This is a genomic window from Psychroserpens sp. Hel_I_66 (assembly GCF_000799465.1).
GTDB lineage: Bacteria > Bacteroidota > Bacteroidia > Flavobacteriales > Flavobacteriaceae > Psychroserpens.
The window spans coordinates 2,656,201-2,713,871 of the sequence record NZ_JUGU01000001.1 but is presented as its reverse complement, the minus strand read 5'-3'; the positions used below and the strand labels follow the sequence as shown (position 1 = coordinate 2,713,871).

The following is a 57,671-nucleotide window of genomic DNA, read 5'->3' as shown; positions in this document are numbered from 1 at the left end:
TGGGCTTGGAATACAGCCTTAGCTTGGATTTGTGGAGACGTTTGTGTTTGGAAACCTTCAGAAAAAGCACCGTTATGTTCAATCGCATGTCAAAATATCATTGCAGGAATTTTAAAGGATAATGATTTGCCAGAAGGCATTTCATGCATCATCAATGGAGATTACAAAGTTGGTGAAATGATGACTACAGATAGTAGAATTCCATTAGTATCTGCTACAGGTTCAACCAGAATGGGACGCATTGTTGGTAAAACAGTTGCCGAGCGTTTCGGAAAATCTTTATTAGAGTTGGGTGGAAACAATGCCATCATCATTACACCAACTGCAGATTTAAAAGTAGTGGTTCCAGGAGCAGTATTTGGAGCAGTTGGAACTTGTGGTCAACGTTGTACATCAACCAGACGATTAATCATACATGAATCGGTTTACGATAAAGTAAGAGATGCTATCGTTGGCGCTTACAAGCAGTTAACTATTGGTAACCCGTTGGACGAAAAGAATCATATTGGTCCGTTAATTGATAAAGACGCAGTAGACACGTACTTATCTGCTATTGAAAAAGCAAAAAAAGAAGGCGGAAATGTTTTAGTTGAAGGTGGTGTTTTGGAAGGCGAAGGTTATGAAAGTGGCTGTTACGTAAAACCAGCAATCATAGAGGCAGAAAACGATTTTGAAATCGTACAGCACGAAACATTTGCTCCCGTTTTATACTTAATGAAATATTCTGGAGATGTTGAAAACGCTATTGAAAAACAAAATGGTGTTGCACAAGGTTTATCGTCTGCAATTATGACTAATGAAATGAAAGAAGCAGAGAAATTCTTGTCTTATGCAGGATCAGATTGTGGGATTGCAAACGTAAACATAGGTACTTCTGGTGCAGAGATTGGTGGAGCATTTGGAGGCGAAAAGGAAACAGGTGGTGGACGTGAGTCTGGATCTGATGCTTGGAAGGTTTATATGCGTCGTCAAACAAATACCGTAAATTATTCTGATGAGTTACCTTTAGCTCAAGGGATTAAGTTTGATTTGTAAAAACTCAAATTATTTAATAGAAAAAGCCACATCTAAGGATGTGGCTTTTTTATTACAAAGTAACGCAACCTTTTTATGATTTTTGCATCTATAGTTAAAACCAACTCATTATATGAAAGTAAAGATGTTTATACTGCTAACCTTTTTTGCATTTTTCGTGAATTGTGAAGTTCCATTTGAAGACAATTCTAGATTATTGATAAAGGGACAAGTTTTAGACGAAAACAATCTACCAATTACAGATGCTGATGTAGCAGTTTATGTTGGAAGTAATGACAATGCAATTTTGGGATCTGATGGTCAATTAATAGGAGAAGGTAACACCATTAGTGATGGTACATTCTCAATTGTCACACTTTTTGGGCGCGATGATAATTTTATAGTTGAGGTATTTGTAAATAATGAATACTCAACTTATTCTTATAAAACAAATACAGTAATATTTACACCAACTAATCTCTTAATAGATTTAGGTACTGTACCAATTAAAAGAAGAGCACTCTTCAATATAAATATTACCAGAACAAGTCCGCCAGATACAGAATTTCAATATACCATAGCCTACAAAAGTAATATGTGCAATGAAGTTTACATGAATGAGGAACTTATTGAAGAAGAGTCTTTCTGTTTTAATACTGAAACCTTTGGTGGAAATTTAAGCAATGATAACCCTACTGTAGATACAAATTTCTCTTCAATAGTAGGTTCTGATGTTGTGTTTACATATTCTGTAAATGGAGCACCACAAATCACTCAAACATTAACCATCGACCAAACAGACTATGAATTTAACTTTAGCTACTAATTTTAAACAGATTTTGATTTGTTGCTTATTATCATTTTCAGTTTTAAATGCTCAAGATAATATTGAATCTAAAGAGGAACTTCCAAACGATTCTTATAAAAATGAGAGTTATAAAACTGCACTAATTTCTTTTGATGTTTATAAGCCAGTTATTAGTGAGAATAGCTTTATTGGGCAGGGTACAGTAGGAAATTTGAGTTTTAAGTTTGACGCTCAATTTTTTGTCTACAAGCGTTTTTTTGTAGGCATATCTACTGGGTTTACATTTTTAAATGTTAATGATCCAAGTTTTACTGGTATATATAATAGAAGTACGGTTTCTAATGTTTCATTACATTTGGGTTATGAACAACCAGTTGCCCGAAATCTAAATATTGGAGGGAGTGTTTCACCATTTGGCAATGCCACATATAAAAATGTTATAAATCAAGGTAGATTAGAACAGCAAAGAGATTATGCAAAACCAATAATCTTGCGAGCCTATATTAGCTATAATATTTCAACCAATTTTTCCGTTTATTTGGATTACTCTTTTAGAAGTGATAAGACCGAAATAAATACAGCTCCAGAAATTCAGGATAATTTCAGTAAAATCCAATACCATAATATTGGACTTGGGATTGGCTTCTACCTCGGAAAAAAACCAATAATTGATTGATTTTAATTCCGAAGAAACCTCATCTAATTAGAACAAATTATTTGTTTACGCTATTACACTATGTGTAAATTGGACTTCGTTTAATGTACTCCATAAAAAAACCTTACTTCATCACGACGTGCGTTTCAGAAATAAGGTAATTTGTAATTGATTAATAGCATTTCAAAAGTCGTGAAATTCTGCTATACTTTTCAAAAAAAACTATGATTGGTAAATAAAAGTGTATAAACGGTATCAATTTGTTAATTAGTGTTAAAATAACCGTTTAAAAGGAGATGGTATTGAGCACTAATAAAAAATTTATCATTTTATATTACAGTATAAAAAAACAAAAACCTCATTTCGTTTTCGATAAATCGATTTTGAAATAAGGTTATATGTAATTGATTAATAGCAACACAAAAATGCTAAAAAATCTATAAGGTGTACAATAAATACTACAAAAAGCAAAAAAAAAGGTATGAACGGAAAATTTTGTAAAAAACCCTAGGTTAACTGTACTTCACTTTTCTTAAAACCCTAATAGCATCAAGATATGAATCATAAACTTGTATGCTTGTTTTTTTTAAAAAGGGTTTAGCCTCAATTAATTTGTCTATTGCATTATCAAAAGAGTTTAGGTAGCAAATAAGATAAGTTGCTGGTAGATTTTTGAGATCTACGTGTTCACTTTTTGTTAGTGACTGCCCCTTCTTAAGCTTCTCAAGAATGGTATTATTAGCATTATAGATGTGATGTAATATGACTTTATTAAATTGAGGAGGCTGAAAAAGTAAATTGGTCTCTATATTATAATGGGCATTATCTTCAAAATTTATGATGGTTTCTTCAAGTTGATAATATTTTTTTTCATTTTGAAGTCCGAGTAGTACATATTCAATAATCTTAAAACTACTATCGTCATACGAAATAGTGACTTCATCCAGTTTTGAAAAGAATAACCGTACCTGCTCATTTATAAGCTCGATATCCACACGGGAATAATAAACATTTTGTTTAATTTCTTTTTTTTGACCAGACCAGCACAACACAAAATATTCTTTAAAAACCTTGTATTTTGGATTGTAATCTTTGCGCTTATTCATAAAATCAAATACACCATCAAGTGTATATTCAATATTATTTTGAGAGTGGGATTCTATTGCAGCTACGATGTTAGAATTGAGATCTTTAATCTCAATATCAAAAACCTTAGGCATACTAATACTGCCATCTCTAAAAAAGACAGAACCACCATAATATTTCCAGATATTCTTTCTTAAAGACGTAATATCATTAATTGGCCTAATAGTTACAAGCCCAACAACTTTATCATCTGGTAAGTGCGGAAACGGAATATTCTCATATTGCACAATTGGAGGATTTGAGAGATAAGCGTTGATGAGGTTTTGAATTTTACTATCATCAAAAAAACTCACACCAATAATCTTATTGTCTTCATCTTCAACCCCAATTACAATATATGAGTTGTTTTTTGGGTTGCTGTTTGAGAGCGCACAAACATGTTTTAAAAACTTGGCTTTACCTTCTTTATGGGTGATATCGACTTTTCGCTTTTTGTCATAAAAACTGTTCTCATCATTGTGAGCAAGTAGGTTTTTAATAAGTAGTCGTTTATTAATCATACCATTTCCCGTGAAAACGAGAATCTAAATGCCTACAAAAGCAGGAATCTCTATTCTAATTCTTACCATAGCAGTACTATCATTTATTAATTTTTATTTAATCCATAGGTCTCGTCTCCCCAATAATAACTCCAAAATCACCATCTAATTGCTCCCATCTTTTCTTCGGAAGATAAGTTCTGGAAACAAATCCGTCGAGATAAAGCGCATTTTCACAACCATTGTTTTTAAAAAATTCTGCAAAGTCATATAAGTTGATGGTGTCTTTTGACATCGCAAATAAAAGAGCTCCATTTTTAAGTATGCCAACTCCATTTCTAATGTGTACATTTTTTGAACCTTTTACAAACACCGGATGGATGTCTCCGTCAATCACCAGCATTGGTCCAGATTGCGTTGCGTAAGTGATCGTTGGTGTATATTTGAAATCGGTTGTTTTACAAATTTCCCCTTTGTTGTTTTTGGTGAGATAAAATATACCGTTGGGTTGCAAATAGAAATTTCCGTAGGCATCTTTTGTAGTATCAATCTGCTTTTTTGTGATTCCTTTTTCTATAAACAAACCTTGGGGTGAACCATCTTTTAGGTACATGCCACCATTCATGGCAAAGACGAGCTCACGGTTTTTGTTGTTGAGCTCTTTTTTTAAAGCTTTAAAATTTCCGAAGTTAGAATCATTATCAGCCTTTAGATAAAATTTTAGATCTTGATTTTCAAGATTTACAATATGTGTCACGAAGCGTTTGTCTTGTATTTCTTGTGCTGAAGATGTGCATGACCAAAAACAGATTATTTGAATTAAGGTGCTTAACCAACTAAATTTGAGGTGTTTTTTCATAAATCCTTATTCACAATAGTACTGCTGGCTTGAGCGGTACAGAACATGAGTACGTCGGCTATATTTACATGTGCGGGTCTTGAAATTGCAAACTGGATGACTTCTGCAATGTCTTCTGCTTGCAATGCCTTAAATCCTTTATAAACATTATCTGCAACGGGATCTCCTTTAAAACGTACTTTTGAGAATTCGGTTTCTACAAGACCTGGATTGATTGCTGTAACTTTGATGCCAAAGGGATTTAGATCTATGCGCATGCCTTCGGTGATTGCTAAAACAGCGTGTTTGCTTCCGCAGTATACATTTCCTTTTGGATACACTTCTTTTCCCGCAGATGAACCAATGTTTATGATGTGTCCGCTTTTTCGTGCTGTCATTTGCGGTATAATCGCCTTGCTCACATAAAGCAATCCTTTTACGTTGATATCTATCATGGCATCCCAATCGTCTAAATTTCCTGTTTGGATTGGGTCTAATCCATGTGCATTTCCTGCGTTGTTGATTAAAATATCTACTTGTTTAAAACCTGGAGGGAGCGCTTCTATAGCATCAAAAGTTGCTTTTTTATCCCTTACATCAAAGTTAAGGGTGTGTACATTGGTTTGTTTGCTTAACTCTTCCTTTATAGTGTCTAGGCGTTCTTGACGTCTTCCGCAGAGAATAAGGTTGATTCCGTGTTTTGCAAATTCTTGCGCTGTTGCTCTGCCTATTCCACTAGTTGCTCCTGTTATTAGGGCTGTTTTTTTTATTTTCATTTTTTATTTTATTATAAATTATGGCACTTTATGTCCTTGACAAGCCACTAATATTTTAAACCAATCTTCTAATTCTAAATTAATGGATGAGGCTCTCGATGCATCAGCAATTCGCTGTTTTGTTGTGGTACCAATGACTGGATGAATGTTTGCTGGGTGTCTTAAAATCCAGGCTAAAAGCAACTGGTCTTCGGTGGCGTTGTATTTTTTTAGTAATTCTCCAAGTTGTTTGTGGATGCGCCTGGTTTGTTCTGTGTCTTCTTTAAAAACACTTCCCAAAGGTGACCAAGCCATTGGTAAAATGTTATTTACAAGCATAAAATCCAATGAGCCATTGTGCATCGCTGTGTGTTGGGTAAGTGAAAATTCAATTTGGTTTACCGATATGTCCATAGCTTTTGAGACTAATTGCATTTGAGACGTTGTAAAATTAGAGACTCCAAAATGTTTGATTAAACCTCTTTTTTTTAAATCTGAAATGGCTTCTGCAATCTCATCTGGATGCATTAAGGGACTAGGTCTATGAAGGAGAAATAAATCTAAATAGTCTGTTTTTAAGTTTTTGAGAGATTCTTCTGCAGACCAAATAATATACTCTTTACTGTAATCGTAATGCTTAACGGTATTCGATCTTGCGTCACCTAAATATTGAATTCCGCATTTACTAATGATTTCTATGCGTTCTCTTTTAATGCCACTTTCCGCGAAAGCGAGACCAAAATCTTTTTCAGTAGAGTAATCACCGTAAATATCTGCATGGTCAAATGTGGTTATGTTTTGTTCTATGCAATGCTGCATAAGTTCAATCATTTGGTTTTTTTGAAGTTTTTTGCCCCAACTTCCCCAAGTCATGGTGCCTGCAATTAATCGAGAATATGTCACTTTTTTTTCAGTTTATGATGGTTTTTATGCAATTCATGTATAAAAATAGTCAAATCTAGAACAATTGAATATTATTGTTAGAGATTAATTAATTGTCCCAAAATATGAAAGCCTCACGCACATTCAAAATTATAGTTATTGGTGTATTGACCTTGTTTTTAATGACCAGCTGTTCTAATGAGTTAGAAACGGAAACCTTCGAAAATAGTAGTTTGATAACAGTGAAAATTCAAGGTACTCCTTCAATTTTAAGCAAAGTGAATTTAGAAATTATAGATGTACAATTGCGTGTTTTGGAAGATGAAACTTCTCCAAATGCGTGGGTAAGTTTACATACAGTTAATACTGGAATTCACGATTTAACTAAAATCAATACTAACGATGTCGTGACATTAGTAGATTTTGAAGAAATCCCGAGTCAATTTATTTATAATATAAAATTGGTCTTTGGAGATCAAAATTCAGTATTAAAAAACGGATTAGAATACACGCTAAACATTAACGAGAACTTTAATAATGCAGCTACAAATATTGTTGGTAAACAACTACAGACCAACAAAATGTATGATTTTGTATTGGTACTTGATCTCGATAATTCTATTGAAATGTCTTCGGAAGAAAATGCAAATCTAAGTCCTAAAATGTCAACTGAAATGAGATTATATAATCTTTTTTAATTCAATCTTATTTAATTTAGGACGTCTTAAGTGTTGTTTTTTGCGTATATGTTATAAACGAACCCAAAAAACTAATATGAATACACTTACAATTTTCACTTTTTTTATTTTTTGCCTAGTATTAACTGGTTGTAACGATGATGATTCATCATCAACTGTTCAAGGTACATCTAAATTAACCGTAAGACTTGTTGATGAACCTGGAGATTTCGAACACGTTTACATTGATATTGTAGATGTTTTGGTTAAAGTTAATAATGATAGCGAAGATGATAATTGGCAAAGTTTAGAAGCCATTAATACAGGTATATACGATTTACTTGAGTTAACAGGCGGTATTAATGTATTACTGGCTGATGAATATACAATTCCTTCGGGGACTTTAAACCAAATCAGGCTTGTTTTAGGAAATAATAATACTGTAGTTATAGATGGTATTTCTCAAGAACTTACAACACCTAGTGCACAGCAATCAGGATTAAAGATCCAAGTTAACGAAACGCTTGAGCCAGATTTTGAATATGTGTTTTGGTTAGACTTTAATGTTGATGAATCTATTGTAATTGCTGGTAGTTCTGGAAATATCATTTTAAAACCAGTTATAAGAGCTTCTGCGGAAATATCTACTGGTATAATAAGTGGAACTATTGCACCTAGTGATGTACAAACGTTAGTAAGTGTGAATGTAGGTTCTGAAGTTATTTCTACCTATGCAGATATTGATGGTAATTATGTTTTAGTTGGTGTTCCTGCAGGAAACTACGATGTCACTTTCACTCCAGATATAGATTCTGGTTTACTGCCAACTGTCGTTGAGGACGTAGAAGTTGTGGTTGGTCAAACTACAGTTTTAGACGTTGTCATTTTATAAATAAAAATTAGATACGATTTTTAAAGAGCGTTACCGAATGGTGACGCTCTTTGTTTTGTGATATCATCATTCTTATTTGCAAAATAACTTTTAACCAAATGTTAACAGCAACTCAGCAAAAATTTTAACAATTTGCGATACTAAATAAAAAGGAGTTAATCCTAGTCTTTAAAAAGAAATATAATGGAAGATACTGGTACAATTGACATTAAAAGCATCAATGAAAAAATAGAAAGAGAAAGTGCTTTTGTTGATTTATTAATGATGGAAATGAACAAAGTCATCGTTGGTCAAAGGCACATGGTAGAACGATTACTTATAGGTTTGTTGGGCCAAGGGCATATCTTATTAGAAGGTGTTCCGGGACTTGCAAAAACATTAGCCATAAACACGTTGTCTCAAGCAGTTGATGGAAGTTTTAGTAGAATACAGTTTACACCAGACTTACTACCTGCAGATGTTGTGGGTACGCTCATTTACAATATGAAGATAAATGATTTTTCCATAAAAAAAGGGCCAATATTCGCCAACTTTGTGCTTGCAGATGAGATCAATAGAGCACCAGCAAAAGTACAATCGGCATTGCTGGAAGCCATGCAAGAAAAGCAAGTGACCATTGGTGACGAAACCTATATTTTGGATAAGCCATTTTTAGTAATGGCAACACAAAACCCAGTAGAACAAGAAGGAACTTATCCCTTGCCAGAAGCACAGGTAGACCGTTTTATGCTAAAAACGGTTATTGATTATCCAAAACAAGCAGAAGAGCAACTCATCATGAGAGCTAACCTTAAAGGAAGTTGGGAAAAAGTAAATCCGGTAGTTTCCGTAGCGCAAATCTTGAAAGCTCAAGAAGTAGTGAGAGAAGTGTACATGGATGAAAAAATTGAAAAATACATTCTCGATATCATTTTTGCAACACGATATCCAGACCAATATAGATTACCAAATTTAAAGCCATTGATTTCTTTTGGAGCATCACCTCGTGGAAGTATCAACTTGGCAACTGCTGCAAAATGTTACGCATTTATTAAGCGTCGTGGTTATGTGATTCCTGAAGATGTTCGAGCTGTAGTTTATGATGTACTGCGTCACAGAATTGGAATTACTTACGAAGCAGAAGCAGAAAATATAACTTCGGAAGACATCATCAACAAGATTGTAAACGAGATAGAGGTGCCTTAGAATTGTCATTCCGCACTCGATGCGGAATCTCTTTAACTTTTATAACAAATTTAATTTGATAGATTCCGCATCATGTGCGGAATGACAGAACACAAAAATGGATACCAAAGAACTCTTAAAAAAAGTACGAAAAATTGAGATCAAGACACGACGACTGTCTGATCATATATTTGGAGGCGAATACCACTCGACTTTCAAGGGTCGTGGTATGACTTTTTCTGAAGTTCGCCAGTACCAATTTGGTGATGATGTTCGAAACATTGATTGGAATGTTACCGCACGCTACAACGAACCCTACATAAAAGTATTTGAAGAAGAACGAGAATTAACCATGATGCTCATGGTTGATATTTCGGGATCGGAGTTGTTTGGTACAGACGAGCAGTTTAAAAATGAAATTGTTACTGAAATCGCTGCGACACTGGCTTTTTCGGCTACACAAAATAATGATAAGATTGGCTTGATTCTGTTTTCAGATGTGATAGAACTTTATATTCCGCCAAAAAAAGGACGTTCTCACGTATTAAGAATTATTAGGGAACTCATTGAATTTAAGCCTAAAAGCAAACTCACAGATATTTCCGAAGCATTGAAATTTTTATCCAACGTGATGAAAAAGAAAGCTATTGTATTTATACTCAGTGATTTTATTACAGATGATGATTACAAGCAAAATTTAAAAATAGCAGCAGGTCGTCACGATATTACAGGAATTCGCGTTTTTGATAAAGGAGAGGAAGAAATTCCAAACCTCGGGATGGTGCAGATGCAAGATGAGGAAACAGGTGAATTAATGTTGGTAAATACTGCTTCTAAACAAGTGAGAACCAATTACAGTAATTACTACAATGAGAAGGTAGATTATTTTAGAGAAATCTTTACAAAATCTGGTTCTGGTACGATAGATTGTCGTGTGGATGAGAGTTATGTGAAAAAATTACTGGGTTATTTTAAAAGACGATAATACTTAGAAATTAGCAAAAAGTGATAAGACAAAAGTTAGCATATGTAAAGAATTCTAAAACGAACAAGATGTCCATCTTTTTCGTTGTTGCCTTATGCCTTATTTCTGGAACCTTATCCGCTCAAGTCACAACTTCTATTGACACCACAAAAATAAGGATTGGTGAGCAAATCACTTATAGGATAAACGTTGAGGCAGATACTACAGATTTGGTGGTTTTTCCAGAAGGCCAAACATTCATGCCTTTGGAGGTTATTGAGTCTTACAAAATCGATACAACAAAGAACACCATCAAATTTCAGCTGATAAAAAAATATGGGCTAACGCAATTTGATTCTGGATCTTATACCATTCCAAAGCAAAAAATAATTATAGGCACTAAAACCTATTTTACAGATTCTTTGCGTGTTGAGGTGCGAACAATTCCTGTTGATACCACAAAACAAAAGCTCTACGATATTAAACCAATGATCAAGGTTGATAAGGCAGCAAGCAAATGGTGGTTATATGCATTAATTATAGTGTTGGCTTTGGCATTGATTGGCTTTATTCTGTATTGGTTGATTTGGCGTAAAAAGCCACTTTCCGAAGAAGAAAAAATAGCGCAATTACCGCCTTACGACAGAGCTAAGCTGGCTTTAAAAAAATTAGATGAGAGTGATTATCTTCAAAAATCTGAATTAAAGGGTTATTATTCGGAGTTGACATTCATCATAAGAAAATACCTCGATGAAAAAGTGTACGATCGCGCATTAGAAAGTACAACAGATGAGTTGGTTTCCCGATTAAATATGCTTAGAGATGCCAACCAAATTGAGTTGAGCAATGATGATATCAATAATATTGAAACCATCCTTAAACGTGCCGATTTGGTGAAATTCGCAAAATCAGCACCAGATGTTGAATTGGCAAGATTGGATAGAAATACAATTGACGTCGAAATAGATCAAGTTAAGGAAGCCTTGCCAGAACCAACCGAAGAAGAAAAATTACTTGACGAGAAATACAAAGAAGAGCAAGAACGCAAACAAAAACGTAAAAAGATTTGGATTACCGTCGCTGCAAGTATTTTGATTTTGATTGCTGTATTTGTGGGATTTGGCGTAAAATATGGTTTCAAATACGTGGTTGATACTATTGTAGGCGAAGAAAGCAAAGAACTTTTAGAAGGAGATTGGGTGCGTAGTGATTATGGTGTGCCACCAATTATGATCTCAACTCCTGCGGTTTTAGAGCGTGTTGAGATGCAGGATATTGATACACTTCAACAAGCGAAAACGACCATGTTTTCGTACGGTGATTTAGATACTGCCATGAATATTTTGGTGAGTACTACCAAATTCAATAATCTTGGTAAAAACGAAGAGGGAGAACCTAATAAAATTGACTTAAATCTGTCTATCGAAGGTAATATCAAATCCTTTGAAAATAATGGAGCTAGAAATCTTATTGTCAAAAAAGAGCAGTTTATAACACCTAATGCTGCCGAAGGCTTAAAGGCATACGGTACAGCAGAATTTCCTACGGAAGAAGACGGTGAATTTAGACAAGCAGAATATGCCATTTTTGCTTTTACTGCGGAAAACGTCTTGCAACAAATAGTCTTGGTATGGAACAATCAAAACGAGTATACCAACCAAACGATTGATCGTATTATTGATTCTATAGAACTTAAAAAACTACAAGAAGAATAATGTTTGAAGGAATAGAATTTTTAAATAAAGAGTTTTTCTGGTTGTTTCTACTGCTACCATTAGCAATTTTATGGTACTTTTTTAAGCGTAAAAGACAAACTGCAGAACTTAAAATGTCAAGCATTAAAGGCTTTAAGGTTGGTAATTCTTTGCTTCCAAAGTTACGTCCGTTATTATTTGTATTACGTTTGTTGGCACTTGCATTTTTAATTGTTGCTTTGGCAAGACCTCGGACGTCAGACGAGACTACAAAAACAAAAACCACCAAAGGTATTGACATTGTAATGGCAATAGATGTCTCTGCAAGTATGCTGGCAAAAGATCTATTGCCAAACCGTTTGGAAGCATTAAAAAATGTAGCGTCAGAGTTTATAAAAGGACGACCAAACGATAGAATTGGTTTGGTAGAATATGCAGGAGAGAGCTATACAAAAACACCAATTACGAGTGATAAAGGGATTGTGTTGCGCTCGCTAAGAGATATAAAATACAATACTATCATTGAAGGTGGAACAGCCATTGGTATGGGACTGGCAACCTCTGTGAACCGATTAAAAGATAGTAAAGCCAAGAGTAAAATCATTATACTGTTAACAGATGGAGTTAACAATTCCGGTTTTATAGATCCTAAAATTGCAAGTGAACTCGCAGTAGAATATGGTATCAAAGTCTATACAATCGGTTTGGGAACAAACGGTATGGCGCTATCACCATATACTATTTTACCTAACGGAAATTTTCAATACCGAAGAGTGCAAGTCGAAATCGATGAAGCGCTCCTCAACGAGATAGCAGACGTCACTGGTGGAAGATATTTTAGAGCAACAGATAACAAGAAACTAAAAGAAATTTATAACGAAATCAATAAACTAGAAAAAACCGAAATCGAAGAAATCAAATACACGACGTATGATGAAAAATACCGTCCGTTGATTTTAATCGCTTTAGGTTTACTGCTTATTGAAGTTTTGCTCAGGTTTACGGTTTTTAGAAGTTTTGTTTAAGGACAGTAGACAGAAGACAGAAGACAGAAGACAGAAGACAGAAGACAAGAGGGATAAGATATAAGGTTTAATAAGATATAAGGTTTAAAGCGAAAAGAGGAGAACAACTAAACAGTTCCACAAAAAACAAATAAACAATATAAAGAATGTTCGATTTTCAATTAGAAGAAAAAGTATGGTTTTGGATATTGCTGGCAATCCCAGTAATTATCTTACTGTTTGCCATACTTCAATTTTGGAAATACAGAACTCAAAAACGTTTCGCTAACTCAAAAATATTGAAACGTTTGAGTCCCAATCAATCGTTATTTAAGTCTATTTTAAAAATTGTTGTGCTTAGTTTGGCAGTAGCTTGTTTCGCCATTGCATTGGTCAATCCAAAAATTGGCACCAAGCTGGAAACCGTAAAACGCCAAGGTGTAGATATCGTTTTTGCAGTAGATGTTTCAAAAAGTATGCTGGCAGAAGACGTTGCACCCAACCGTCTCGAGAAATCAAAACAGCTCGTCACACAAATTATCAACAGCTTGGCAAGTGATCGTGTTGGGATCATCGCTTATGCTGGAAAAGCGTTTCCGCAGTTACCGATTACGACAGACTATTCTTCAGCAAAAATGTTTCTCAACAACATGAATACAGATATGCTCTCCTCCCAAGGTACAGCAATCAATGAAGCTATAGAATTGGCAAAAACCTATTTTGATGATGAAGAGCAAACCAATCGTGTGTTGATCATTATTTCAGATGGAGAAGATCACAGCGATGTCGCGAGTAATGTGGCTGATGAGGCGAGTGACGAAGGCATCAGGATTTTTACTATTGGTGTTGGTGACGTTAAAGGTGGTCCAATCCCAATCAAGCGTAATGGCGTTTTGCTCAACTACAAAAAAGACAACCAAGGCGAGACCGTTGTAACCAAACTCAATGAAGAGACTTTAAGAAATATCGCAGACGAAGCCAATGGTGCTTACATTAATGGTAATAACACCGCAGACGTTATCAAAGAGATCAAAGATATTTTAAACCGAATGGATAAAACTGAATTTGAAGCCAAGGAATTTGCAGATTATAAAGACCAATTTCAATGGTTTTTAGGTTTTGGGATTTTCTTTTTATTCTTGGATATTTTCTTTCTGGAGCGTAAAACCGCTTGGTTAAAACGACTCAATTTATTTAATGAGAATTTTTAGGGTTGCTTCGGAAATGTTATGATGTGAAAGTCTGGTCTTGTTAACCAATATTTCATACAACAATAACCCTTCCAATATTTTATAAAATCTTTAACTATAACAAATTCACTAGTTTTATATCTTGCTAAGCATTTTGTTGATGCGTTTTCGTAAAAACAAAAACTGATTTTAATCTATGAAATTATACATAACCTACATCCTAATTTGTGTTGCAAGCTTTTCTTTTGCACAACAAAAAGATAAAGAAAAAGAACAACAGTTAGCGCTGGAGAATGCTAAAAATTATGTCTATGAAGGCAATGAGCTTATCGATGCAGATAATTACATCAATGCAGAGATGGAGTATAGAAAAGCCATTTCTCAATCGCCATCTGTAGTTGCGGGCTCTTATAATTTAGGAAACACTTACTACGACAAAGGCAACTACGACGAAGCTTTGTATCGTCACACAGAAGCTGCAAAAAACGCAACTTCAAAAGAAGAAAAACACAAAGCCTATCACAATATTGGGAACGTGTTAATGAAAGAGGAACTATGCAAAGAAGCGGTAGAAGCTTACAAAAACGCATTGCGTAGCGACCCAACCGATGATGAAACACGCTACAACCTTGCCATAGCGAAAGAATGTGCTGCACAACAACAGCAAGAACAGGATAAGGAAGAAGATAAAAAAGACGAGGACAAAGAAGACGAAGATAAAAAAGAAGATAAGAAGGAAGACGAGAAAAAAGAAGATCCTAAAGACGAAGGCGACCAAGACAAGAAAGATGGTGAAGATGAAAAAGATGAAGATGGTAAGCCTAAAGATGAAAAAAATAAAGGCGATGGCGAAAAGAAAGACGATAAAAAAGAAGAAGGACAACCTAAGCCTCAACCAGGTCAACTTTCACCTCAGCAAATAAAGAATTTGCTGGAAGCGATGAATAACAATGAACAAAAGGTTCAGGAAAAAATAAATGCCGAAAAACAAAAAGGTGTTAAGGTAAAACCAGAAAAAGATTGGTAATAAACAGCTTTCAAACTTATAGTTCAAAACACAGAAACACAGAAACACAGAAACACATATTACATCTTCATGAGAAATTTGAAACATCTATTTTTGTTCGTCACAATATTCGCAGTTGGTATGGGTTTTGCTCAAGAAAAAGAAGCAATTAAAGCTAATGATAATAATTTAAATGAAGCTGTTCATATAATTGCCAAAATGTCTAGCGATCAAGTTTCCGTAGATGGAATAATCAACATTGAGTATCGTCTTTATGTTTCACAAGACGTTGGTATTTCAAATTGGAAACTGATAGAAAAACCAACTTATGACGGGTTTAGTCAAAACGACATAAAGTTAGAAAATCTACTTATTGAAAACGTAACGTATAAAGGCAAGCCTTACCGAATGGTTATCATAAAAAAGGATGAAATTAAAGCAATACACCAAGGTGAGTTCAATTTTGAGCCTTTACAATTAGAAGTAACCGCTAAGGTTGCAGAAAAAACGAATACAAACGAAGGACTTGGTTTTTCAATGAAAGAAGTTATATTGAAAATGAAGTCTAATGCATTAAAAATTAATGTGAAGTCATAACATTTCCGAAGAAAAAAATTGAGATGAAACTCATAAAACACATATCTATTTTATTAATCGTACTCTCATCGAGTATGATGTTTGCTCAGGTCAAATTTGAAGCTAAAGTAAGTAAGACTAAATTAGGTCAAAACGAACGTTTGCGAATCGATTTCACAATGAATAAGGATGGCGATAATTTTAACGCGCCAGATTTTGAGAACTTTCAGGTCATTGGTGGACCAAATACATCGGTTAGTAACTCTTGGCTTAATGGAGCTCATTCTTATGCAAAAACGTACAGCTATTTCTTGGCACCACAAAAAAAGGGAAGATTTACCATAAATAGTGCGAGCATTGAAATTGAGGGCAAGATTTATAAAACAGATGCGGTTACGGTTCAGGTGACCGATGAGGTTAAACGACCTAACGATCCTTACAATGTAGAAGGTCAGGCTACAGAAAACATCCATTTAGTGGCAGAAGTTTCAAAGTCTGACCCTTATCTCAACGAGGCCATCACGGTAGTCTATAAACTTTATGTTTCTCCAAATACAGGTGTGAGCAATTGGCGGGAAGTTGATAATCCACGTTACAATGATTTTTGGAGCCAAAAGATAGATACCAAGGGTTTGCGAGTGCAAAACGGTACATATAAAGGAGAAGATTATCGATTTGTAGTGCTTCGGAAAACGGTACTTTACCCACAAAAATCAGGAAAACTGGAAATAGAACCTTTAACATTAGATATTACTGTTGAGGTACCAACAAACAGACGCGATATTTTTGGTGGAAGGCACATGGCGCAAACCAACCGTACCGTTTCCGCAGGAAGTAGAACCATTAACGTAAAACCATTGCCAGAAGAAGGAAAACCAGATGATTTTACTGGAGCAGTTGGAGATTTTAAGTTTAATGTGATGACCTCAAAATCTAATTTAAATGCTTCGGAAAGTTTACAAGCCACCGTCGAAGTTACAGGAACAGGGAATTTGAAATTGTTTCAGCTACCAAAGTTGACCTTACCAAGTTCTTTGGAAGTTTACGAACCAGAGCACAATGAGTCTATTAAAACGTATCTAGGTGGCATGCAAGGGTCAATTGCAGATACGTATACCATTGTTCCGCAGTATAAGGGTAAATATCCAATTCCAACGGTCTCGTTTTCTTATTTTGATTTAGAGAGCGAAACCTATAAACGCGTATCCTCTGGAGAAATAATAATTGATGTTATAGATGGACCAATCAATAACTCATCTGGTGACGATAATTTGGCAACTGCAAATACAGATAAAAAGGAAGTGACTTTAAATAGCGATCAATTTGCATTTGTAAAAACCGAAGCGAATCTAAAACCAATACAAAGCGATCCATTTTTTAAATCTACACTATTTTGGGGCTCACTTTTATCACCTTTATTATTAATACCATTGGCAATAGTTTTTCGTAGAGAGCGTGAAAAACGCAATGCAGATGTCTTTGGAAATAAAATAAGAAAAGCAGATAGGCTTGCTAAGAAATATCTTAGTGAAGCTAAAAAATCATTAGGCGATAAAGAGGCGTTTTATATTGCTCTTGAAAAAGCATTACATAATTACCTTAAAGCGAAATTACAGATTGAAACGAGTGATTTCAGTAAAGAAAAAATAGAAGAGATTCTTGTGGAGCGTCAGGTTAATGAAGTAACCGTAAAAGAGTTTATCAGTATTTTACACCACTGTGAATTGGCGAGATATACACCAATCACCAATGTGGAAATGCAACAGGATTATGATAAGGCAGCTTCTACAATTTCAACAATAGATAAAGAAATACAATAGTGATGAGACCTATATTATACTTATTTATATTTCTGTTGGGAACATTATCATTTGCACAAGGCAACAAAGCATTTGAACAAGCAAATACGTTGTACAATGAGGGTAATTATACAGAGGCTTTAAATAGATACACTTCTATTTTAGAAGAGGGAGAGCACTCTGCAGAACTATATTACAATATCGCAAATGCGCACTATAAATTAAACCACATTGCGCCAAGTATTTATTATTATGAAAAAGCGTTATTATTAAAGCCTAATGATAAAGATATTTTGAACAATATAGCTTTTGCAAAAAATATGACCATTGATGATATTGAAGTTGTGCCAGAAGTTGGTTTTTCCAGACTTATTAAAAAAGCGACGAATATAATGGTTTTTGATAAATGGGCTAAAGTGTCGGTGGTATTGGTAATCCTTTTTGTGCTATTATTTTTAGTCTATTATTTTTCTCAAAGCACTTCTAAAAAGCGTTTTACATTTATAACAAGTCTGTCTTTTTTAATTTTGGCGCTTATAGCGCTTTCATTTGCGTTTAACAGTTATGGTCTTGAAAAGAAAAACCAGCCAGCTATTGTTTTTGCTCAAGAAAGTCAAATTAAAAGTGAGCCAAATTTGAGAAGTACAGAGGCTTTTAAGCTTCATGAAGGCACTAAGGTACAAGTTGTTGATACTGTATCTAATTGGAAGAAAATCAAATTAGCAGACGGTAAAATGGGCTGGATACTAAACGACGATATCAAATTATTGAAAGATTTTTAGGCAATCTTTAACCATATCTCGAAATTCTAGTCCTATATTTGTAAATCTTAAACCAACTATGAAACAGAAAATATCATCCATTTTTTTTCTTTTGATATTTACTGCGCTTATTACAGCGCCTTCTGTTATTATGGTTATCGACGATTCTATCGATATTTCTTGTTTATATTCTTTAACCGAAGAAGAGGAAGAAAAAGAAAATAATATTACCAAAGAAGGCAAAATATTCTACTACAACTCAATGAAGTTGATAACTTATATTGAAAGTTTGGAAAAATTCAATAAGACTGCCTATTTCTTCAAAACTTATCAAAAGCCTCATCTCAATATTATCTTTTCACCTCCAGAATTCATTTCTTAATATTATCATTAGGGACAAATTTGTCTTAAAAATTAATTATTAATAATTAGCTATCGAAATTTTCTTTAGCACAAATAGATATTAAATGTTTAAATATATTAAGAATGACATACCAGCTAGTATAGTTGTATTTTTTGTCGCATTACCCTTGTGTTTGGGTATTGCACTAGCCAGTGGAGCGCCTTTATTTTCTGGTGTTATAGCAGGAATTATAGGAGGAATCGTAGTAGGAGCTTTAAGTGGTTCTAAGATTGGAGTAAGTGGTCCAGCAGCAGGATTAGCAGCTATTGTATTTTTAGCAATTCAAGACTTCACAGAGACTTACGGAGGTTTTCAAGAGGGCTTTAAGGTTTTTCTTGTCACTGTAGTAATAGCAGGTGTAATACAACTATTATTTGGTGCGTTGCGTTTTGGTATTATAGGGTACTTTTTTCCGTCTTCTGTGATTAGAGGTATGTTGACAGGTATTGGAATAATTATTATTCTTAAACAAATTCCGCATTTCTTTGGTTATGATTCCGATCCCGAAGGTGATTTTTCGTTTCAACAAGTTGATGGAGGAAACACGTTTAGCGGAATAATGGATGCAATTGGTAATATAAGTATTGGAGCAACGCTTATTGGACTTATTTCTCTGGCGATTTTATTACTTTGGAGTAATGTTTTATCTAAAAAAGGTAAATTTTTCCAGCTAGTACAAGGACCGCTTGTAGCTGTTGTTGTTGGAATTATCTATTATATTCTAACTGCTTCAAATGATAAATTTGGTATTAGCCCTGAACATTTAGTTAGTGTTCCTGTTCCAGACGATTTTGAGTCATTTCGAGGCCAATTCAGTTTTCCGAATTTCGCAGCCATCAATAATCCTGCAGTTTGGATTACCGCATTTACGATAGCATTGGTAGCAAGTTTAGAGACATTATTATGTGTAGAAGCTACTGATAAATTAGATCCACATAAAAATGTAACGCCAACTAATAGAGAGTTATTTGCGCAAGGGACAGGAAATATTCTTTCAGGTTTAGTGGGAGGACTTCCAATTACACAGGTAATTGTTAGAAGTTCTGCAAATATTCAGTCGGGTGGTAGAACAAAAATTTCTGCAATTATTCATGGTTTTTTCCTGTTAATTTCTGTGATTTTGATTCCTACATTACTAAATAAAATTCCTTTATCTGTATTAGCAGCAGTGCTTTTCATCGTTGGTTGGAAATTAGCTAATCCCACGTTATTTAAGAAAATGTATGATATGGGTTGGAAGCAATTTCTACCGTTTATAGTAACGGTTGTAGGAATCGTATTTACGGATTTATTGGTAGGTATTGGTTTAGGACTTGCGGTTGGGATCTTTATCATTTTGATAAAAAGTTTTCAAAACTCCCACTTTTTGCATAAAGAAGGTGAAGATGTAAATGATGGAAAAATAAAAATGACTTTAGCTGAGGAAGTAACATTTTTTAATAAAGCTTCAATTTTAAAAGAATTGGATAATTTACCTGAAAATAGTTACTTAGAGTTAGATGTAAGAAAAACAAGATACTTGGATAATGATATTATCGAAATTCTCGACGATTTTGCTTTTAAAGCCAAAGAAAGAAATATTGATATAAAAATAATTTCAGATCGTGGAATTGTAGAGAATCCTGAAAGTTTTATAGAATTTTTTAAATTGGAGAAAAAATCCTAAAATAAAATAATTTATTTAAAAACATTAAACATAAAAAGACATGAAAGCACATACAAGAGAAACACAGGCAACAATGACACCAGAAAAGGCTGTGCAGTTTTTAAAAGAGGGAAATCAAAGATTCCAACAAAATCTTAAGGCAAATAGAAACTTATTAGAGCAAGTTAACGACACAAGTGATGGTCAATTTCCGTTTGCTACTATTTTAAGTTGTATAGATTCCCGTGTATCGGCAGAGTTGGTTTTTGATCAAGGATTAGGCGATATTTTTAGTGTACGTATAGCAGGAAACTTTGTTAACGAAGATATCTTAGGAAGTATGGAATTTGCATCTAAATTGGCAGGTACAAAATTGATAGTAGTGTTAGGACATACCAGTTGTGGTGCTGTTAAAGGCGCATGTGATGACGCCAAAATGGGCAATCTCACTAAGCTTATAGAAAAGATTACACCAGCTGTAAACGCTGTTGAAGAACCTAAAGATAAGAGTATGAGAAACTCAAAAAATTTAGATTTTGTTGATGAGGTGTCTAAGAAAAATGTAGAATTGACCATTGATAGAATCCATGCTGAAAGTCCTATACTTTCGGAAATGGAGAAGAACAATGAAATTAGAATTATTGGTGCAATGTATGACATAAATACAGGTGCTGTTGAGTTTTTTGAATAAAAATCAAACAACATTTGAAAAAGAAAAGTAAAAAAAGCATTGTTAATTACAATGCTTTTTTTTAACCGAAAAAGTGAGTTTTGGTTATTGTTAAATTGAAGATCACAGGCAAATAGATACTTTAATTTTTCATAAAAAACCTTATTTTTAATTAAAAAACCAACATATAACATTTATGAAAAAATTCTTTTCAAATTTTAAAGGTGATGCTTTTGGAGGAATAACCGCAGGTATTGTAGCATTGCCATTGGCACTTGCCTTTGGAGTGTCTTCAGGTTTAGGACCAAGTGCAGGACTTTATGGTGCTATTTTTATTGGATTTTTTGCTGCTCTTTTTGGTGGGACATCAACACAAATTTCTGGGCCAACAGCACCAATGACAGCGGTAAGTTTAGTCGTTATTGCAGGTGTAATTGCAACCAATGATGGCGATCTTAGTAAGGCTTTGCCCACTATTTTAACTGTATTTTTATTAGCAGGAATAATGCAAATTATTTTAGGTGTTTTAGGCTTAGGTAAATATATAAGATACATCCCATATCCTGTAGTGTCAGGATTTATGACTGCAATTGGATTAATAATAATATTAACTCAAATTTTACCATCATTAGGTTATAACCCTAAAGAAGATCTTGCTTTTGTAGAGCAATTTAAGCCAGAAGCAAAAGAAGTTGTTTTAAACAAAATCTTAGACGAAGAAATCGGGGAAGGTGTTTTAGTTTTAGAGGATTTTGAGCAAACAATCAAAAAGGTAAATGAAATAGAAGATGAAGACGCTATTATTTTAAAAGAATCTAAAACACTTGCAGTCAAAGAAACCTCAGGAGCTTTGGGTGCTTTAAAGGCATTGCCCAGAGCTATAAAACAGATTAACTGGTTAGAATTTGCACTAGCAATAGGAACTGTTTTTATAGTTTTTGGGTTTAAAAAAATTACTACAAAAATACCAAGTACGTTGGTAGCACTATTGGTAATGTCTGGTATTGCAGTTGGTTTTGGTTTTGACTATTTAAAAATTCAAGAAATACCATCTGGATTGCCAATTCCTAAATTAGAAATGTTTACCACTTTTAGTTTTAGCGCAATTTCACCTTATATACTAACTGCTTTGACATTATCACTTCTAGGTGCAATAGATAGTCTTTTAACTAGTGTTGTTGCAGATAACATGACCAAAACCAAACATAATCCTAGTAGAGAATTAGTTGGTCAAGGTATTGGTAATAGTATTGCTTCTGTTTTTGGAGGTATACCTGGCGCAGGTGCTACAATTAGAACGGTAGTTAATATAAATTCCGGAGGAAAAACTAGGCTTTCTGGAATGATAGCAGCCATAATATTATTGATAGTATTACTGGGTCTTGGTCCAATAGCATCAAAAATTCCAGCTGCAGTTTTAGCAGGAATATTAATTACCGTAGGTATTGGCGTTATGGATTATAAAGGCTTAAAAGCGATTTCAAGTTTACCAAAAGATATAAAAATAGGACCTGTTAAATTAAGTTCTGAAGTATTAATAATGATGGTAGTTTTACTGCTTTCAACTTTTTGGGATTTAATTTATGCAGTTGGGATTGGATTGATCATTGCTTCACTAATGTTTATGAAAAAAATAGGAGATTTAACAGCAAAACGTAGTGATGTTAAGCCCCTAAAAGAAGAGGTTTGGTTAGACGAGGCTGGCTTTCCTTCATTATTAAAAGAAGACGTTTTTATAAAACACGTCAAAGGACCATTATTTTTTGGATATACTTCTGATTTTCAAGCGCTTTCAAAACAAATTCCCGATACTGCAAAAACTGTGGTTATTCGTTTGGGCTTGATGCACTATATTGATCAATCGGGTTTATATGCTTTGGAAGACGTACTTTTAGATCTTAAGAAAAAAAAGATAAATGTATTGTTCGTAAATTTAGCAAAACAACCAAAATTTATGATGGAGCGTATTGATATCATTCCAGATTTAATTCCAACAGAACATATTTTTAAAGATTTTAATAGTTGTATGGAATGGGTCAAAACCAATGTTCAACATCAAGATTAATATAGAAATCCATGACTTTAGAACACGTTTTTAAAAACAACAAACAGTTTATACAAGATAAGCTCTCTGTAGATCAAGATTATTTTGAAAAACTAGGTAAAGGGCAAAATCCAGAGCTGCTTTATATTGGCTGTAGTGATAGTCGTGTTAGCGCAGAAGAACTTATGGGTCTAGATCCAGGAGAAGTCTTTGTGCATCGTAATATTGCTAATATGGTAATAAGTATAGATCTTAATGTAATGTCTGTAGTCAATTATGCGGTAGACCATTTAAAAGTTAAACATGTGGTGGTTTGTGGGCATTATGCATGTGGTGGAGTAAAAGCAGCAATGCAATCTGCAGACTTAGGTATTTTAAACCCTTGGTTGCGAAATATTCGTGACGTATATCGTATTCATAGAGATGAACTTAACCTAATAACAGACGAAGAAAAAAAGTATGACCGACTTGTAGAGCTTAATGTCAAAGAGCAATGTGTTAATTTAATTAAAACTGCTGCTGTTCAAAAAGCATACAGAGATAGAGAGTTAAAAGTCCATGGGTGGGTTTTTGATGTTCATACAGGAACGCTTATTGACCTTAAAATAGATTTTGACAAATATCTAAAAGACATTATGGAGATTTATCATCTAGATTAAAAATAGGAGATTTTATGTGTTTTGATTTGTTTCAAGATCCTCATCATCAACATTTTCATCTTCAACATCTTTACCTTTATTCAAAATACTCGGGAAAATCATAGGAGCTAAACCTTTAACCGGTTTGTACAGAATAGAATCTTCTAGATCCTGCTCATCTGCAAAAGGGATATTACTATTTAAATTATTAAATACGATAAGCAGAACACTTAATATTAAACCGATTTTTAAAATACCAAAAACGCCACCCAAAAGTTTATTCAAAATACCGAGTGCAGCAAAATTTGCCAGTTTTGTTAATGCTTTTCCAGCCAGAGCAATGACCAAAACAATGATCACAAAGGTAATGGCAAAAGCTACAATATTGATATATTTCTCATCCCAATTGAGTTTAGTGTCTAAAAATTCCGCAGCAAAATCACTAAAATGTATAGCGCCATAAACTCCAGCAACAAGCGCGACTAAAGAGGCGATTTCAACAAAAAACCCTTTCATAACACCTCGTACTAGCCCAAAAAGTAAAAGAGCACCCAAAATAATATCAATAACAGCCATAGTGAAAGTTAGTTTTAACAAACGTACATAATTTTTCTCATTTTAAAATAATAACGCATTTGTAGACCTTATAGTTTAGTAACTTTGTAGCCTTAATTAAAAAGATTGTTGCTGGAGTTTTTAATAAGCAAAGTCCAAACAAGAAAAGAGATACATGGCAAGAGACGAACAATTAAAACAACGTTGGGATTTAGTAGTAGAAAAACTATCTGCACGATTTGCAGATGGAGATCCATTAGATTTGGATGCAATCATCTATTTGATAGGTGTGCAGGAATTAGGGCAATTAGACCGTAAATTCAAAAAAGACCACAAACTGGATCTAATGCACATTGCCATCTGTAAATTGCTCGCGCCTTATGGCTATTACGAATTCGATTATGCAGATGAAGACGGTTGGCCACACTACAAAGTCAAAGAAGAATTACCACCGTTAAAAGCAGGAGAACAAAGCGTGTTGATGAAAGATGCTATCGTTAACTATTTTATAGAAACTGAATTTATAGAATAAATACAATGGCGTTACCACAAGGGTCGCGCTCTCAGCAGTCGCTCTCTGCGAGGAGCTCCAACAAATGCTTCCATCGCTAACGCAAATCGCGATAAAATTCATTAAATTTGCCCTTTATTTTCAAATACCATGATAGACAAGCTAAAAGAACTCATAGCAGAAGCCGAAGAATTTAAAGCACAATCCAAAGAAGAGGTTGAGGCATTCCGTATAAAATACTTAGGGTCAAAAGGTCTTTTAAAAGAGTATTTTGCTGAGTTTAAAAATGTAGCAAACGAACAGAAAAAAGAATTCGGGCAAACCATTAATAAGCTCAAGCAAACTGCAGAGGATAAAGTCAGCTCACTTAAAGAGGAGTTGGAAAGTAAAGAAGAGGTCAAAGGTGTTTATGGCGATTTGTCACGTCCTGGAGAACCTATTGCTATTGGTGCGCGCCATCCAATTTCCATCGTAAAAAATCAAATCATCGATATCTTTTCTCGCATAGGTTTTAACGTGAGCGAAGGTCCAGAAATTGAAGATGACTGGCACAATTTTACAGCATTAAACTTGCCAGAATACCATCCTGCTCGTGATATGCAGGACACGTTTTTTATCCAGACAGATCCAGATATTTTATTACGTACGCACACCAGCTCTGTACAAGTACGTTATATGGAAAACAATAAACCTCCAATTCGTACCATTTCTCCTGGTCGCGTGTTTCGTAATGAAGCTATTTCGGCACGTTCACACTGTTTCTTTCATCAAGTGGAGGGATTATATATTGACAAGGATGTAAGCTTTGCAGATTTAAAACAGACACTTCAATATTTTACTACGGAAATGTTCGGTAAAAGCAAAATTCGTCTTCGTCCCTCATATTTTCCGTTCACAGAGCCAAGTGCAGAAGTAGATGTATATTGGGGATTAGAAACCGAAACAGATTATAAAATGACCAAAGGGACAGGTTGGTTAGAAATTATGGGTTGCGGTATGGTAGACCCGAACGTATTGGAAAACTGCGGAATTGATTCTAAAGAATATTCAGGTTTTGCCTTTGGTATGGGAATAGATCGTATTGCTTTATTGTTGCACCAAATTAGCGACATTCGTTTATTGAGTGAAAATGATGTGCGGTTTTTGGAGCAGTTTAAATCTGCATTATAAATGTTGATAACATATAACTAGAGCCGACATAACTGTCGGCTTTTTTTATTTAACAGCGATTTAACTTCGTTTAGTTCGGTTTGTTCCGAACTAATAAATAAATTTGCATGTAATTTTTACTGTTTCAGAGTAATTCTTAAAGCAGTTCGAAATAAATGTAAAATATGGAGAAAAATATCTGCAAAGAAAAAATGGCATTGGTTGAAAAGCTAGGCGTTCATTTAGAGTCTAGAGATCAATTGGCACCTGTCGCAGCCAGAATTTTATCTTACATTATTTTAACTGGAAAAAAAGGGACCACATTTGAGGATATGGTTACTATTCTATGTGCAAGTAAAAGTACGATTTCAACACATCTCAACCATTTACAAGATTTAAAAAAGATTGTGTATTTCACCAAAACGGGAGATCGTAAAAAATACTTTACTATCAATAAGGACATGATAATGCAACACATTGATAATATGATCAATGAGTGGAAAGAAGTTAGAGAATTACACTTGCAAATCAAGGATTACAAGCAAACTATTAACTCTCAAGGCGTTGAAAATGATACCGAAAAATTTGATTTAAATTTTCACAACGATTACATCCAGTTTTTAGATGAAGCGAGCGCATCTATAGAAGAGTTGAGAATAAAATTAATAGATAACCAATTCAATATTTAAAATTCAAAAAATGAAAATCAAAAATTTCTATACATTATTATCACTAGGTATATTTTTAGTGATTATTGGTTGTGGCAATGCAGAAAAAGACCAACAAGCAGCCGCATCAACTACACCTCCTACATTTCCAGTAACCCAACTACAAAACAAAACGGTGACTGGATTTACAGATTACCCAGCAACAATTGAAGGGATTGTAAACAGTGATGTTAGAGCTAAGACATCTGGTTACATAGAGAAAGTTTTTGTTGACGAAGGACAAAAAGTAAGCAAGGGACAGTTATTGTTTAAATTAGAAACAGAGGCATTAAGTCAAGATGCTGGAGCAGCAAGAGCACGTGTAAATGTTGCACAAGTAGAAGTTAATAAACTTATTCCACTTGTTGAGAAAGATATTATTAGTCCGGTACAGTTGGAAACAGCAAAAGCAAATTTGGCCCAAGCAAAAGCAAATTTAAGTGGTGTTTCTGCAAATATCGGTTATGCAACAATTAAAAGTCCAATAGATGGTTACGTAGGTTCCATAAATTTTAGAGAAGGAGCGTTAATTAGTCCAAGCGACACAAAACCCTTAACGACAGTTAGTGAAATAGACCAAGTATATGCTTTTTTCAGTTTCAATGAAGCTCAATATATTGATCATTTACAGCGATCTGAAGGAAAGACAAAAGCAGAGCGTATTAAAAATGCTCCAGACTTAAGTTTGGTGTTAGCAAATGGTAAGATTTATTCTGAAAAAGGACGTATTCAAACCAGTACTGGTCAAATAAACCAAAGTACAGGTACCATTCAAATTAGGGCAGCTTTTGATAATCCAAACGAAATCCTAACCAATGGAAATTCTGGAAAAATAAGATTTCCTATAGAATATAAAGATGCTGTAGTAGTACCACAATCTGCTACCTATGAACAACAAGGAAATATTATGATTTTTAAATTAGGAGACGACAACAAAATCTCGACTTCAATTATTAAGATTAAAGGAGCGGTAGACAATCTTTATGTTGTAGAATCTGGTGTAAAAGCAAATGATAAAATTGTAGTTGCTGGTGTTGGTAAATTAAAAAACGGAATGGCAATCACTCCTCAAGACATTCCTTTTGAAGAGGCTATTAAACCTGTAGCCACTTTATTCAAAAACTAGTAACGAACTAAAAAAAACAGTATCCATGTTAAAAACATTTATTGAAAGACCAGTGCTTTCAACAGTAATTTCTATAATTATAGTGATGCTTGGAGTCATCAGTATAACGAGTTTACCTATAGAAGAATATCCTGATATTGCACCACCAACCATAAAGGTTTCGGCAAATTATACTGGAGCAAATGCAGAAACGGTTTTAGAGAGTGTCATAATCCCTATAGAAGAACAAATTAATGGTGTTGAAGGTATGACATATATTACCTCTACAGCATCTAACACGGGTTCTGCGGAAATCACAGTTTATTTTGACCAGCAAATTGATGCAGATATTGCAGCTGTAAACGTACAAAACCGTGTGGCAAGAGCAAACCCATTATTGCCTCAAGAGGTGATTCAAACTGGTGTTACTACACAAAAACAAGAGACCAGTGCGTTGATGTTTATCTCTATGTATTCTGAAAGTGATAACTATGATGCTACATTTATTCAGAATTATTTAAAAATAAATGTGATTCCTGCCATGCAGCGTATTAGTGGTGTTGGTGATGTTAGTGTATTCTCACAACAAGATTATGCAATGCGTATTTGGTTAAACCCAGAAAAATTAGCAGCCTATAATTTAATTCCATCAGATATTTCAGCAGCATTAGCAGAACAAAATTTAGAAGCTGCAGCAGGTTCTTTAGGTCAAAATAACGGAGAATCATTCTCTTACACGTTAACTTATAGTGGTCGTTTTAAAAACCAAAGTCAGTATAGCGATATCGTAATTAAAGCTTTAGGAAACGGAGAGTTTTTGCGTCTAAAGGATGTAGCTACCATTGAGTTAGATGCACAATCTTATTCTTCAAATGCGATGAGTTTGGGAAATCCTGCGGTATTTACGGGGATCTTTCAAACAAAGGGTTCTAATGCACAAGAGATTATAGAGAATATTAAAACGACTTTAGAAGCAGTAAAAAAAGACCTTCCTGAGGGTTTAGATATTTTTGTACCATATGATACAAGTTTATTCTTAAATGCTTCTATTGAAAAAGTAGTGAGCACATTGTTAGAGGCTTTTTTACTAGTGTTTTTAGTGGTATTTATTTTCTTACAAGATTTTCGTTCTACATTGATACCTGCAATTGCAGTTCCTGTTTCTATTATAGGTACATTCTTTTTCTTAAATGTTTTTGGCTATTCTATCAATCTTTTAACACTCTTTGCTTTGGTGCTTGCCATAGGCATTGTGGTTGATGATGCTATTGTGGTCGTCGAGGCAGTACATGCTAAAATGGATGAAGGAGAACACAACCCTAAAAAAGCAACATTAACAGCGATGAATGAAATTTCTGGAGCTATTATCTCGATAACATTGGTAATGGCTGCGGTATTTATTCCTGTAACTTTTGTAACAGGTCCAACAGGCGTATTTTATGAGCAATTTGGCGTCACCTTAATTATAGCTATTTTAATTTCCGCGGTCAATGCGTTAACATTAAGTCCTGCATTGTGCGCTTTATTTTTGAAAGAACATAAAGAAGACGAAGACCTTAAGGGAAAAGGTCCTTTGAAGCGTTTTTACACCTTATTTAATAGAGGGTTTAATGCTACAGTTAATCGTTATGGTAAATCCCTTGAGTTTTTATATAAGAGAAAGATCATTTCGGTTCTATTGCTAGTTATTGCTGGAGTTGGTATTTATTGGGCATCTACAACAACACCTACAGGATTTGTACCAAATGAAGATAGAGGAATTATTTTTGCAAATATAGAATTACCACCTGGTGCTTCATTAGACAGAACCAATGCGGTTTCTAAGGATTTATATAGTAAAATTGAAGGTGTAGATGGTGTCAATGCGGTCAATTTTATTAAGGGTAGAAGCTTAATTTCTGGAGCAGGTAGTAATTATGGTTTTGGTATTATTAAACTTGAAGATTGGGGAGAACGTGGAGATGCTTCACTTTCAGTAGAAACAATAACAGGAAAATTATTTGGCATTGCTTCCACAATCCCAGAGGCAAAAATTATTTTCTTCTCACCACCAAGTATTCGTGGTTTTGGAAATTCAGCAGGGTTTGAGGTTAATTTATTAGATAAATTTGGAGGAGAATTTACCGATTTAGACCAAGCCAATAAGGAATTCTCTGGCGCTTTGATGAGTCATCCAGAAATTAAATATGCGACGTCATCTTTCAGTACAAATTATCCGCAGTACGAAATGGAAGTCAATGTGCCATTGGCTAAAGAAAAAGGGGTTTCGGTTACCAGTATTTTTTCAACATTACAAGGCTATATTGGAGGTGTTTATGCTTCTGATTTTTCTAAATTTGGAAAACAATTTAGGGTTTACATTCAAGCGCTACCAGAAGATAGGGCAGATGAAAGCGCACTAAATAGCATGTATGTAAGAACAGAGACCGGAGAAATGACACCAATCACTCAGTTTGTTACTTTAAAACGTGTGTATGGACCGCAATCGGTAACACGTTTCAATTTATTCAATTCAACAACCATAACGGGTGCAACAAATGAAGGGTTTAGTACTGGAGATGCCATAAGGGTTATTGAAGAAGAGGTTGCAAAATTACCAAGTAATTATACAGTTGCTTATTCTGGTTTAACCCGTGAAGAAGTAAACGCAGGAAACCAAACCACCTTTATATTTATATTAAGTATTCTGTTTGTGTATTTCTTATTAAGCGCGCAATATGAGAGTTATTTGCTGCCTTTTGCAGTGGTATTATCATTACCATTTGGTGTTTTTGGAGCCTATATTAGCACGAAACTTTTTGGATTAGAAAACAACATTTATTTTCAAATTGCCTTAATCATGCTCATTGGTCTACTGGCCAAAAATGCCATACTTATCGTAGAGTTTGCAATACAACGCAGAAAAAACGGTGAGAGCATTGTTAACGCAGCGATTAATGGTGCTAAATCTCGTTTGCGTCCAATTTTAATGACCTCATTTGCATTTATCTTAGGTTTAATGCCTTTGGTATTGGCAAAAGGAGTGGGCTCTGAAGGTAATAACTCCATTGGTACAGGAGCAGCAGGTGGTATGTTAATCGGGACACTTTTAGGAGTTTTCGTTATTCCTATCCTATTTATATTATTTCAATGGTTACAAGAAAAAATATCGAGTAAACCAACAGTAAAATCTATTGAAGAATAAAACGATGAAATCAATTTTAAAATATAAAAATTTCAGCAAAGGTGCTTTAATATTGGTGGTAGCCTTGACGTTGCAAAGTTGTTTTGTGGCAAAGGATTATGAGAGACCAGAATTAAATATCGAAACAGAAGCACTTTACAGAACAGAAAATTTACCAACAGATAGCGTGTCTATGGCAGATGTTTCTTGGAAAAATCTGTTTTCAGATCAATACCTTCAAAAATATATAGAAGAAGGATTGCAGAACAACATGGACGTACGTATTGCCATTCAGCAAATGATAGCTGCGGAAGCTTATGCAAAACAAGGGAGAGCTGGCTATTTTCCATCTGCGAATATAGGTACAAATTGGACGCATCAAGAATTATCCAAAAACAGCCAATTTGGTGCGTTTTTGAATGACACTTCAACAGATCAATTTGATATTACTGCAAACCTCTCTTGGGAAGCAGATATATGGGGAAAAATAAGAAGTAATAAAAGAGCAACTCAAGCAGCTTATCTACAAAGTGTTGCAGGTCATCAAGCTGTAAAGACACAGTTGATTTCAAGCATTGCGAACACCTATTATAATTTATTAGCTTTGGATGCGCAATTGGAAGTTACAAAGCAAACCATCGCAACTCGAGAAAGTGGTGTGGAGACGATTAAAGCGTTAAAAGACGCGGGACAGGTAACTCAAGTTGCTGTAGATCAAAACATAGCGCAATATAATAATGTTAAAGCCTTACAGGTAGATGTTGAAACTGCTATTTTTAAAACAGAAAATACCTTAAGTATTTTATTGGGAAAAGCACCTCAAAATTTTGAAAGAAGTTCTTTAGACCTTCAGAAAATAGAACAAGAAATAAAACTTGGCGTACCAGCGTCTTTGCTTAGCAATCGACCAGACGTTATGGCTGCGGAATACAATTTGATCCAATCTTTTGAATTGACAAATGTGGCTAAAAGCAATTTGTATCCGTCATTGACATTAACAGCTTCTGGAGGCTTACAAAGTTTGGAATTAGATAAATTATTAAGTGCAAACTCATTTTTCGCAAATATTGTTGGAGGATTAATGCAACCCTTATTTAATAAGCGACAACTTAGAACAGAGAAAGAAGTTGCCATAGCGCAGCAGGAGCAATCTTTACTTGAGTTTAAAAAGACCTTATTAGTTTCTGCAAGTGAAGTGTCCAATGCTTTATTTTCTTACGAATCTGAAACTAGAAAATACGAATTCAGAAAAAATGAGGTTGAAGCATTGCGTACAGCTGAGTCAAATTCTGAAGAGTTGCTAAAAAATGGTTATGCAAATTATCTAGATTTGTTAACAGCAAGGGAAAGCGCTTTAAACGCAGAACTAAATATTATAGACAGTAGATTACAACAATTGGTCTCTATTGTGGATTTATACGAAGCCCTTGGCGGTGGTTGGAGGTAAAATCTAAGGATGATTACTAAAGAAGAATTATTAAAATATTCTGTAAATAAGTTTACCCAATTTGGAAGCAAGCACGTTACTTTAGATGAGTTAGCAAATGAGCTTGGTATTTCTAAAAAAACGATATACACGTTTTTTGATAATAAAGAAGATTTAGTCACTTCAAGTATTGAAAGCTTGTTAAATGATTATAAAAAAGATATAAATAGTTTGATTGCAAGTAATGGAAAGGACCCTATTTTATGCGTTATTCTAATTTACAAAAAAGGGTTTGAGTATTTAAAATACTTTAAGCCCTCTTTCCTTTTTGGGCTCGAGAAGTATTACCCAAAAGCAATAACTTTATTTAATGAGTTTGTTGATGAACTGTCAAATCGTATAGTTTTTGAATTATTTAAGCAAGCACAAGAATCTGGTAGTGTTAAAAAGGAAATTAATTTAGAATTAATAGTCAGAATTTATTTTTATAGGATCGATAATCTCATATTTAAAGAGAATAATTTATCTGAAGCATACCCAACAGAAGAGCTTTTTAAGCATTTAGTGGTTTATAATTTAAAAGGAATAATAACAAGTAACTATTCTAATTCTTATTTTGAATAGTTTATTATTTTTGAAATATGAAAAAGGACATCCACATCCCAAAAGTAGAAGACGTATTCGTTGCAGTTGTTCAAGAACAGCATCCAGAATATAAAACAGATGATTGGAATGCTTACATCATCAATAACAAAGATGTCGACTTAGATACCGTTTTGATTGTATCGAAAGGTTATTCCGAAGAAAAAATGACACCTCCAATGCGTCATACAATATCGCTTTTACCAGCAAGAAGCTACGCTAAGATTGAATTTATGCAAAATGAAGTACTTCAACTAAACAATGAATTTAAAGTCACGTTTTTTGAGGGTAATCAAATGTGCGATAAAACATATCTCTTTAGAAAAAATACGATTAATACAAAGGCTTTACAAACAATTCCCTTAATGCAGTTGAAAGGGGTTTTGGTCAAATAGCTTATAGCATTTGGCGGTTGGCTTTGAGCTAATGGTAAAAGGCTAATAGGCAACAGCTAGTCAAGTTTATCTGTCAATTTCCCAAAAACTTTCTTGGGATTCTTGTTCTCATACAAAATCTCATAAACCGCATTTATAATAGGAAGTCGAGTTTTCTTTTTATTCTTTTTGTTGAGTTCATGTGCACTTTTTGTGGCGTAATACCCTTCAGCAACCATGCTCATTTCCATTTGTGCAGATTTTACGGTGTAGCCCTTTCCAATCATATTTCCAAACATTCGGTTTCGGGAAAACGTAGAATAACCGGTCACCAATAAATCTCCCAAATAAGCAGAGTCATTGATGTTACGTTTCATCTTGTGCATTTTTTTGATAAATCGCTTCATCTCTCTAATCGCATTGCTCATCAACACACTTTGAAAATTATCACCATATCCTAAACCATGAGCAATACCTGCAGCAATAGCATAAATATTCTTTAACATTACTGCGTATTCTGTACCAATGATATCGTCGCTAATTTTGGTCTTGATGTAGTCGCTAGATAAAGCGTCTGCTATATGCTGGGCTTTTTTGGCATCATCGCAAGAAATCGTTAAATATGATAATCGCTCAAGAGCAACTTCCTCTGCGTGGCAAGGTCCTGCAATCACTGCAATATTTTCAAAAGGGATATTATATTCATCATGAAATTGCTCACCAACCAATTTGCCTGTTTCTGGCATAATCCCTTTTACTGCGGAAACAATCGTTTTATTAGATATATCGATCGTTAGTTTTTGTAATTCTCCATGGATAAAAGCAGACGGGATTACAAAAATCAAAACATCTGCCCACTCAGCAATTTCATTAATATCATTGCTTAGTTTAAGTTGTTTGATATTAAATTCTACAGAGCTTAAATAACTTGGGTTATGTTGCTCTTTTATTAAATGTTCTTTAGTGTAAACACTACGCATGTACCAACCCACTTCATCTAGATTTTCGCAAAGCATTTTAACAATTGCTGTTGCCCAACTTCCTGCTCCAAATACTGCATATTTTAATGGCTCACTCATATACCGTGTATCAATCTTTGTTTTAAAAACTCATAATATGTTGTTTCAAAAATAAGCATTTTATGGCCTATTTCCGAAGAGAAAACAAAGCAACTTTTATTTTTGGCACGCGTTTTGAAATCTATAATATAGAAATCACAAAAACGAACGATTATGAGAACGATGAAACTACTTTTAGGTTTTGCTTTAACAGCGACATTATTCACGTCATGTTATACAGACGAGATTATTGTGAACGATTATAATAATAACCCATCGATTTCTCTAAATCAATTATTGAATTCTTATGAGTTATGGTATGTTGACCTCAATCAAACCACTGGGTATGGTGAAACACCATTTTTGGATATAGCATTTACAATGTCTTTTAGAAACGGAGTATTATTCGCAAACAATAATCTTGTAGGTTTTGGAAATCAAGGTAACGGTTATGGTATTGATGTTGGTGTTTATGATACTTATGATATGATTTTAGATATCAATCACGATATTGATGGTTTTGAAACGTTTGATGTATATCAAATTGATAATAACACGATAGAATTATATAACCCTTTCAATGATACCTCCTATTTCTTGAACGGTTACCAAAGAAGCACTTTTGATTATGATTTTGTGTTTTATGATAACATTCATTATTTCTTACAAGAATATGAAGCCTGGGAAAAAACATATACCAGTCAATTTGGAGCGATCAATGAATTTGATAACGAGAACTACCTTCAGTTTTTAGCTGGCGGAAATGACTCAGAGTTTAGAAGCTCACAAGATGCAAACATCTCAAATCCAGACAATATTTTCTGGGATTATACAGGAGTCTACGGTGTAGGTAATTTGAGCAACAATATGTACTTAAAAACATTAACACTAGATTATGATTTCTTCGACAATGAATACTTTGAGTTAAGCGTTATAAATGACCAAAGGATAGAATTGTTCCATCCATCGTCTGAAACCGTTTACGAATTTACAGGACGAGGTTACATTCAATACTTAAGAGAAACCGATGCTCAGGGACGAAAAATTGAAGGTAAAAAAGAATTAAAAAAACGTAAGCAGAAAACTGCTAAAAAAGATAACCCAAGGGTAAATACAAGGAGCTAGATTTGGTTGGTTATTTAGTCTCCAGAAACGTCCAACTCATTCATTTGAGTTGGGCGTTTTCTTTTTCAATAAAATCAGAGTGACATTCTCAGGGCAAACGTGTCATAATATTATTGAAAAGCGATAGTCTTAATACTGATAATTATTGCATTTATAAAAGATTTTCGCCAACTTTACAGTTATAACATTAACAAGAACTTTAAGGATTTTTTTTTTCGGAAATATCCAATCAACAACAGTTCATAAAAACCAAAAACAACTATGGGATTATTTTCATTTATTAAAAACGCAGGAGCAAAAGTCTTCGGAATAGGAAAAACAACAGAAGAAGAAGCAGCTGAAGCAAGAGCAAAAGCAACTAGAGAAGCAGATGCAACAGAGTTACGTCTAGAAGAAGCAGCAGCAAGAAATATGGAAGAAACAATTAGGGATTTACAACTGGATGTTGAAAACCTAAAAGTTTACGTGGAGGATGAAATGGCAAGAGTCTCTGGTGAAGCACACGATCAAGCCACAAAAGAGAAAGTAGTATTGGTAGTCGGTAACACAGCAGGAATCTCTCAAGTAGATGATCAAATGACTGTTGAAAATCCAGAACCAGAAGCAAAATTCCACGCAGTAGTTAGTGGAGACACTTTAGGTAAAATTGCAAAACACTATTATGGTGATGCCATGAAATACCCACAAATTTTTGAAGCAAATAAACCAATGCTAACAGATCCAGATAAGATTTATGTTGGGCAAGTGTTACGTATTCCTAATTTGGATTAATTACACACATTTAAAATTTAATAATAGAAGCACAATATTTATTGTGCTTTTCTTTTTTATCTAATTATTAGAAATTTTACCTTTTCATATAATTAAACCCATTAACTTATTAAATTTGCAACCTGAAACACCAAAGCATTTTTTTAAAGGTGTTCTAATTTTTTTACTATGTATAGAAGTCACAATTGTGGTGAGTTAAGAGCATCACATATCAATAAAGAAGTCACACTTGCAGGTTGGGTTCAAAAATCTAGAAACAAAGGGTTTATCGTTTGGGTAGATCTTCGTGATCGCTACGGGATGACGCAACTCGTTTTTGATGAAGAGCGCACACCAAAAGAAATGATGGAGCGTGCAGAGGATTTAGGTCGCGAATTCGTAATCCAAGTCAAGGGAAAAGTCATTGAGCGTGCCTCTAAAAATCCAAATATGCCAACTGGTGATATTGAGATTTTAGTATCTGAATTAACGATTCTCAACGAATCCAAATTACCACCTTTTACGATTGAAGATGAAACCGATGGTGGTGAAGAATTACGAATGAAATATCGTTACCTCGATATTCGTCGTAACCCTGTGAAAAATAGTTTGATGTTTAGACACAAAGTCACTCAAGCAGTGAGAAACTATTTATCTAAAGAAGGATTTATAGAAGTAGAAACACCATATTTAATCAAGTCAACACCAGAAGGCGCACGAGATTTTGTCGTGCCTTCGCGTATGAATGCTGGTCAGTTTTATGCCTTACCACAAAGTCCTCAAACTTTTAAGCAACTATTGATGGTTGGAGGTATGGATAAGTATTTTCAAATTGTAAAATGCTTTAGAGATGAAGATCTTCGTGCAGATAGGCAACCAGAATTCACACAGATTGACTGCGAAATGGCATTTATCGAGCAAGAAGATATTTTAAATGCTTTTGAAGGTTTGACGCGTCATTTAGTAAAAGAAGTGAACGGAGTTGAGGTTGAGAAATTCCCAAGAATGTTATACGACGATGCCATGCGTCTCTACGGAAACGATAAACCAGACATTCGTTTTGGGATGGAGTTTGGTGAACTAAACGAAGTTGCACAGCATAAAGATTTTGGAGTATTTAATGCTGCGGAATTAGTAGTCGGTATTGCAGTTCCTGGCGGAAACAGTTACACTAGAAAAGAAATCGATCAATTAATAGATTGGGTTAAGCGTCCGCAAGTTGGAGCTTTAGGCATGGTCTATTGCAGGTATAACGATGACGGAAGCTTTAAATCTTCCGTAGATAAATTTTACGATCAAGAGGATTTGGCAAATTGGGCAGAGGTTACTGGAGCAAAACCTGGTGATTTGATTTGCGTACTTTCCGGAGAAAAAAATAAGGTACGAGCACAACTAAGTGCCTTGCGTATGGAATTGGCAACACGTTTAGGTTTGAGAGATCCTAAAACATTTGCACCACTTTGGGTCATGGATTTCCCATTATTAGAATGGGATGAAGATACAGAGCGTTACCACGCGATGCACCATCCATTTACCTCTCCAAAACCAGGACAGTTAGAGTTATTAAAAACAAATCCAGGAGATGTAAAAGCAAACGCTTACGATTTGGTCCTCAACGGAAACGAGATTGGTGGTGGTTCTATTCGTATACACGATAAAGAAACGCAGGCCTTAATGTTTGATTATTTAGGGTTTACACCAGAAGAGGCAAAAGCACAATTTGGATTTTTAATGGATGCATTTCAATATGGAGCGCCTCCTCATGGCGGACTCGCTTTTGGATTGGATAGGCTCGTTGCGATTTTAGGCGGACAAGAAACCATTCGTGATTTTATTGCCTTCCCAAAAAACAATAATGGTCGTGATGTCATGATCGATGCACCTGCGCCAATTGATGATGATCAACTAACAGAATTGAGTTTGAAACTCAACTTAAAATCATAAATATTAAATCCTGCTTCATGCAGGATTTTTTAGTAGATTTAATCTATGCTAATCAAACCCATAACAAAGCGTTTACTCCTTTTGCGACAGAGATATATTTCGCAAAAAAACTTTGTTTTTTTATTGGCGATGCTTATTGGTTTATTATCTGGATTGGTATCTGTAACTATAAAGAATATTACTTACGGAATTCAATGGATATTGGAGCACCTCGTCATAGTTTCAGCAAATAGCATCTATTTCATTTTACCAACTATTGGTCTTTGGCTGGTTTATTTATTTGTAAAATACATATCTAAAAAAAAGATTGAACACGCCATCCCAAGTATTCTATTTTCGTTGTCAAAAAAGAATGGTTTAGTCAAACGAAGCAAAATTTATTTACCTTTAATTACAGCGCCTTTAACTGCTGGTTTTGGTGGTTCGGTTGGGTTGCTTGGTCCAGCTATTGCTTCTGCTTCTGCAGTGAGCTCCTATGTTGGTCAGTTATTTCATGTGGATAGAAAAACAAGAACGTTGCTCATTGGTTGTGCAGCAGCAGGTGCAATTGCTTCTATTTTTCAATCACCAATTGCTGCGATTATTTTTGCCGTTGAGGTTTTTAGTTTAGACTTAACCTTTGCTTCGTTGTTGCCATTATTAATTGCTTCGGTATCTTCAGTGTTGACATCTTATTTTTTCGTCGGAAATGGAGTGCTTTTTAATTACAATATCGCAACACCTTTTGTATTACAAGACACACTTTTTTTCATCGTTTTGGGAATAGGTACAGGAATAGCATCGATCTATTTCTCTAAAATTTATTTTGCGGTATATAAGTTTTTTGAACGTTTTAAAACTAGCGGACAAAAATTATTGGTTGGTGGCTTGGCCATTGGTGTGATGTTGTATTTCATTCCGCCATTATATGGTGAAGGTTTTGGATTTATAAATGATTTACTCGATGGCAATCACTTGCATGCTTTGGGTAAAACGCCTTTTGATGATTATCTCGATAATATTTGGGTTGTGATAGCTTTATTGTTTGGGATCACTATTTTTAAAGCCATTGCGATGACCACTACCTTTGCTGCAGGAGGAGCAGGAGGAATCATTATCCCAACCATGGTCATGGGAAGTGCACTGGGCAATGTTGTTGCAAAAATCATCAACAATATAGGTTTGGGTTTTCAGGTTTCTGAAACTAATTTTACACTCCTCGGTATGGCAGGATTAATTGCGGGTGTGTTGCATGCACCATTAACCGCTATTTTTTTAATTGCTGAAATTACGGGTGGTTACCAATTGTTCGTCCCATTGATGATTACGGTTTCTATGTCATTTATAATCAAGAAAAGCACAATAGAGCATACCATTTACACCAAAGAACTTGCTGAAAAAGGAGCGCTATTGACGCATGATAAAGATCAATCTGTATTGACGTTAATGAAACTTGATAGCGTTATTGAAAAGGACTTCACAATTTTAAATCCCGAAATGTCTCTTGGTGAAATGTTACATAAAGGTGTAGCCAAATCGAGCAGAAATTTATTTCCGGTTGTAGATTACAATGGATATTTGGTTGGTATTATTTTATTGGATGACATACGAACGGTTATGTTTGACCAGTCATTATACGAAACCACATCTGTAGAAACCTTTATGCACAATCCGCCAGATTATATCTACTATGAAAGTGATTCAATGAAAGATGTTATGCGTAGATTTCAAGATAGTGGAGCTTGGAATCTTCCGGTAATAAAGAAAGGAAGTTATTATGGTTTCGTTTCTAAATCTAAGTTGCTCACTGCTTATCGTCGTGAACTAATTAATTTTACATCATCTTAATTCATTTAAAATGAAATACATTATCATTATTGCTTTAATAGCTTCTTTTGGAAGTGTTTTATGTGGTTTTCTTTTTGAGGTAGACTATTCTCAAAAGCTAATTGGCTTTGGAGTATTAGGTTTGTTTTTTGTGGTTTTTCCTTTGTTTATATATCACCGTTGGAAAGATAAAAATCTTAAGGATTATATGCTTTCTCAAGAAAATCTTGATAAAATGAGAGAAAATCAGAAAAAAGGAAAGTATTGATTGAGTTAAAATGGGTTTGAATTTTCACGCTCAATTAGTCATTATGAGTATAAGAATTTAAGTGTTTTAGAGCCTAATTTTAGAGTTTCAGAAGAAAAAATACAATTTATTAACATACCGAATCATTTAAAATTATACCTTTGCGTCTTAATTAATATATATTTTTTACCATGACTGGAACAGTTAAATTTTTTAATGATTCAAAAGGATTTGGATTCATTACCAACGATGAAACAGGAAAAGACATTTTCGTACACGTATCAAACCTTAACGGTGTTGAATTACGTGAAGGCGATAGTGTAGAGTACAACGAAGAAGAAGGAAGAAAAGGACTAGTAGCTGCAAATGTGCAAGTTCTTTAAGTAGATATACTTTATTACAGTTTCAACGTCTAACGAGAGTTAGGCGTTTTTTTTGTTTATTTTTTGGGCGTTACTCTCCTTCGTTCAAAGCTTCGTAGAGTCAGGCTCTCGGCAGTCGCTCTCTGCGAGGAGCTCCAACAAAGCCTCCATCCTTAACGCGAGCTTGGTCTTAATTCAAATTTCGTTTTTCAATAAAAAAACGTTTCAATAAAGCCGAAACTTCATCAGCCATAATGCCTCCAACCATTTTAGTTTTTGGATGCAGTTTTGCGTCTAAGGCAATACAACCACGTTCTTCATCTCTTGCTCCATAGACTATCCTAGAAATCTGACTCCAGTATAAAGCACCAGCACACATTTGGCAAGGCTCTAAAGTGACATATAATGTACAATTAACTAAATATTTACCTCCTAAAAAATTTGCTGCTGCTGTGATGGCTTGCATTTCGGCATGTGCAGTGACATCGTTTAAAAGCTCTGTGAGGTTGTGTGCTCTTGCTATAATCCTGTCATTAATAACAATAACTGCACCTACGGGAATTTCACCTTTTTCAAAAGCTTCTTCTGCCTCTTGCATGGCTTTTTTCATGAAATAGGTATCGTCAAAAGGGTTTTTCATAAATGTAAATGTAAAAAAATCATATAATTATTGCTGTATGAATCAATATCAATTGTCGTAATTTTGTTAAATGACGTCGTCTCTTTTAGAACATATTAACTTCCCAAAAGATTTAAGACAATTAAATCAAGATGAGCTTCCACAACTCGCTAAAGAGTTGCGTGAGTTCATCATTGATATTGTCGCCACTAAAGAAGGTCATCTTGGTGCTAGTCTAGGTGTGGTGGAATTAACTTTAGCTTTGCATTATGTTTTTGATACACCAAATGACCAACTCATTTGGGATGTTGGCCATCAAGCTTATGGACATAAGATCTTAACTGGCAGAAAGAATATTTTTCATACTAATCGCCAACAAGGAGGCTTAAGTGGATTTCCAAATCGTGAAGAAAGTGAGTATGACACTTTTGGTGTTGGGCATTCTTCGACTTCAATTTCTGCAGCTTTGGGAATGGCAATTGCATCTCAATTAAAAGGAGAAGATAAACAGCATATTGCAGTAATTGGTGATGCGTCTATTGCCAGCGGAATGGCTTTTGAAGGATTAAATCACGCTGGAGTTACCACTGCAAATTTATTGGTCATCTTAAATGACAATGCTATTGGTATTGATCCAAGTGTTGGTGCTTTAAAGCAATATTTGACCAATGTTAAAAAAGGAAAAGAAAAGCAGGATAATATTTTTGAGGCGTTGAATTTTGATTATTCCGGTCCTATTGATGGACATGATTTCAAAGCATTGATTTTAGAACTGGAGCGTTTAAAAACAGTTAAGGGGCCCAAGTTTCTGCACGTTATAACAACCAAAGGAAAAGGATTAAAGCAAGCTGAGGATGACCAAGTAACCTATCATGCTCCTGGTAAATTTGATTCTGTTACAGGAGATGTTTTTCCGAAGAAAAAAATAGTGGAAGCACCAAAGTTTCAAGATGTATTTGGCCATACTATTGTTGAGCTTGCTAACTTAAATAAAAATATTGTGGGGATTACACCTGCGATGCCTACGGGAAGTTCCTTAAAATTTATGATGGCCCAAATACCAGATCGCGCCTTTGATGTCGGGATTGCAGAGCAACACGCAGTTACTTTGGCTGCGGGTATGGCAACCCAAGGATTGATAGTGTTTTGTAATATTTATTCTACATTTTTGCAGCGTGCTTATGATCAAGTTATTCATGATGTTGCGCTTCAGAATCTTCCTGTGATTTTCTGTTTGGATCGTGCTGGATTGGTAGGAGAAGATGGTGCAACGCATCATGGTGTATTTGATATAGCGTATTTAAGATGTATTCCAAATATGATTATTTGTGCGCCAAGAAATGAAGTTGAGTTGCGTAATATTATGTATACAGCGCAATTGGGTTTAAAACATCCCATTGCGATTCGTTATCCTAGAGGTCGAGGATCTATTATTGATTGGAGAGTGCCATTTTCAGAATTAAAAATTGGAAAAGGGATTCAATTAAAAAAAGGAAATCTTATTGCTGTTTTAAGCTTTGGAGTTATGGCTTCAAATGTAGAAGAAGCTATTAGTGAAGTTAATTATGCTGAGGCTATTTCCCATTATGATATGCGTTTTGTAAAACCTTTGGATAAAGATTTGTTGGATGAAATTTTTAAATTTTATAAAACTGTTATATCTATTGAAGATGGAGTAGTTACCGGAGGTTTTGGAAGTGCTATTTTAGAATTTGCTTCTGCGAAAAACTATAATATTCCGGTAAAAGTATTAGGTGTAAGTGATAATTTCATTGAACACGCCTCTGTAAAACAACAACATCAATCTTTGAAGATTGATGCTGAAAGTTTAAGTATTTTATTTAATGCTACTATTGTTCATCTAATGTCGCAATATTAGTATCTTCATTTGAATCCTCTACAACTACATTATTCTGTACAGGTTCATGATTGCCATTACTCGTAATATCTTTAAGCACTAATAGGAATGCTATTGTTACGAAAAATATGACTGCAGCTCCTAAAATATTCTTTCTCATAGTTGTAGGTGTTTAAGATTATGGTTAAACAAATATATGTATTTATCGGTAAAACACAAATTTATTCGATGAAATGCATTGAATTAAAAAAGGGAACTATTACAGTTCCCTTTTAATTATGTTCAATATCTTGTTTATTTAATGATAATTTTTTTAGTTTCTGAAAAATTACCAACAGTAATATTAACAAAGTAAATTCCGGAATTCAAATTTAGATTTAAATCTGTATTTGAAGCAGATAAATAAGACGTTGTATTAAATACTTTTTGTCCGCTAATATTGAAAATACTAATGTTTGCATCACCTAAATCTCTTTCAGATTTAATGGTAACTTCACCATTGGAGATTGTTGGAAAAAGAGTGACAACGTTAGCATTATATTCGCTTTCTAAGACGCTAAGTGGTTGACTTGTGAATTGGCTGGTGAAAAATCCACGACCAAATGTTGATGCTAAAATAGTGTTATCTGAGGACTTCAGGTCTAGATCTGTAACTGTAACGTCACTCATCCCATTAAAGGCTTGAATCCACACAGGATTCGCAACAGTATAATCTGGTGTAGCCCATACTCCAAACTCAGTACCAATAATTAATTCCTCAGGAATTAATGGATTTTGAAGAATACATCTCACTGGAAGATCAGGTAAATTACCTTCAATTCCTGTCCAAGTTGCACCTCCATCACTTGTTGACCAAATACTTTGAACACCATAATTGTACATGGTAACAAAAATCTCTTGTTGACTTTGGCCAAACTCAATATCTGAAATACTTCCAACAAATCCTGGACCAGTTATATTCACAAAAAAAGGATTGGTTATATTAGCTAATGAGCCACGTAGTAACCGACCACTTCTTAAACCAACAAATAACGTTGTTGATGATGTTGAGAAAGGAGAGACTTTTAATGTGCTTGGAATGCTATTAAATTGTCCCGATGTCAATAAATCATTATCTGTTGCTGGGCCACCTGGTAAAAAGTTTGAAATACGTTCAATAGCAATCCCATTGGCATTACTTGTTGCATTTGTATATAGTATATCTAAATTTTTATCTAGCACAGCTTCATTAATAAAATTACCTCCTCCAAATGTTGAAATATTCGTGAAATTCGTAAAACTTGGCAAACTAATAAAAAAAGCACTGTTTCCCGGATAATTAGTAATGATATAATTTCCATCTTCACCAAACTCTGTATAACCACCATCGCCTCCTAAGGCGTCAAAAAATCCATTAGCACCAGGATTAGCGTTAAGAGCAAACTGAGTGCCATTGTCCTGTGTTCCTCCAGCTATATTGGTGTTTGGAGTTGACTGATCAATCGAACCATTATAAAATTGAATAGTATTATAATCTTTATTTCTACTTTGGATTGCATCAGGGTTGCCAACTGCATTCGCTATATCTGCTGTATAATAAACACCACCGTCATTACCTAAAATAGCTTCTGCACCATTTGTTCCTGGTCTAAATACAATAGCATGTTGATCTGCATGTACTAACGGTACATCTAGATTATTTAAATTATTATTATTGGACCATTTAGAAACTTGTGTCCATGTATTACCAGAGTTAGTAGACCTGAATAAATCAATACCTCCTACATAAAGGTTGCCATTTATATCTGCTTCTACAGGCAAATCGTAAAATGCTTGACCTCTAGTGTAATCTGTTGCAGGGATTCCTGCATCAACATCATTTGGCTCGTTTACTACTGAAACATTTTCATCAGTAGCAAAAGCATCTGTAGTCATAAAAATATCAGCTTGTCCATTAATATTGCATACAAGCCAAAATATATTAGGATTAGTCGGGTGTGGTTCTAATTCTGTTCTGTCTGATGCGCCAAATCCTCTAACAAAACTAAATGAATTGCCATCTGTCGATCTCCAAATATCTCCTCCACCTTGTCCCAATTCATTAGAGGTGGTTGTTAACCAAATATTATTATTGACATCCAGTTCAATATCATTTGGGTTTTTATATGTTCCGTTGGTAAATTGAATATCAAAGCGAGTCCATGTTTCTCCGTCATCAACAGATTTATAAAGACCTCTACTATTTCCTCCTAAAAAATTATTTGGAGCTGAAGCTTCCACAAATCGACCACTAGGGAAAGCTGCGTACAGCTCTGTAACACCACCATTATCTCTTGCAATGATATCACTGACGTAAAATATACCATCGATATCCTGTCCGCTATTGCTAACTCCAGTAAATCCTCCAAATACATTCTCCCAAGTCAAACCACCATCTAACGATCTGTAAACACCTCTACCTACAGCAGCACCATCTGCTCCTATATATGGTTCTCCAGAACCAACATAAAACTTATTACTATCATTTGGATCTGAAACTATAACTGTTACAGAAATATTTTCTTGAATCCCAGATACCAAAGTCCATGAAGAATCTGGATCAGTGATATCGTCATTCACCCACAATCCACCAGATACACCTCCTGCAAATACTCTTGTATAATCATCTGCTGGATTCGCATTGTTTATATCGTTAGGGTCAAACATAAGACCTCTTGTTCTACCACCTTGATTATTTGGTCCTCTATCTATCCACGGATTAGAATTATCACCGCCAACACCTCTTAAGGCTTCTCTTTCTGCTTTTAATTCCTCTTGAATAGCTAATGCCACTTCGGGAGTTGGTCTTCCTAGTGCAGGATTCATGGTTAGCTCCCATAATTGCTCATTATAAGCATTTGGAGGTAAGCCCATTGCCTTTCTTTCTTTTCTTGATAATTTTTGGGTCTCTTTAAAAGGACTATTCTCTAAAAAAGATGTGTGTTTTTCTCTTAGAGCTTCTGTGTCGTCTTTTTGTGAACTAGTTTTAAAAACTAAACCAAAAATCAGCAACAAAGCCAATAGAGAGGTAAATACTAATAATTTTCTTTTCATGCTTTTTCAATTTTTATTTATAAATGGTTTCCTTTTAATTTTTGATAGGTTAGCATCGCATTAGAATCTGACATTTTTGAAACATAAAAACATACAGATAATAAATTATCATAAATATTGTTGTTATCTAAGTCTACATAAGGCTCCAAAACTTTCATAATTAACTTATCAAAATTTGAAAGTTCGTTGGTTATATTATTAGATACAGCTTTTGTAAAGATATTTAAAAGTTCATTAATAACCTTATATCCAACAATCTCTTTGTCAATAACGTCTTTGGATTGGTATATATTTGAAACACTCAATTTTATGATGTCATTAATTTGAGCTTCATAAGCACTAAAATCTATTATAGCTTTAGAGAATTCTCCGTTAAGGATAGACTCTTCGTGTTGCATAAAAATCTCAACTGCCTCTGTAATTAGAGTGTTTATAGCTAAAGATCTCAAATAACTTAATCTGTCTTGAGTGCTTTGTAATGCATTATACGTTTTTGTTTGAATAGAATCCCTAACCAGATTTATCAAATATTCTAAAGCAAATTCTTCTTGAATGAGCCCAAGATTTATTCCATCTTCAAAATCTATAATCGTATAACATATATCATCTGCAGCTTCAACCAAATAAACTAGCGGGTGCCTACAATAGCTTACATCGTCTCCATCACCTCTTTTCAATAAACCCAAGTCCTGAGCAATATCTGTAAAAGTTTCTTTTTCTTTCTGAAAAAATCCAAACTTTTTATCTGCAATGTGTTTTGTGGGTTTCTTCGGAAGCGACTCTTTAGGGTATTTCGTGAACGCTCCAAGAGTGGCATAGCTAAGTCTTAGGCCTCCAATTCGTCCTTGTCTGCTTTCGGTTAAAATTTTAAATCCGTTGGCATTTCCCTCAAAACTACAAAGATCTTCGTATTGTTTTTTGGTAAGTTGGTCTTCAAAATATCGGCCTTCACCAGTTTTAAAAAACTCTCCAATTGCTTTTTCGCCAGAATGCCCAAAAGGAGGATTACCAATGTCGTGTGCCAAAGCTGCAGCAGCGACGATAGCGCCAAAATCATTGATTTGATACCCATGAACATCTCTTAAATGTGGGTGTTTTTTTAAAATTTTCTGACCTACTTTTCTGCCTAAAGATCTCCCGACAACACTCACTTCTAAACTATGGGTCAACCTGGTGTGAACAAAATCTGTTTTAGACAATGGTACAACCTGGGTTTTATCTTGAAGACTTCTAAATTCCGCAGAAAAAATAATACGGTCATAATCTACCTCAAAACCTAACCGCGTTTCGTCTTGTTCTTTTCTTAAGCGTTTATGTGAGTCTCCAAATCGCTTTAGAGATAATAACTGTTCCCAATTCATTATAAATATTTAAGATGAGCAAGATACATTTTTCAATGTTAATTTAATGTTTCCTATTTATGAAATTACAAGATTTAGGTAACGGTTTGTTAACCTTTTGCTACCTAATGTTTAATATCTAATTAACTTCAATTTCAAACAATGCTTGTTTCTTTGCAGCGAAACTTGAATATCAAAAAAACTATAAAAATATTATCATGAAAAAATTAATTTTATCAACTCTTATTGCTTCTTCTCTAGTATTTACTGGATGTTTTAAAGATGATGATACTCCTATAATTATTGAGGAGGTAACAATTATTAACAATAACAATGGCGGTGGCGGAGACGGTGAAACGTGTCCTGTAATTCCTGTAACAGGTGCGATTACCGAAAACACAACTTGGACAAATGATAACATATATCAATTAAACCAAAAAGTGGTTGTAGATAATGGTGCAACATTAACTATTGAAGAAGGTACAATTATAAAAGGTTCTCCAGGAACTGGTTCTTTAGCTTCAGCTTTAATTATTGCTAGAGGGGCTAAAATTAATGCGGTAGGTACTCCAACGCAACCAATCATTTTTACTTCAACTGGAGACAACATCGCATGTGGGCAAACTGCTGGAACAAACTTAGATGAAAATGATAGAGGTCTTTGGGGAGGTTTAATTGTATTGGGTAATGCTCCTTGTTCTTTTTCAGGAGATATAACAGAGGCACAAATTGAGGGTATTCCTGCAGACGATACTTTTGGATTATACGGTGGTTCTGTGTCAGGTGACAATTCTGGAGTTATGCAGTACTTGTCTATTAGACATGGTGGCGCATTAATTGGTGAAGGAAATGAAATCAATGGTTTAACACTTGGTGGTGTTGGATCAGGAACAGTAATTACTAATATTGAAGTTGTCGCTAACGTAGATGACGGAATCGAATTTTTTGGAGGCACAGTTAACGCTTCAAATCTATTGGTTTGGGCACAAGGTGATGATGCATTAGATATTGACCAAGCTTATTCTGGTACAATAAACAATGCAGTAGTTGTATTAGGAGATTTTTCTGATCATGCTTTTGAAATTGATGGGCCAGAAGGTTCTGCAACAGGATCTTTTACTTTGCAAAATGCTACTATTATTGGTAACACAGTAACAGAAAATGGTGAGTATGCAGATTATAGAAGTGGTGCAACAGGATCTACTAGCAATATTTATGCTTATGGGTTTAAAGCGTCTTCAGATGTTGAATTAGATAATGATGGAGTTGCAACAAACTACAACAACGGACTTTTAACGTTTGGTACTTGGCAAATTGTATTGCCAACAGGAGTTACAGATGTAACTAGTATTTTCGCTAACAAAGCAGAAACAGTAACTGTAACTGGTTTTGGTTCAACTGCATCTGCAGTAGCTTTAGGCGGTAATACAGTTGGAGCAACAACTTCTGAGTTGGCATGGACTTATGCAAATGCTGCTGGCGGATTAGGTTTCTAAATAGAAATTTAATACACAGGTATTTATAAAAGTCAAAGAAACCTATATAAACTACTACACATTAATATATCAATTAGCGTGTAGTAGTTTGCACAATTAACTAATTATGAAAAAAAATATATATACAATTCTTATTCTATTCTTTATGTGTGTTGGTTTTGCTAACGCACAAAAGGGAACGGTTGCTGGAAATGTTATAGATGGAGAGTTTGTAGAACCTATGGCTTTTGCTAATATTTTAGTAAAAGGCACAACCACTGGGACCACTTCAGATTTTGATGGAAAATATCAATTAGAGCTAGACCCAGGAACTTATACACTTGTTTTTTCTTTTGTAGGATATAACACTCAAGAAGTCACCGATGTGGTTATAAAAGCGGGTGAAGTAACTAACTTTGATATCACACTAAGTGCAAACTCCTTAGATACTATTGTAATTGAAACCACTGTTAAAAGAAATACGGAAAATTCTGTATTGAATTTACAGAAGAAATCTGTGGTAGTATTAGATGGTCTTTCTGCACAATCTATTAAGAGCAGTGGAGCAAGTAATTTGGCAAGCGCAGTAAAAAGTGTTCCCGGAGTTTCTATTGAAGGTGGAAAATATGTATATGTTCGTGGTCTTGGAGATAGATACACAAAATCTATCTTAAACGGGATTGATATACCTGGTTTGGATCCAGATCGTAATACCATTCAAATGGATTTATTTCCTACGAATATTCTAGATAATGTTATTGTTCTTAAATCTGCTTCTGCGGAATATCCAGCAGACTTTACTGGAGGTATCGTTGATATCATCACAAAAGATTTTCCAACAAAACCAGAATATACCATTTCTTTAGGTACAGCTTATAATCCTGATATGCATTTTAATGATGACTACCTAACTTATACTGGAAGTGATACAGATTTCTTAGGATTTGATGATGGTACTAGAGATTTGCCAATTAATAGATATCAACCAATTCCTGGTACTTTTGAAGATAGACTTCTATTGACATCTTTAACCAGTAGGTTTCAAAATGAACTTCAAGCAAAAAAAGAAACCAGTAACATGAACTTCGATCTTGGTTTTACATTAGGAAACCAATATGATTTAGGTGATAATAAAATTGGTTACCAAGCATCTTTCTCTTATAAAAATGAAACAACTTTTTATGAAAACAGAAATGATGGTGCTTATGTAAAAAGCTTCGATGATTCTTCAGATAATGAATTGAAATCTGTTTTAGATTCTCGTGGTTCAGAAGGTATCAATAATATCATCCTTAATGGTATGTTGGGTTTAACGTATAAGACAGATAAGTCAAAATACAAGGTAAACTTGTTGCATATCCAAAATGGTGAATCAACAGCTGGTTTTTTCAATCAAGACATCTCACAAGATGGTGTTGGTGGTGGTATAGAGCCATTAATAAAAAACTCGCTTACCTACACAGAGCGCTCAATCACTAATCTACTTTTAAATGGTAGACATCGTTTGAGTAAGGATGAAAATGCATTCAATTTTGAGTGGAAATTATCTCCAACTTTTTCTAAGGTGATGGATAAAGCTCATAGAATCACACCTCTACAACAATCTGGAGAAGGCGCGTTTTTTGTAAGTCCTTCGGCATCAACGTTCCCAATTCAATTATGGAGAAATCTTATTGAAGAAAACTGGGCATTTAAAGCAGATTTAGACAAAACTGTAGATATTTTTGGAAGACCAGGTAAAGTTAAATTTGGTGGAGCATATACCTACAAATTTAGGGATTTCAGCATAGATGATTATACCTTCAACATTATTGGTGACGATTCATTTATTGCAGACGGAAACGCAGATAGTTTGTTAGCTCCAGAGAACATTTGGAATCCAACAACAGAATCTGGCACATACCTAGTTTTTGGTGATCAATTTAACGCTATTGATGCTTACGAAGGAGAACAGGGTATTGGTGCTACTTATTTTTCTGCGGAATTTAATGTTTCAGAAAAACTAAAAACCGTTTTGGGTGTTAGATCAGAATTCTTTAAATCATTCTACACAGGAAGAAATAACGAAAGAGAATTTAATAGAGAGCAAATATTGGATGAGTTTGACTTATTCCCATCTGCGAACGTAATCTATGCTGCCACAGATAATATTAACTTAAGATCATCTTATTCTAGAACGACTGCAAGACCATCTTTTAAAGAATCTTCTGTTGCTAGGATATTTGACCCAATTACCAACAGGCTTTTTATTGGTAATATTGATTTAGTGCCAACATACGTGAACAATTTCGATTTAAGATTTGAGCGTTTTGGAAACAATGGTCAAATGTTTGCTGTTAGTGGTTTTTACAAGGATTTCAAAGACCCAATTGAGCAATCATTCTTTTTGCAAGCGCCAACTCAATTAACTGTAGCTAATTTAGGTGATGCAAAAGTATACGGTCTAGAGTTAGAATTGAGACAGCGTCTCGGTTTTATTTCTGAAGGATTAAGTAAAATGAAATTTAATGCTAATGTGTCTTTAATAAAATCTGAATTAACAATGTCTGACGACGAATTTACAAGTAGACAATTAGCTGCCAGAGATGGTGAAACCATAGATAGACAGAGAGATCTTCAAGGTCAAGCTCCTTTTCTATTAAATTTTGGATTAGATTACAATGATCAAGAATCTGGTTTTCAAACAGGTTTATTTTTTAATGTACAAGGTGAAACGTTGCAAGTTGTTGGTATTGGTCTTGTGCCAGATGTTTATACCAAACCATTTAATAGCTTAAACTTTACACTGAACAAAGCCTTTGGTGAAAAGAAAAATTCTTCAATTGACTTTAAGGTTTCTAACATTTTAAATAGTGAAAGAAAAAGTGATTTTGTTTCCTTTGGAGCGCAAGATCAAATCTTTTCACTAAGACAACCAGGAACTGAGATTTCATTAGGATATTCTTTCAAATTTTAAAAATTATTGAATTTATTTTATAAAAAAAGTTCCCAATATTAATTGGGAACTTTTTTGTTATATATATTTTAAGCTTAGTTACTTGTAGCCAACTGTACTTTATCAGTCCACTCGCTTACACTTGCAACTTTAGAATCAACATAATCTACTTCCTTAAGTTTGTTGTTAGACCAAAATAGCCATTTCCCAACTTTCTTACCGTTCTCATAATTTCCAATTGCAACTTTTTTACCATTTGTATCAAAACTAGTCCAAACTCCGTCAAGGTTGCCTTCCTTATTAAAAGCGCCTTCTTGAGCTATTAAACCATTATCATGGTAATACGTCGCTATAGTTGTATCTCCATCTTTCTCAACTGTTACTTTCTGTTTTTCTTGAGCAAATGTTAAAGTAACACTTAACATTAATAAAATTGCGAATATATTTTTCATTTTGAATTTGGGTATTAATTAATAATTACTTAACAAAGCTACGAATAATTTTACAGTAAACAAACATTTAGGTAACATTAAATTAACATTAAACTCACAAATATCTGATATACAATGTTTTGGATACTTTAAAAGTGGTTAATATTTCCGTAGTATTTAAGATAAAATAACTTAGAATAAGGGTTATTGTGATATTTTTAATATAAATATTAAATAGAACATAACATTTACGTAACATTGAGTTCAATTTAAAACGTGAAATTTGTGCACATTAATTGTATGAATTTCCCGTATGGATAACCTATATATCTACATGCTTGTTGCACTTGCTGTTTTGGCTGTAGCAGATCTTGTAGTTGGCGTTAGTAATGACGCAGTTAATTTTTTAAATTCTGCAATTGGTTCTAAAGCAGTTTCTTTTAGAACAATTATAATTGTTGCCAGTCTTGGTGTCGCGCTTGGAGCCATGTCTTCTAGCGGTATGATGGAAGTCGCCAGAAAGGGAATCTTTAATCCTGGCGAGTTTATGTTTGATGAAATCATGATAGTTTTTATGGCGGTCATGATAACAGATATTCTACTTCTTGATTTTTTTAATACGTTAGGTTTACCAACATCAACAACTGTTTCCATAGTTTTTGAGTTGCTTGGCGCCTCTGTTTGTATAGCGGTTCTAAAAATCTATGCAGATGATTCTCAAACAATACTCAATCTTGGTCAGTACATCAACAATGATAAGGCAATAGAGATTATATTGGGTATTCTACTATCCGTAGTTATTGCCTTTACCGTTGGAGCCATAATTCAATTTGTATCTAGATTATTATTGAGCTTTGAATTTGAAAGAAAACCTGCATGGTATGGTGCATTATTTAGTGGAATGGCTGTTAGCTCGATTTTATATTTCATACTTATAAAAGGTGTCAAAAACGCCTCTTTTATGAGCGAAGATATCAAGGAGTTTGTAGCTACAAGTCCATTAGAACTTATTGTAGGTAGTTTTATAATTTTTACGGTTTTATCTTACTTAATTATAAAATTTACGAAAAATAATATTTATACGATTATTATCGTGATTGGAACATTTGCTCTCGCTGTAGCATTTGCTGGAAATGATTTGGTGAATTTCATTGGTGTGCCAATTGCAGCCTACAATGCATTTACAGATTGGGTAGCTAGTGGACAATTAGCTACAGAATATCGTATGACAAGTTTGGCAGATGCTGTACAAACACAGCCTTATCTATTATTGATCGCAGGTTTGATTATGGTGGCAACTTTATGGTTTTCAAGTAAAGCAAAATCTGTAGTAAAGACATCGGTAGATTTATCGAGACAAGACAATGTAAAAGAACGTTTTGAGCCTAATTACCTATCAAGAAGTATTGTGCGTTTAAGTATGTTGGCTTCGGAAGGTTTTAATCAATTGCTCCCAGAAAAGTCTAAAATATATATTGATAAGCAATTTGAAAAACCAAAAGTTGGAGCAATTAAAAATGAGGATCTTCCTGCTTTTGATTTAGTTCGTGCTGCGGTCAATCTAATGGTAGCGAGTGTACTCATCTCTATAGCAACCTCAATGAAATTGCCTTTGTCAACAACCTACGTTACCTTTATGGTGGCGATGGGAACATCACTTGCAGATCGAGCTTGGGGAAGCGAAAGCGCAGTATACAGAGTTGCAGGAGTATTAAACGTTATTGGTGGATGGTTTTTCACTGCATTCAGCGCCTTTGTAGCTGCAGCAATTATGGCTGTAATTTTATACTACGGAAGAGGCTATGCGCTTTCAGGACTTTTAGTATTGGCAGCGGTATTATTACTAAAAAATTATCTTAGTCACCGTAAGAGCTCAAAAGTTAAAAAAGAAGTTGATAGTTTACAAAAAGCAGAAAGCAGCTCTACTCAAGGTGTTATTTTAGAAAGTGCTGGTAATATTTCTAGCGTCGTTAAAAGAGGAAACAAAATTTACACGACTGCGATAAACGGTTTGGCTACACAAAACCATAAGCTGCTTAAAAAGAATAAAAAGAACATCAATAAGCTCTCTACAGAGATTGATGATCTACGTGATAATATTTTCTATTTCATCAAAAATCTTGAGGAGCCAAGTCTATCTGCCAGTAATTTTTACATCAATGTTTTAGGTTATTTACAGGATATGGCGCAGTCATTAGAATATATCTCTAATGTAAGCTACAAGCACATTAACAATAACCACAAAAAATTAAAGTTTAGTCAAATTAAAGAGTTAAAGGAAATCGATGAACTGATGGAAAAACTTTTTAACGATACTAAAAAAGCGTTTGATAAAAATTCATTTGAGGACATAAGTCTAATTCTCAATGAAAAGAATCAAGTTCTAGATATGGTTAAGGAGAAAATTCAAAAGCAAGTCGAGCGCACAAGAACGGAAGAGTCAAGTCCTAAAAACACAACTCTTTATTTTAGCTTATTGCTGGAAACCAAAGATTTGCTTAAAGCAACAATGAGTCTGCTGGAAGAATATTATGATGCCCATGACAGTGATATAGAGCCAGCAAGATTACCAGACCCAGACCCAGATCAAAATACTGATCATGAAAAATTAACATAAGAATAAAAAAACAGCTCTCAAAGCTGTTTTTTTATGAATTATAATAATGCTATTCTCCAATCTTACCAATTTCATCTAAACCTTCAAATGTTGCTTTTTTAGCCTCAAATTTTGCAATGTCGACAACATAGGTTTTTGATATAGAATCATGCCAACCCTTACCATCTTCTCCAAGAAAAGAAAATTGTTCAAAAGGTATAATTCTACATAACGTGCGTACCAATATTTCGTAAAAAGTAGGCCTAGAGCCATCATAAAGAACCACTTTGGTTTTAGTAATATATTTTCCAATTGAACGTGCAGTAAGAGACTCAATTGTAAGATAATAGATTATTAAAATAATGGCTCCAAAAATATAATCTGCGAACCTGCCTTCTGTTTCTATCACCAAATCATAAAGAACATAGTTCCCTGTTAATTCTGAAATTATACCAATTAAAACACCTATTGCGATCCCGAATACAACTTGTATGATATAATCGATTATAAAATTGGCAAACCTTATGCCTTTAGATGCTAAAACATCCTGTGTAACTGTGTATTTAATTTGATTCATGAGGAGTATAAGTTAGTTAGTGGTTTTCAAATATAATATTCTTGATGTAATATCAAATGGTATTTTTTAATCTAAAGGACAAATCAATTTTCAAGAAGATAAATGAAATAGTAATCAAATATGCTATCAAGACTTTTCAAATCATAACATTTCCGAAGTAAAACAAATAAAAAAGCATCTTGATAATCCTATCAAGATGCTTTTTGAATATTTAAAGTAGTATATGTTTATTAAATGAAACTGATTAAGAACCGCACATTAGGCAATCATCACCCTCAGCGTCTTTGGCTTGGGCAATTAATGCTTTCATCTCATCTGCGCTCATAGGCTCAACTTCTATTTTTTCTGCTACTGCTTTCTCTGATTTTTGTTGTGCAAATTTTGTAGCATTTTTAGCAGCCTGTTCTTGCTTTTGAGCAACATCATCAACTTCTACAGCAACTACAGTTGGTTCTGCCACAGGTTCAGCTTTTTGTTCTCTTGTGATAGTAACTTTTTTAGCATCAACAGCACTCTTGGTACGTAGATAGTACATTCCGGTTTTTAATCCGCTCTTCCAAGCATAGAAATGCATAGATGTTAATTTTGCCATTGTTGCACCTTCCATAAACAGGTTTAAGGATTGTGATTGGTCAATAAAGTAACCTCTTTGGCGAGACATATCTATAATGTCTTTCATGCTCAATTCCCAAACGGTTTTGTAAAGCTCTTTAATTTCCTGCGGAATATTCTCTACACCTTGTACAGATCCATTGGCACGCATGATTTCATTCTTTAAGTTTTCATTCCAAAGGCCTAGTTCAACTAGATCTTCTAATAAGTGCTTGTTAACAACGATAAACTCTCCAGACAGTACACGACGTGTATAAATATTAGACGTGTAAGGCTCAAAGCATTCATTATTTCCTAAAATTTGAGATGTAGATGCTGTTGGCATAGGCGCAACTAATAAAGAGTTACGAACACCATGTTTTGCAACATCAGCTCTTAGTTTATCCCAGTCCCAACGCCCACTTAGAGTATCTTCTTGGATGTTCCATAAATTATGCTGAAACTTACCTTGGCTTATTGGTGAACCTTCATAGCTTTCGTACGGTCCATCTGTTTTGGCTTCTTCCATACTCGCAGTAACTGCTGCATAGTATAAAGTTTCAAAAATATCTTGATTTAAAGCTTTAGCTTCATCACTTGTAAATGGCAAACGCAATTTAATAAACGTATCTGCTAATCCTTGTACGCCTAAACCAACTGGTCTATGACGGAAATTGGAGTTCTCTGCTTCTTTTACAGGATAGTAGTTTCTATCAATGACTCGGTTTAAGTTTTTGGTAACACGTTTTGTAATGCGGAATAATTCCTTGTGATCAAACTCACCATTTTTAATGAACATTGGTAAGGCAATTGACGCTAAATTACATACAGCAACTTCATCTGGAGAGGTGTACTCCATAATTTCTGTACATAAATTTGAAGAACGGATAGTTCCTAAGTTTTTCTGGTTAGACTTACGGTTTGCTGCATCTTTGTACAACATGTAAGGTGTACCTGTTTCAATTTGAGATTCTAGGATTTTCTCCCAAAGCTCACGAGCTTTAATTGACTTACGCCCTTTTCCTTCAGTTTCGTATTTGGTGTAAAGTGCTTCAAATTCTTCAGAATGAACATCACATAAACCAGGACATTCATTCGGGCACATTAACGTCCACTCTGCATTTTCCTGTACACGTTTCATAAACAAATCTGGCATCCACATTGCGTAGAATAAATCACGAGCACGTAATTCTTCAGCACCATGATTTTTCTTTAAATCCAAGAAACTCATGATATCTGCGTGCCAAGGCTCAATGTACATAGCGAAACTTCCTTTTCGTTTTCCACCTCCTTGATCAACATAACGTGCGGTATCATTAAATACTTTTAGCATTGGTACAATACCATTACTGGTTCCGTTTGTTCCTGCAATATAACTACCGGTAGCACGAATATTATGAATAGATAAACCTATTCCTCCTGCAGATTGTGAGATTTTAGCTGTTTGTTTTAATGTATCGTAAATACCGTCAATACTATCATCTTTCACTGTTAAAAGAAAACATGATGACATTTGAGGTTTTGGTGTACCAGAATTAAATAATGTAGG

General features: G+C 34.4%; 50 protein-coding genes (2 of these 50 only partly in view). 37 read left to right on the top strand and 13 right to left on the bottom strand.

The features are described from left to right. The 3 genes from GQ40_RS12110 to GQ40_RS12100 all read left to right on the top strand — a co-directional run. Nucleotides 1–1,035 carry the 3' portion of an aldehyde dehydrogenase family protein gene (locus GQ40_RS12110; RefSeq protein WP_047548702.1) on the top strand. 519 nt of this gene lie to the left of the window's left edge, so the window shows 1,035 of its 1,554 coding nt (coding positions 520–1,554); its start codon lies off the left edge, out of view; its stop codon occupies nucleotides 1,033–1,035. Nucleotides 1,036–1,147: 112 nt separating this feature from the next. Further along, nucleotides 1,148–1,840 carry a hypothetical protein gene (locus GQ40_RS12105; protein WP_047548699.1) on the top strand — a complete coding sequence of 231 codons (693 nt, stop codon included), beginning with the start codon at nucleotides 1,148–1,150 and terminating at the stop codon, nucleotides 1,838–1,840. Then, nucleotides 1,818–2,498 (top strand): hypothetical protein, encoded by a 681-nt coding sequence (locus GQ40_RS12100; protein ID WP_047548696.1) that lies wholly within the window; start codon nucleotides 1,818–1,820, stop codon nucleotides 2,496–2,498. The genes GQ40_RS12105 and GQ40_RS12100 overlap by 23 nt, the downstream gene beginning before the upstream one ends. A gap of 491 nt (nucleotides 2,499–2,989) precedes the next feature. On the opposite strand, the gene GQ40_RS12095 is transcribed toward GQ40_RS12100, so the two are convergent. From GQ40_RS12095 to GQ40_RS12080, 4 genes are all read right to left on the bottom strand, one after another. Continuing rightward, nucleotides 2,990–4,123, bottom strand: a complete 1,134-nt coding sequence (locus GQ40_RS12095) for an ATP-binding protein (protein WP_047548693.1) — start codon at nucleotides 4,121–4,123, stop codon at nucleotides 2,990–2,992. 97 nt (nucleotides 4,124–4,220) lie between these two features. Beyond that, the gene (locus tag GQ40_RS12090; protein WP_047548690.1) at nucleotides 4,221–4,961 is read right to left on the bottom strand and encodes a phosphodiester glycosidase family protein; all 741 of its coding nucleotides are present in this window, start codon (nucleotides 4,959–4,961) and stop codon (nucleotides 4,221–4,223) included. Then, nucleotides 4,958–5,710, bottom strand: coding sequence for an SDR family NAD(P)-dependent oxidoreductase (locus tag GQ40_RS12085; RefSeq protein ID WP_047551913.1), 753 nt, complete (start codon nucleotides 5,708–5,710; stop codon nucleotides 4,958–4,960). The genes GQ40_RS12090 and GQ40_RS12085 overlap by 4 nt, the downstream gene beginning before the upstream one ends. 24 nt (nucleotides 5,711–5,734) lie before the next feature. Next, nucleotides 5,735–6,598: an aldo/keto reductase family oxidoreductase gene (locus GQ40_RS12080; RefSeq protein ID WP_047548687.1), complete on the bottom strand. Its 864-nt coding sequence runs from the start codon at nucleotides 6,596–6,598 to the stop codon at nucleotides 5,735–5,737. A 104-nt stretch (nucleotides 6,599–6,702) separates the two neighbouring features. On the opposite strand from GQ40_RS12080, the gene GQ40_RS12075 reads away from it, so the two are divergent. The 16 genes from GQ40_RS12075 to GQ40_RS12000 all read left to right on the top strand — a co-directional run bounded on the left by GQ40_RS12075 (nucleotide 6,703) and on the right by GQ40_RS12000 (nucleotide 23,725). After that, complete coding sequence (locus GQ40_RS12075) at nucleotides 6,703–7,275, top strand: DUF4382 domain-containing protein (protein ID WP_047548685.1); 573 nt, start codon at nucleotides 6,703–6,705, stop codon at nucleotides 7,273–7,275. Between the two features lie 76 nt (nucleotides 7,276–7,351). Then, nucleotides 7,352–8,146 carry a DUF4382 domain-containing protein gene (locus tag GQ40_RS12070; protein ID WP_052184244.1) on the top strand — a complete coding sequence of 265 codons (795 nt, stop codon included), beginning with the start codon at nucleotides 7,352–7,354 and terminating at the stop codon, nucleotides 8,144–8,146. Between the two features lie 183 nt (nucleotides 8,147–8,329). After that, nucleotides 8,330–9,331: an AAA family ATPase gene (locus GQ40_RS12065; RefSeq protein ID WP_047548680.1), complete on the top strand. Its 1,002-nt coding sequence runs from the start codon at nucleotides 8,330–8,332 to the stop codon at nucleotides 9,329–9,331. A 97-nt stretch (nucleotides 9,332–9,428) separates the two neighbouring features. After that, nucleotides 9,429–10,295 carry a DUF58 domain-containing protein gene (locus GQ40_RS12060; RefSeq protein WP_047548677.1) on the top strand — a complete coding sequence of 289 codons (867 nt, stop codon included), beginning with the start codon at nucleotides 9,429–9,431 and terminating at the stop codon, nucleotides 10,293–10,295. 68 nt (nucleotides 10,296–10,363) lie between these two features. Beyond that, nucleotides 10,364–11,989, top strand: coding sequence for a BatD family protein (locus tag GQ40_RS12055; protein ID WP_047548674.1), 1,626 nt, complete (start codon nucleotides 10,364–10,366; stop codon nucleotides 11,987–11,989). Beyond that, nucleotides 11,989–12,993, top strand: coding sequence for a vWA domain-containing protein (locus GQ40_RS12050; protein ID WP_047548671.1), 1,005 nt, complete (start codon nucleotides 11,989–11,991; stop codon nucleotides 12,991–12,993). Before GQ40_RS12055 ends, GQ40_RS12050 begins: the two co-directional genes overlap by 1 nt. Before the next feature lie 146 nt (nucleotides 12,994–13,139). Continuing rightward, complete coding sequence (locus GQ40_RS12045; RefSeq protein ID WP_047548668.1) at nucleotides 13,140–14,183, top strand: vWA domain-containing protein; 1,044 nt, start codon at nucleotides 13,140–13,142, stop codon at nucleotides 14,181–14,183. Between the two features lie 175 nt (nucleotides 14,184–14,358). Next, the gene (locus tag GQ40_RS12040) at nucleotides 14,359–15,189 is read left to right on the top strand and encodes a tetratricopeptide repeat protein (protein ID WP_047548665.1); all 831 of its coding nucleotides are present in this window, start codon (nucleotides 14,359–14,361) and stop codon (nucleotides 15,187–15,189) included. Between the two features lie 78 nt (nucleotides 15,190–15,267). Continuing rightward, the gene (locus GQ40_RS12035) at nucleotides 15,268–15,765 is read left to right on the top strand and encodes a hypothetical protein (RefSeq protein ID WP_231565571.1); all 498 of its coding nucleotides are present in this window, start codon (nucleotides 15,268–15,270) and stop codon (nucleotides 15,763–15,765) included. 23 nt (nucleotides 15,766–15,788) lie between these two features. Beyond that, nucleotides 15,789–17,564 carry a BatD family protein gene (locus GQ40_RS12030; protein ID WP_047548652.1) on the top strand — a complete coding sequence of 592 codons (1,776 nt, stop codon included), beginning with the start codon at nucleotides 15,789–15,791 and terminating at the stop codon, nucleotides 17,562–17,564. Nucleotides 17,565–17,566: 2 nt separating this feature from the next. After that, nucleotides 17,567–18,325, top strand: coding sequence for a tetratricopeptide repeat protein (locus GQ40_RS12025; RefSeq protein ID WP_047548649.1), 759 nt, complete (start codon nucleotides 17,567–17,569; stop codon nucleotides 18,323–18,325). A gap of 58 nt (nucleotides 18,326–18,383) precedes the next feature. Continuing rightward, on the top strand, nucleotides 18,384–18,686 hold the full coding sequence (locus GQ40_RS12020; protein WP_052184243.1) for a hypothetical protein: 303 nt from the start codon (nucleotides 18,384–18,386) through the stop codon (nucleotides 18,684–18,686). A gap of 85 nt (nucleotides 18,687–18,771) precedes the next feature. Further along, complete coding sequence (locus GQ40_RS12015) at nucleotides 18,772–20,373, top strand: SulP family inorganic anion transporter (RefSeq protein WP_047548647.1); 1,602 nt, start codon at nucleotides 18,772–18,774, stop codon at nucleotides 20,371–20,373. A gap of 40 nt (nucleotides 20,374–20,413) precedes the next feature. After that, entirely contained in the window at nucleotides 20,414–21,043 is a 630-nt protein-coding gene (locus GQ40_RS12010) for a carbonic anhydrase family protein (protein ID WP_047548645.1), read from the top strand. Nucleotides 21,044–21,218: 175 nt separating this feature from the next. After that, entirely contained in the window at nucleotides 21,219–23,087 is a 1,869-nt protein-coding gene (locus tag GQ40_RS12005; protein WP_047548642.1) for a SulP family inorganic anion transporter, read from the top strand. A gap of 11 nt (nucleotides 23,088–23,098) precedes the next feature. Then, nucleotides 23,099–23,725, top strand: a complete 627-nt coding sequence (locus tag GQ40_RS12000) for a carbonic anhydrase (RefSeq protein WP_047548638.1) — start codon at nucleotides 23,099–23,101, stop codon at nucleotides 23,723–23,725. Nucleotides 23,726–23,737: 12 nt separating this feature from the next. On the opposite strand, the gene GQ40_RS11995 is transcribed toward GQ40_RS12000, so the two are convergent. Continuing rightward, a complete protein-coding gene (locus GQ40_RS11995) occupies nucleotides 23,738–24,280 on the bottom strand; it encodes a CvpA family protein (protein WP_047548636.1) in 543 nt (180 codons plus the stop codon). A gap of 154 nt (nucleotides 24,281–24,434) precedes the next feature. Between GQ40_RS11995 and GQ40_RS11990 the strand changes: the two genes are divergently transcribed. The 8 genes from GQ40_RS11990 to GQ40_RS11955 all read left to right on the top strand — a co-directional run bounded on the left by GQ40_RS11990 (nucleotide 24,435) and on the right by GQ40_RS11955 (nucleotide 33,357). Continuing rightward, complete coding sequence (locus GQ40_RS11990) at nucleotides 24,435–24,791, top strand: hypothetical protein (protein WP_047548633.1); 357 nt, start codon at nucleotides 24,435–24,437, stop codon at nucleotides 24,789–24,791. A 129-nt stretch (nucleotides 24,792–24,920) separates the two neighbouring features. After that, nucleotides 24,921–25,940: a phenylalanine--tRNA ligase subunit alpha gene (pheS, locus tag GQ40_RS11985; protein WP_047548630.1), complete on the top strand. Its 1,020-nt coding sequence runs from the start codon at nucleotides 24,921–24,923 to the stop codon at nucleotides 25,938–25,940. A 164-nt stretch (nucleotides 25,941–26,104) separates the two neighbouring features. Continuing rightward, the gene (locus GQ40_RS11980; protein ID WP_047548624.1) at nucleotides 26,105–26,608 is read left to right on the top strand and encodes a GbsR/MarR family transcriptional regulator; all 504 of its coding nucleotides are present in this window, start codon (nucleotides 26,105–26,107) and stop codon (nucleotides 26,606–26,608) included. A 10-nt stretch (nucleotides 26,609–26,618) separates the two neighbouring features. Beyond that, entirely contained in the window at nucleotides 26,619–27,752 is a 1,134-nt protein-coding gene (locus GQ40_RS11975; RefSeq protein ID WP_047548621.1) for an efflux RND transporter periplasmic adaptor subunit, read from the top strand. Nucleotides 27,753–27,777: 25 nt separating this feature from the next. Next, nucleotides 27,778–30,915 (top strand): efflux RND transporter permease subunit, encoded by a 3,138-nt coding sequence (locus GQ40_RS11970; protein WP_047548618.1) that lies wholly within the window; start codon nucleotides 27,778–27,780, stop codon nucleotides 30,913–30,915. A gap of 4 nt (nucleotides 30,916–30,919) precedes the next feature. After that, a complete protein-coding gene (locus GQ40_RS11965) occupies nucleotides 30,920–32,341 on the top strand; it encodes an efflux transporter outer membrane subunit (protein ID WP_047548614.1) in 1,422 nt (473 codons plus the stop codon). Nucleotides 32,342–32,350: 9 nt separating this feature from the next. Then, the gene (locus GQ40_RS11960; protein ID WP_047548611.1) at nucleotides 32,351–32,944 is read left to right on the top strand and encodes a TetR/AcrR family transcriptional regulator; all 594 of its coding nucleotides are present in this window, start codon (nucleotides 32,351–32,353) and stop codon (nucleotides 32,942–32,944) included. A 17-nt stretch (nucleotides 32,945–32,961) separates the two neighbouring features. Beyond that, on the top strand, nucleotides 32,962–33,357 hold the full coding sequence (locus GQ40_RS11955; RefSeq protein WP_047548608.1) for a hypothetical protein: 396 nt from the start codon (nucleotides 32,962–32,964) through the stop codon (nucleotides 33,355–33,357). Nucleotides 33,358–33,413: 56 nt separating this feature from the next. Here the strand turns inward: GQ40_RS11955 and GQ40_RS11950 are convergent, their stop codons facing one another. Further along, nucleotides 33,414–34,415 (bottom strand): NAD(P)H-dependent glycerol-3-phosphate dehydrogenase, encoded by a 1,002-nt coding sequence (locus GQ40_RS11950; protein WP_047548605.1) that lies wholly within the window; start codon nucleotides 34,413–34,415, stop codon nucleotides 33,414–33,416. 153 nt (nucleotides 34,416–34,568) lie between these two features. On the opposite strand from GQ40_RS11950, the gene GQ40_RS11945 reads away from it, so the two are divergent. The 6 genes from GQ40_RS11945 to GQ40_RS11920 all read left to right on the top strand — a co-directional run bounded on the left by GQ40_RS11945 (nucleotide 34,569) and on the right by GQ40_RS11920 (nucleotide 40,649). Beyond that, complete coding sequence (locus GQ40_RS11945; protein WP_047548602.1) at nucleotides 34,569–35,519, top strand: hypothetical protein; 951 nt, start codon at nucleotides 34,569–34,571, stop codon at nucleotides 35,517–35,519. Nucleotides 35,520–35,780: 261 nt separating this feature from the next. Further along, on the top strand, nucleotides 35,781–36,290 hold the full coding sequence (gene lysM / locus GQ40_RS11940; RefSeq protein WP_047548599.1) for a peptidoglycan-binding protein LysM: 510 nt from the start codon (nucleotides 35,781–35,783) through the stop codon (nucleotides 36,288–36,290). Nucleotides 36,291–36,458: 168 nt separating this feature from the next. After that, on the top strand, nucleotides 36,459–38,213 hold the full coding sequence (gene aspS, locus GQ40_RS11935; protein ID WP_047548596.1) for an aspartate--tRNA ligase: 1,755 nt from the start codon (nucleotides 36,459–36,461) through the stop codon (nucleotides 38,211–38,213). Between the two features lie 45 nt (nucleotides 38,214–38,258). Continuing rightward, complete coding sequence (locus GQ40_RS11930) at nucleotides 38,259–40,040, top strand: chloride channel protein (RefSeq protein ID WP_047548594.1); 1,782 nt, start codon at nucleotides 38,259–38,261, stop codon at nucleotides 40,038–40,040. A 10-nt stretch (nucleotides 40,041–40,050) separates the two neighbouring features. After that, a complete protein-coding gene (locus GQ40_RS11925) occupies nucleotides 40,051–40,287 on the top strand; it encodes a hypothetical protein (RefSeq protein ID WP_047548591.1) in 237 nt (78 codons plus the stop codon). Between the two features lie 170 nt (nucleotides 40,288–40,457). Next, nucleotides 40,458–40,649: a cold-shock protein gene (locus tag GQ40_RS11920; protein ID WP_047548587.1), complete on the top strand. Its 192-nt coding sequence runs from the start codon at nucleotides 40,458–40,460 to the stop codon at nucleotides 40,647–40,649. A gap of 169 nt (nucleotides 40,650–40,818) precedes the next feature. Here the strand turns inward: GQ40_RS11920 and GQ40_RS11915 are convergent, their stop codons facing one another. Further along, on the bottom strand, nucleotides 40,819–41,268 hold the full coding sequence (locus GQ40_RS11915) for a nucleoside deaminase (RefSeq protein WP_047548584.1): 450 nt from the start codon (nucleotides 41,266–41,268) through the stop codon (nucleotides 40,819–40,821). Between the two features lie 70 nt (nucleotides 41,269–41,338). Here GQ40_RS11915 and GQ40_RS11910 point away from each other — a divergent pair, with 70 nt between their 5' ends. After that, nucleotides 41,339–43,126, top strand: coding sequence for a 1-deoxy-D-xylulose-5-phosphate synthase (locus GQ40_RS11910; RefSeq protein WP_047548581.1), 1,788 nt, complete (start codon nucleotides 41,339–41,341; stop codon nucleotides 43,124–43,126). On the opposite strand, the gene GQ40_RS17620 is transcribed toward GQ40_RS11910, so the two are convergent. The 3 genes from GQ40_RS17620 to GQ40_RS11900 form a co-directional block, all read right to left on the bottom strand. Further along, nucleotides 43,098–43,265, bottom strand: a complete 168-nt coding sequence (locus tag GQ40_RS17620) for a hypothetical protein (protein ID WP_156115581.1) — start codon at nucleotides 43,263–43,265, stop codon at nucleotides 43,098–43,100. The two genes, GQ40_RS11910 and GQ40_RS17620, sit on opposite strands and share 29 nt — an antisense overlap. A 134-nt stretch (nucleotides 43,266–43,399) precedes the next feature. Continuing rightward, on the bottom strand, nucleotides 43,400–46,177 hold the full coding sequence (locus GQ40_RS11905; protein WP_047548578.1) for a T9SS type A sorting domain-containing protein: 2,778 nt from the start codon (nucleotides 46,175–46,177) through the stop codon (nucleotides 43,400–43,402). A 17-nt stretch (nucleotides 46,178–46,194) separates the two neighbouring features. Then, nucleotides 46,195–47,538, bottom strand: a complete 1,344-nt coding sequence (locus tag GQ40_RS11900; RefSeq protein ID WP_047548575.1) for a deoxyguanosinetriphosphate triphosphohydrolase — start codon at nucleotides 47,536–47,538, stop codon at nucleotides 46,195–46,197. 197 nt (nucleotides 47,539–47,735) lie between these two features. On the opposite strand from GQ40_RS11900, the gene GQ40_RS11895 reads away from it, so the two are divergent. Together GQ40_RS11895 and GQ40_RS11890 are read left to right on the top strand one after the other, a co-directional pair. After that, nucleotides 47,736–49,013: a hypothetical protein gene (locus GQ40_RS11895; RefSeq protein ID WP_047548571.1), complete on the top strand. Its 1,278-nt coding sequence runs from the start codon at nucleotides 47,736–47,738 to the stop codon at nucleotides 49,011–49,013. Nucleotides 49,014–49,119: 106 nt separating this feature from the next. Next, nucleotides 49,120–51,948: a TonB-dependent receptor gene (locus GQ40_RS11890; protein ID WP_047548568.1), complete on the top strand. Its 2,829-nt coding sequence runs from the start codon at nucleotides 49,120–49,122 to the stop codon at nucleotides 51,946–51,948. Between the two features lie 74 nt (nucleotides 51,949–52,022). Here the strand turns inward: GQ40_RS11890 and GQ40_RS11885 are convergent, their stop codons facing one another. Beyond that, nucleotides 52,023–52,379 (bottom strand): toxin-antitoxin system YwqK family antitoxin, encoded by a 357-nt coding sequence (locus GQ40_RS11885; RefSeq protein ID WP_047548565.1) that lies wholly within the window; start codon nucleotides 52,377–52,379, stop codon nucleotides 52,023–52,025. A 292-nt stretch (nucleotides 52,380–52,671) separates the two neighbouring features. Here GQ40_RS11885 and GQ40_RS11880 point away from each other — a divergent pair, with 292 nt between their 5' ends. Then, nucleotides 52,672–54,975: an inorganic phosphate transporter gene (locus GQ40_RS11880; RefSeq protein WP_047548562.1), complete on the top strand. Its 2,304-nt coding sequence runs from the start codon at nucleotides 52,672–52,674 to the stop codon at nucleotides 54,973–54,975. A 49-nt stretch (nucleotides 54,976–55,024) separates the two neighbouring features. On the opposite strand, the gene GQ40_RS11875 is transcribed toward GQ40_RS11880, so the two are convergent. Both GQ40_RS11875 and GQ40_RS11870 read right to left on the bottom strand, forming a co-directional pair. Beyond that, on the bottom strand, nucleotides 55,025–55,531 hold the full coding sequence (locus tag GQ40_RS11875) for an RDD family protein (protein WP_052184242.1): 507 nt from the start codon (nucleotides 55,529–55,531) through the stop codon (nucleotides 55,025–55,027). A 244-nt stretch (nucleotides 55,532–55,775) separates the two neighbouring features. Then, nucleotides 55,776–57,671: the 3' portion of a ribonucleoside-diphosphate reductase subunit alpha gene (locus GQ40_RS11870; protein ID WP_047548559.1), read on the bottom strand. 603 nt of this gene lie beyond the right edge of the window; only the last 1,896 of its 2,499 coding nucleotides appear in the window; its start codon lies off the right edge, out of view; the stop codon is at nucleotides 55,776–55,778.

Bases quoted from the DNA above. Each gene is read 5' to 3' on its own strand.
- GQ40_RS11995 (WP_047548636.1), bottom strand. From the start codon at position 24,280: ATGGCTGTTATTGATATTATTTTGGGTGCTCTTTTACTTTTTGGGCTA.
- GQ40_RS11945 (WP_047548602.1), top strand. From the start codon at position 34,569: ATGAGAACGATGAAACTACTTTTAGGTTTTGCTTTAACAGCGACATTA.
- pheS (WP_047548630.1), top strand. From the start codon at position 24,921: ATGATAGACAAGCTAAAAGAACTCATAGCAGAAGCCGAAGAATTTAAA.
- GQ40_RS12060 (WP_047548677.1), top strand. From the start codon at position 9,429: ATGGATACCAAAGAACTCTTAAAAAAAGTACGAAAAATTGAGATCAAG.
- GQ40_RS11910 (WP_047548581.1), top strand. From the start codon at position 41,339: ATGACGTCGTCTCTTTTAGAACATATTAACTTCCCAAAAGATTTAAGA.
- GQ40_RS12020 (WP_052184243.1), top strand. From the start codon at position 18,384: ATGAAACAGAAAATATCATCCATTTTTTTTCTTTTGATATTTACTGCG.
- GQ40_RS12015 (WP_047548647.1), top strand. From the start codon at position 18,772: ATGTTTAAATATATTAAGAATGACATACCAGCTAGTATAGTTGTATTT.
- GQ40_RS12040 (WP_047548665.1), top strand. From the start codon at position 14,359: ATGAAATTATACATAACCTACATCCTAATTTGTGTTGCAAGCTTTTCT.
- GQ40_RS11900 (WP_047548575.1), bottom strand. From the start codon at position 47,538: ATGAATTGGGAACAGTTATTATCTCTAAAGCGATTTGGAGACTCACAT.
- GQ40_RS11970 (WP_047548618.1), top strand. From the start codon at position 27,778: ATGTTAAAAACATTTATTGAAAGACCAGTGCTTTCAACAGTAATTTCT.
- GQ40_RS12100 (WP_047548696.1), top strand. From the start codon at position 1,818: ATGAATTTAACTTTAGCTACTAATTTTAAACAGATTTTGATTTGTTGC.
- GQ40_RS11990 (WP_047548633.1), top strand. From the start codon at position 24,435: ATGGCAAGAGACGAACAATTAAAACAACGTTGGGATTTAGTAGTAGAA.
- GQ40_RS12105 (WP_047548699.1), top strand. From the start codon at position 1,148: ATGAAAGTAAAGATGTTTATACTGCTAACCTTTTTTGCATTTTTCGTG.
- GQ40_RS11930 (WP_047548594.1), top strand. From the start codon at position 38,259: ATGCTAATCAAACCCATAACAAAGCGTTTACTCCTTTTGCGACAGAGA.
- GQ40_RS11980 (WP_047548624.1), top strand. From the start codon at position 26,105: ATGGAGAAAAATATCTGCAAAGAAAAAATGGCATTGGTTGAAAAGCTA.
- GQ40_RS11950 (WP_047548605.1), bottom strand. From the start codon at position 34,415: ATGAGTGAGCCATTAAAATATGCAGTATTTGGAGCAGGAAGTTGGGCA.
- GQ40_RS12090 (WP_047548690.1), bottom strand. From the start codon at position 4,961: ATGAAAAAACACCTCAAATTTAGTTGGTTAAGCACCTTAATTCAAATA.
- aspS (WP_047548596.1), top strand. From the start codon at position 36,459: ATGTATAGAAGTCACAATTGTGGTGAGTTAAGAGCATCACATATCAAT.
- lysM (WP_047548599.1), top strand. From the start codon at position 35,781: ATGGGATTATTTTCATTTATTAAAAACGCAGGAGCAAAAGTCTTCGGA.
- GQ40_RS12065 (WP_047548680.1), top strand. From the start codon at position 8,330: ATGGAAGATACTGGTACAATTGACATTAAAAGCATCAATGAAAAAATA.
- GQ40_RS11875 (WP_052184242.1), bottom strand. From the start codon at position 55,531: ATGAATCAAATTAAATACACAGTTACACAGGATGTTTTAGCATCTAAA.
- GQ40_RS11955 (WP_047548608.1), top strand. From the start codon at position 32,962: ATGAAAAAGGACATCCACATCCCAAAAGTAGAAGACGTATTCGTTGCA.
- GQ40_RS12030 (WP_047548652.1), top strand. From the start codon at position 15,789: ATGAAACTCATAAAACACATATCTATTTTATTAATCGTACTCTCATCG.
- GQ40_RS12045 (WP_047548668.1), top strand. From the start codon at position 13,140: ATGTTCGATTTTCAATTAGAAGAAAAAGTATGGTTTTGGATATTGCTG.
- GQ40_RS11905 (WP_047548578.1), bottom strand. From the start codon at position 46,177: ATGAAAAGAAAATTATTAGTATTTACCTCTCTATTGGCTTTGTTGCTG.
- GQ40_RS12095 (WP_047548693.1), bottom strand. From the start codon at position 4,123: ATGATTAATAAACGACTACTTATTAAAAACCTACTTGCTCACAATGAT.
- GQ40_RS11885 (WP_047548565.1), bottom strand. From the start codon at position 52,379: ATGAAAAATATATTCGCAATTTTATTAATGTTAAGTGTTACTTTAACA.
- GQ40_RS11925 (WP_047548591.1), top strand. From the start codon at position 40,051: ATGAAATACATTATCATTATTGCTTTAATAGCTTCTTTTGGAAGTGTT.
- GQ40_RS12055 (WP_047548674.1), top strand. From the start codon at position 10,364: ATGTCCATCTTTTTCGTTGTTGCCTTATGCCTTATTTCTGGAACCTTA.
- GQ40_RS12000 (WP_047548638.1), top strand. From the start codon at position 23,099: ATGACTTTAGAACACGTTTTTAAAAACAACAAACAGTTTATACAAGAT.
- GQ40_RS11895 (WP_047548571.1), top strand. From the start codon at position 47,736: ATGAAAAAATTAATTTTATCAACTCTTATTGCTTCTTCTCTAGTATTT.
- GQ40_RS12070 (WP_052184244.1), top strand. From the start codon at position 7,352: ATGAATACACTTACAATTTTCACTTTTTTTATTTTTTGCCTAGTATTA.
- GQ40_RS12025 (WP_047548649.1), top strand. From the start codon at position 17,567: ATGAGACCTATATTATACTTATTTATATTTCTGTTGGGAACATTATCA.
- GQ40_RS11960 (WP_047548611.1), top strand. From the start codon at position 32,351: ATGATTACTAAAGAAGAATTATTAAAATATTCTGTAAATAAGTTTACC.
- GQ40_RS12075 (WP_047548685.1), top strand. From the start codon at position 6,703: ATGAAAGCCTCACGCACATTCAAAATTATAGTTATTGGTGTATTGACC.
- GQ40_RS12050 (WP_047548671.1), top strand. From the start codon at position 11,989: ATGTTTGAAGGAATAGAATTTTTAAATAAAGAGTTTTTCTGGTTGTTT.
- GQ40_RS11890 (WP_047548568.1), top strand. From the start codon at position 49,120: ATGAAAAAAAATATATATACAATTCTTATTCTATTCTTTATGTGTGTT.
- GQ40_RS11920 (WP_047548587.1), top strand. From the start codon at position 40,458: ATGACTGGAACAGTTAAATTTTTTAATGATTCAAAAGGATTTGGATTC.
- GQ40_RS12005 (WP_047548642.1), top strand. From the start codon at position 21,219: ATGAAAAAATTCTTTTCAAATTTTAAAGGTGATGCTTTTGGAGGAATA.
- GQ40_RS17620 (WP_156115581.1), bottom strand. From the start codon at position 43,265: ATGAGAAAGAATATTTTAGGAGCTGCAGTCATATTTTTCGTAACAATA.
- GQ40_RS11975 (WP_047548621.1), top strand. From the start codon at position 26,619: ATGAAAATCAAAAATTTCTATACATTATTATCACTAGGTATATTTTTA.
- GQ40_RS11965 (WP_047548614.1), top strand. From the start codon at position 30,920: ATGAAATCAATTTTAAAATATAAAAATTTCAGCAAAGGTGCTTTAATA.
- GQ40_RS12010 (WP_047548645.1), top strand. From the start codon at position 20,414: ATGAAAGCACATACAAGAGAAACACAGGCAACAATGACACCAGAAAAG.
- GQ40_RS11880 (WP_047548562.1), top strand. From the start codon at position 52,672: ATGGATAACCTATATATCTACATGCTTGTTGCACTTGCTGTTTTGGCT.
- GQ40_RS11915 (WP_047548584.1), bottom strand. From the start codon at position 41,268: ATGAAAAACCCTTTTGACGATACCTATTTCATGAAAAAAGCCATGCAA.